A 48,174-nucleotide genomic window follows, 5' to 3' on the forward strand; every position below is an offset into this window, starting at 1 on the left:
CGGGCCGTGTGGCCCGTGCGGACGGCCACCATCCCGCAGCCGATGTCCACACCCACCGCTGCGGGGACGATCGCGCCGAGGGTCGGCAGGACCGACCCGACGGCGCAGCCCAGACCCAGATGGGCATCGGGCATCGAGGCGACGTGCGGGAAGACGAACGGCATGGAGCTCGTCATCCGGTTCTGCGCCAGTGTCACGTCATCGATGACGCTGGCGAAGTTCACGTACTTCTCGGTGATCCACTGCATCGGTCGAGGCTATCGAGGACCCGGGTGGCGGCGCACGGGGTGCGGACTCCCACCCGGGACCTTGCGCAGGCCTCAGCGGATGCGCACCGCATGCAGCACGGCGTCACTGATCCTCACGTCACGACCGTCCGACGTCCGCTCGACCCTCGGACGCGACTCGCACACCCGGACGTCCCAGGCGTCGTCGAGCAGCCCGGCGATCTCCTGCGGCGTGAAGAAGAGATCGGCCTGATGCGGCCGTCCCACCCCGGAGTGGAGGTCCGACGGGTCGTGGGCGACGATCAGGAGGCTGCCGCCCACGCCGACGAGCGCCGAGAGGGAACGGAACACCCGCGAGCGCTCCGGTTCGGGCAGGTGCATGAACTGGATGGAGACGAGGTCGAGGTCGTGGGGGAGGTCCGGCGCGGCCAGGAGGTCCGCCCGGCGCCAGGTGAGCCGCTCGGCGATCGACGGGTCGAGCTCGTCCGCATGCAGGCGGGCGCGGGAGAGGGCCACCTCGGAGACGTCGATGCCGAGGACGTCCCACCCGCGGGACGCGAGCCAGGCGGCATCGGCACCCTCACCACACCCGACGTCGAGCGCCCTGCCCGGGGGGAGGGCCTCCGCGACGTCGACGAGCTGCCTGTTCGGGCTGCCGCTCCAGATGCGTGCGCGCTGCCGGTAGCGGTCGTCCCAGAACTCCTGCGTGTACTCAACCAGCACGGCGAACCCCTTCTCGCAGATCGGAGCCAGCGGGCGCGGAGGCACCCGTGACCGGCCCATCATCCAACCCGTGGCGGCGGGTGCCAAGGACACGTTCGGATACCTCGGCCTCCCGCGGGGCCGCGAAGGCTCCGCGATAGCCGTCCACGGCCCATGCGGTCTCCTCCTCCACGAGGTCGGCGTTGATCGCCGCACCCGCCATCATGCCCTCGGCTGCCGCCACGACGACCTGCGCGGCGAGGTTGGAGACGTTGCCCGCGACGTAGACGCCCGGTGCCGCCGTCGAGCCCATCGGGCCACCGACGAGGGAGTGTCCCATGCCGGACGGATGCTCCTGCGCGGGGAGGCCGAGCGGCGCGAGCAGGGCGCCACGAGCCTCCATGCGGGTCCCGACGGCGAGCGCCTGCAGCCCGAAGCTCGTGCCGCCCCGCACGGTGACGCCTGTCAGGGTGCCGTCGGACGTGTCGACCGAGAGCACCGCGCCGTCGACCACCCGGATGGACCGCGCGGCCAGACGGTCCCATTCCTCGTCGGTCGGCACCACCCTGTCGTTGAGGAACAGCGTGATGTCGTCCGACCACTGCCGGAACAGGAGCGTCTGATGCACGGAGAGGGGTCCTGTGCCGAGCACGCCGATCCGATGGCCGCGGATCTCGTAGCCGTGGCAGTAGGGGCAGTGCACGACGCCGGCGCCCCACTGGTCCCGCAGGCCGGGGATGTCGGGCAGTCCGTCGGTGAGGCCGGTGGCGACGAGTATCCGGCGGCCGGTCACGCTCCGGCCGTCGGCGAGCTCCACGTCGAAGCCTCCGCTGCTGCGGCGGACGGTGACGGCCGCGCCCTCCACGAAGGACGCCCCGAAGGACTCGGCCTCCGCGCGGCCGGCGTCGAGCAGTGCACGCGGGCCCATGCCCTCGCGGGTCAGGAAGCCGTGGACTGCCTGTGCGGGCGCGTTGCGCGGCCGGCCGTCGTCGATGACGACGACGGACCGGAGCGCACGGCCCAGCGTGACGGCGGCGCTCAGGCCCGCGGCTCCGCCGCCGATGACGACGACGTCGTAGCGGGTGTTTCCAGGTCGGCTGATGGTTGCCATGGTGGGATCCCTTCTCTTGTGCTGATGGATCCAGCATCCGCAGGATCCTCAAAGATGGCAATATTACTTGCCGGTATGGCAAACTGACGGCATGACATCAGACCTCGACGCCGTCCTCGATGCAGTCGGACCCCGCCTGCGGGCCCTGCGCACCCAGCGCAACCTGACGCTCGGCGAGGTGTCTGCCGCGTCCGGCATCTCCGTGAGCACGCTGTCACGGCTGGAGTCGGGCGGGCGACGGCCCAACCTGGAGATCCTGCTGCCCATCGCACAGCTGTACGGAGTGCCGCTCGACGACCTCGTCGGCGCGCCACCCACCGGCGACCCCCGGGTCCACCTGCGCCCCATCACGCACCATGGGATGACAGCCATTCCGCTGACGCGGCGACCCGGCGGCGTGCAGGCCTACAAGATGGTGCTCGCCGGGAACGCTCGCGGCACGGAGCCCGATCCCCAGGTGCACGAGGGCTACGAGTGGCTGTACATCCTCGATGGATCGCTGCGGCTCGTGCTGGGCGACAACGATTTCACGCTCGGACCCGGCGAGGCCGCCGAATTCGACACGCGGACGCCCCACTGGTTCGCGAGCGCGGACGGGAAGCCCGTCGAACTCATCAGCCTGTTCGGGCAGCAGGGCGAGCGTATGCACGTGCGGGCCAGACCGAAGCGGTCCTGACCGGCCCCTGCACGGGCCGGCTTCGGGCCGGATGCGGCGATTACTCAGCTTGCTTATCGTTTGGTCGTTTCCTAGGCTGGAAAGCGTATGGCACGCACGCTCTACCCAAGGGAGAACAGCATGTCCGGACACGACATCTCAGGCAAGAAGGTCGCATTCCTGCTGACGGACGGAGTCGAGCAGATCGAACTCACGAGCCCCTGGAAGGCCGTCGAGGAGGCAGGCGGCCTCCCCACGCTCGTCTCGCCCAGGACGGGGACGCTCCAGGGCTTCGACGGCATGGACAAGGGCGAGACGTTCGAGGTGGACCTGGCGGTCGCCGAGGCATCGGCTGACGACTACGACGCGCTGGTGCTGCCGGGCGGTGTGGTGAATGCCGACTTCCTGCGGGTCGACAAGGACGCCCAGGCGTTCACGCGGGCGTTCTTCGAACAGCACAAACCCGTGGCGTCCATCTGCCACGGACCGTGGCTGCTCATCGAGGCCGGAGTGGTCAGCGGACGTGACCTGACCTCCTACCACACGCTCGCCACGGATCTGAAGAACGCCGGCGCGAACTGGAGTGACGAGGAGGTGGTGGTGGACCAGGGCTTGGTGACGAGCCGCCATCCCGGTGATCTCGAGGCCTTCAACGACAAGCTCCTCGAGGAGATCGAGGAAGGACCGCACGAGGGTCAGACCGCCTAGCCCGGGGCTCGGCCGCGGCGGCCCGGTCGAACCCGCCGCCGCCGCGGCGGACGTCCGCCCCCGCGCCGGCCTGGTCATCGGCGGGTGCGCATGTCCCGTGTCTGGCCGGGCGCGCGTTCCGTACGGCAGGATCAGGGTATGACCGACCTGCCCTTCCCCATCCAGCCGATGCTCGCCAAAGCCGTGAGCGCCGTCCCCGAGCCCGACAGTGATCCGGGCGGCCTCGTGTACGAGCCGAAGTGGGACGGCTTCCGGGCGATCGTGAGGATCGAGGACGGCACGTGCGAGATCGGCAGCCGTGGTTCCAAGATGCTGACACGCTACTTCCCGGAGCTCGTGGAGGCCCTGCTCGAGAACCTGCCCGGACGGTGTGTCGTGGACGGGGAGATCGTGGTCCGTCGGGGGGAACCCGGCGCGGAACGGCTGGACTGGGACGCCCTGTCGCAGCGCATCCATCCCGCCGAGAGCCGCGTCCGCCTCCTCGCAGGGCAGACGCCGTCGTCGTTCGTGGCGTTCGACCTCCTCGCCCTCGGCGAGGACGACCTGACGGCCGTCCCCTTCGGTGAGCGGCGCGGCGCCCTGGAGTCGATCGCTACGTCCTTCTCGGCGCCCGTCCACCTGTCGCAGGTCACGCGCGACGTCGACCTGGCACGGCGCTGGCTCGTCGAGTTCGAGGGCGCGGGCCTGGACGGCGTCGTCGCGAAGCCGCTCGCCGCAGCGTACGAGCCCAACAAGCGGCGGATGCTCAAGGTCAAGCACCACCGCAGTGCCGACACCGTGGTGCTCGGGTACCGGGTGCACAAGTCCGGGCAGGGCGTCGGATCGTTGCTGCTCGGTCTGTACGGGGACGACGGCGAGCTGCGCAACGTCGGGGGTATCTCGGCGTTCTCCGACAAGCGCCGGCTGGAACTGGTGGAGGAGCTCGACACCGACGTGATGCGGAACGACGACGGCGAGGCCGTATTGGGTGAGACCGAGCGCAGCCGCTTCGCCTCGGCGAGGGATGTGTCCTACATCCGGCTGCACCCGCGGCGCGTGGTCGAGGTGCGGTACGACCAGATGGAGGGCGACCGTTTCCGTCACACCGTCCAGTTCGAGCGGTGGCGGCCGGACCGCGAGGCGCGCTCCTGTACGTTCGAGCAGCTGGACCTCCCGGCGGCGTACGACCTCAGCAGGGTGCTCGCCTGATCCGCCCGCCCCGATGGTGGGGTACGCGCATGGTCCCTGCTCCCGATCGTGGGGTGCCCGTCCGACGCGTCGCCCGATCCGCCCGCCCCGATAGTGGGGGTGCGCGACCCTAGGCTGAGGGGGTGACCTCCATCTACCTCTGCAGCGGTGTGACCTGGCACGGCACCGGGCCGGTCCTGTCGCTGCGCGAGGTGCCGTCTGCGCTCGCCGATGTCCCCGGTGCCTCCGGTGCCTCCGGTGCTTCAGGTGGGGAGCAGGGCCTGCGCGACATCGCCCTCGCGCCCGGCACGAGACTGGCGTTCGAGGTCACCGGGGCCGGTCGCTACTGCCTGGGATTCCACCGGGTGCACGGCCGGGACGACCGCACCTGGGTGCCGTGTGCCGACCAGGCTCCGGCAGATCGGGGCACCCAGTGCGCGCGGTGCCTCGCGCAGGACGACGTCCGCTTCATGCACGACATCCACCGGTCCGGAATAGCGCCGGCGGGACTCAAACGGTACCTCGACCAGCCGCACTGGCTGTACGTCGCGACCTTCGCCGACGGTTCGACCAAGGTCGGGACGGCATCGCATCCCAGGAGGAACGCGCGCCTCGTGGAGCAGGGCGCGGTGGTGGCGCAATTCGTGGCGCTCGCCGACGATGGGCGGGTGGTGCGGATCCTCGAGGACGAGGTGACCCGGAGCGTCGGCCTGCAGCAGGCCGTGCGGTCCGCGGTGAAGGCCGCGTCCCTGTGTGCGCCCCTGCCTGTTGCACAGCTCGAGCATCTCAACGACGGGTTCGCCCTGGCCGCCAGGGGGCTGCTCCAGGGCGGCGTCGACGTCGAAGGCTTTGAAGTGGTGCACGAGGAGTTCGAGCCGCCGTCCTCATGGCTCGCGATGCTCTCCCGCAGTGGTCTGCAGCCCTACCCCGAGCCGCTGGACCGTGGGCGGCACGGGTTCGGCGTAACCGAGGTCGTCGGGCCCTCGGCAGTGGTCGCGATCGACGGTACCGATCTTCTCTTCGTCGCCGACCTCGCGCAGCTCAAGGGCAGGCGGCTGCAGTTCGGCGATTTCAGCACGCCGGTCCCCGCCGTCCAGGAAGCCCTCTTCTGAGCGTCTGCTCCGCATGCGGCAGTAGAATCGGATCATGCTGAATACGCCCTGGGAGACCGGCTCGGACCTGTACCGCAAGCTGGTGGTCTCGGCACTCGTGATCACGGCGCTCGGCATCCTCATCGCGGTCCTCGGAGCCGCCACGGACCAGTACGCCCTCGTCGTCACGGGCATCCCGGTCATGGTGACCGGCATGGTGTGCCACCTGGCGGGCATGGTGGTCCGCTCGCGTGACGTGCGTCGCCGCATGAAGGACCAGCGCTGACCCTGTACCGGCCGACGGCCACCGTCGTCGTACCCCCACCCTCGTATCGCAGGTACTGCAGTACGCCGCTTCCATCGGAGGATCCATGACCATCAATCCCGACCTGCAGGGGCGCAGCTACCCCGCGGGAGAGACCTACTCCGTGGGGCGCGAAGCCATCCGCGACTTCGCGCGGGCCGTGAAGGCCACCCACCCGGCGCACTACGACGTCGAGGCCGCGGCGGCCCTCGGTCATGCCGACCTCGTGGCACCGCCGACGTTCGCCATCATCGTGGCCCAGCGTGCCGACGCCCAGCTCATCAACGATCCGAGCGCCGGCATCGACTTCACCCGCGTGGTGCATGCGGATCAGCGCTTCGTCCACCATCGGCCCATCGTCGCCGGCGACCAGTTGGTCGCGGCACTGCATGTGGACCAGGTGCGGGCCATGGGTGGCGGAGCGATGATCACCACACGGGCCGAGATCACGACCATCGACGGAGAGCCGACGGCGACGACGACGTCGTCGCTCCTCGTGCGCGGAGAGGACCAGTAGCCATGGCAGTATCACTCGCCGCCCTCGAGGTGGGGCAGCAGATCGGCTCCACCTCGATCGACATCACCCGGCAGGACCTCGTGCGGTACGCCGGAGCATCGGGAGACTTCAATCCCATCCACTGGAACCAGGCCTTCGCCGAGGGGGTCGGGCTTCCCGGTGTCATCGCACACGGGATGTTCACCATGGGTGCCGCCGTGCAGCTCGTGACCGACTGGATCGGTGACCCGGCCGCCGTCGTCGACTACCAGACGCGCTTCACGAAGCCCGTCATCGTGGAGGACACCACCGCGCGGCCCGGCGAGGCGGGTGCGGTCATCGAGGTGACCGGCGTCGTCGGTGCACTCGATGCGGATGCGTCCACTGCCCGCATCGATCTCACCGTGACCTATGCGGGGCAGAAGGTCCTCGTGAAGGCACAGGCCGTGGTGAAGCTGCCATGACGGCACCGGTGACCGGGATGCGGCTCGCGGATCTCACGACCGCTGGCGTCGGAGGCCCTGCCCGGACGCTCGTCGAGGCCTCCACCGAGCAGGAGATCGTCGAGGCGGTGCGTGCGGCCGACGCCGCGGGCGAGCCGTTGCTCGTTCTCAGTGGCGGCTCCAACCTCCTGATCGGCGACGACGGGTTCGACGGCACGGTGGTGCACATCACCTCGACGGGATTCACGGTCAACGACGACGACGCGACCTGCGGGGGAGTCATGGTCAACGTCCAGGCCGGCCACGACTGGGATGACCTGGTCCGCTACACCGTCATGCACGCGTTCTCCGGCCTCGAGGCGCTCTCGGGCATCCCCGGCTCCACCGGGGCAACGCCGGTGCAGAACGTCGGGGCCTACGGAGCCGACGTGTCACAGACCATCGCCACCGTGCGGACGTACGACCGCGAGACCGACAGGATCAAGAGCTTCACCAACTTCGAGCTGAAGTTCGCCTACCGCGATTCCCTCCTGAAGCGCAGCACGGTGAACGGCTCACCCCGCTATGTCGTGTTGTCGGTCGAGTTCCAGCTCGGACTGGGACGCCTGAGCAAGCCCGTGCGGTACGCGGAACTCGCCCGTGCCCTCCGCGTCGAGGTCGGTGCCCGTGCCTACGCCAACGACGTGCGGCGTGAGGTGCTGAAGCTCCGGCGGGGCAAGGGCATGGTGCTCGACGCCCCGGATGCGGACACACGGAGCACCGGCTCGTTCTTCACGAACCCTATCGTCGGCAAGGACGTGGCCGATCGCCTGCCGGAGGACGCCCCCAGGTATCCGGCGGGCAGCGACGGCCAGGTGAAGCTCAGTGCGGCCTGGCTGATCGAGCATGCAGGGTTCTCCAGGGGCTTCGGGCTGACCGACGACGACGGTCACGCGGCGGCGGGAGGGCGTGCGTCCCTGTCGACGAAGCACACACTCGCGGTCACGAACCGGGGAGGCGCGTCGACGGCGGATCTCCTGGCCGTGGCGCGGCTGGTGCGCGACGGCGTCGAGAAGGCGTTCGGGATCCGTCTGGAGCCGGAGCCGTTGCTGATCAACTGCTCCCTCTAGCTTCCCCCGGCGCATCGCGGCATCGCTGCCCGTCGCTGTCCGTTCTGATCCTCGGAAATCAGCCGGTTCCCTTGCCGTGCCGCAGGGCGGACGCGAGAAGAACTCGGCCCTCCTGCGACTCCCTCCTGGTTGCGGTCGGGCCCGCGGTTGCGCGGGTGCGTCCCCAGGTCACAGGACGGGGGAGCGGCGGGCCTGTTCCGCTGCAGCACGTGTCAGCACGACATCGTCCCAGCTGTCCTCGCGGTGCACGAGCTGCCGTGAACAGAGCCATTGCGCGAGGCGTGACGCCACGCTGATCTGGGCGAGCCGATCGTGGAAGTCGGGGAGGAGCAGGGGGAGGGCGAGGAAATCGGGCAGGGCATGCAGGAGTTCCCGGGCACCCATGACCTGTACGTAGGGGGTCTCCGTCCCGAACTGTCGCTCCAGGGCGAGCAATTCCTGCTCGGCGTCCGTCAGGCGGCCCGCCGCGACGAGCTCGAGGTAGTCGCGGAGGTGGCCCTGCACGCGCTCGTACCGGAGCAGGGTCTCCGGGTGCCGCGTGTGACCGCTCGCAGCGAAGAAGCGCCGGAGGATGGTGTCTGCGTTCACGGGGTCCATGCGCTCATCCTGCCCGCGCCCTCCGACCTTTTGTGTCGACGGGTCCGGGGTCGGAATACACCGGAGGCAGGCACTGCAGTGTTGCCGCCGTATGTGGATCACCGGGCGGTGACTCCTCCTCCACATTCACTGCCCGAACTCGGGAATAGTACACGCGTTCGATAAAATCAGGTATGGCTATCGCACCGACGGACAACCGCACGGAGACCGTTGTCTCGCTGCGTTCGGTGCGCACCGTGCTGACGCAGGTTGCCGACCGCATGGCGACTTCTGGCCGCACCCTTTCGACGGGCGAGGCGACGCGGATGCTCGTCGATGTCGAGGACATCTCGCGGATCGTCGACCACCTGCAGGTGCTCGTCGCAGGGATGGCGGAGGAACTGGATCTCGCGTCGGGGCGGACCTATGGTGCGGGTTCCATGACGGTACGAGCGGAACAGCTCGTCGGACGATCGGGAAGCGTCAGTGCATCCGCGGCCGGAGTGTCCGAGGGTTGGACCGGGGAGGGCGACCAGTCTGCTGGTGGGCCCGGGCGGGTCCAGTTCCGGAACTGCGCGGACTACCTGCGGGCCAGGCTCGGGATCAGCCGGAGCGAGGCGAAGCGCCGTCTCGTCCTGGCCCACAGCGTCCTGCCCGGCGTCACTCCCTCGGGTGCTCCCACCGATCCGCCTCTCGGAACCGTGGGCGCGGCCCTCCGCTCCGGCAGTCTGAGTGGTCGGGCAGCGACGGCCATCTGTTCCGCGGTGGAACGGGTCCGATGTGTCGCTACCTCCGAGCAGCTGATGTCCATGGAGCACCACCTCACCCTGCAGGCAGTCGAAGCGGACGAGGACGTCCTGCGCGTCCTCGCCCGCCGCTGGGAGACGGTACTGGATCAGGACGGACAGGAACCCACGGAGAAGGTCCTGCGGTCCCGCCAGGGGGTGTTCCTCAGGGGTCGGCGCCATGGCCTGCATCTCCTCGAGATCGGTGCCACCGACGAACAGTTCGAGTACCTCTCCACGGTCATGAATACGGCTACGAATCCCCGTACCCCGGGGGCCGGCCGCAGGGCCGATGATCCTCGGCGGCTCGGTGACCCCGATCCCTCCGTCGGCCCCGCATGTCCGGAGGGCGGCACCGGTGATGGGTCGCGGCTGCTGGATCCGCCGGAAGGTCCTACCCGGGCGCAGCGCCTGCTCGACGGCCTGGTGGGGGCCTGCCGTATCGCACTGTCCACCGCACAGCTGCCGGCCACCGGTGGTCACAGGCCGCAGGTGATGGTGACGATCGACTATCGGGACCTGCTGTCCGATGCCCGCAGTGCCGCCCATGCGGAGCCGTCCCCCGATGTCCGCGGCGTATCCCGCCGGGACCGGTCGGATGGTGCCCCTACAGCCGGCCCGATGGATCGCCGTGGGACCGGGCGTGCCGTCTTCACCGAGCACTTGAGTGCCCGGAGCATCCGACGGATCGCCTGCGACGCGGACATCATCCCTCTCGTGCTCGGGGGTGACGGGCAGGTACTCGATGTCGGCCGAGCCGGCCAGCTGTTCCCACCCCACCTGCGCCGGGCCCTGATCGCCCGGGACAGGGGATGCGCCTTTCCGGACTGCACCATTCCTGCGAGCTGGTGCGAAGCCCATCACATGACACCCTGGTCACAGGGAGGGGGCACCAGCATCGACAACGGTGTCCTGCTCTGTGCACATCATCACCACGTGATCCACCTAGGCCACTGGCACGTGGAATCGCGCAGAGGGATCCCCTGGTTCACCCCACCGGCACATCTCAATCGACATGGAACCGCAGCCCGACGCAACCGATACTGGCATGCGGTGCCCGGTCTGCCTGCCGGTCAGGGTGTCATCTGTGGCCCCGGTAGCCCCGGTAGCCCCGGTAGCCCTGGTGACCTCGGTAACCCGGGTGGCCCCGGTGGCAACTGTGTCACCGGTGATCCGCCCCTCGTCGACGTCGTTCGATCCGGCCCATCTGCCGGGTACGGGTAGCAAGGCCGATCCGGTCCTGCCGGGCACTCGCACTCCGCCCAACCATCCGGTCGGCGCCTCCCCGCGCGGTTCAGACGCGGCGCTCGCTCCGTCGTCGTTCGTCCTCGTGGGCATCGTGGAGCAGATCCAGCACTGACCCCTCCGTGTGGACACCCGGGTTCACGATCGCGATCCAACCGAGCCGACCGTACACGGGGTGCGGAAGGATCGTGTCGACCTCGCTGAAGTCCTGGTCGACGGCGATGTCACCCGTGAGCTGCCGAGCCCTAGTCGATCCGACGTGGATGTTCAGTCGCCACCGACCCTCTGCGTCGAGGTTCGACCGCGTGTCGTCGGGGTAGTCCTTCGTGACGATCGTCGCGTAGGGCTGGGTGTTCTGGGGCACGGTCCCGTCCGGGGAGTAATAGAAGAAGTGGTCACCCCAGGCGATCTGCGGTGCATCATCGCCTTCGCGGGGTGCCAGCTCCAGCACCCCGTCGTACGACCTGATCTCCTCGAGGATCTCCTCCATGTCCATGGTCCCAGTATCGCCGTCGTCCTCTCCTGCGAAAGGGCGCCGCGGCAGTGATTCGACGCGAGCGCCCAGAAGCAGCGGGCCGCACGACGACCATGGTCTAGAGGTTGCCGGTGGCGATCATCAACATCCGGCGGAGCGGTTCGGCAGCACCCCACAGCAACTGATCGCCCACGGTGAATGCGCTGATGTACTCGCGGCCCATCTCCAGCTTGCGGATGCGCCCCACCGGGATCTCCAGCGAACCGGTGGCAGCTACGGGGGTGAGCCCCGCAAGGGTGTCCACCTTCGTGTTCGGGATGACGCGCACCCATTCGTTGTCCGCAGCGAGAATCGACTCGATCTCGCCGACCGGCAGATCCTGGGTCAGTTTCAGGGTCAGCGCCTGGGAGTGCGAGCGCATGGCACCCACACGGACACACAGGCCGTCGAAGGGGATGCGGGTGTCGGTGCCGAGGATCTTGTTGGTCTCCGCGCCGGCCTTCCACTCCTCCTTCGACTGGCCGTTGCCGAGGTCGCTGTCGATCCAGGGGATGACGGAGCCCGCCAGGGGGACGCCGAACTGGGAGGCGTCGAGGCTGGCATGCCGCTGCTTCGCGAGGATCGCCCGGTCGATGTCCAGGATGGCGGAGGCGGGATCATCGAGGTTCATCGCGACGGTGCCGTGGAGAGCGCCGAACTGGTTCAGGAGTTCACGCATGTGGCGCGCTCCACCACCTGACGCGGCCTGATAGGTCATCGAGGTACCCCACTCGACCAGTCCGTTGCGGAAGAGCCCACCCAGCCCCATGAGCATGCAGGAGACCGTGCAGTTGCCGCCGATGAAGTCACGGACACCGTCGGCGAGGCCCTTGTCGATGGCCGAACGGTTGACGGGATCGAGGACGATCACGCTGTCCTGCTCCATGCGCAGGGTCGACGCGGCGTCGAGCCACAGGCCCGACCAGCCGGCGTCACGCAGCTTCGGGTACACCTCGGCGGTGTAGTCACCGCCCTGAGCGGTCACGATGATCGGCAGCTTGGCGAGGATCTCGACGTCGTACGCGTCCTGCAGGGTGCCCGAGCCCTCGGCGAACGACGGCGCTGCACCCCCCACCGCGGAGGTCGAGAAGAATACGGGGTTGATGCGGGCGAAATCGCCCTCGTCCTGGAGCCGCTGCATGAGGACCGAGCCGACCATGCCACGCCAGCCCACGAATCCGACGGACGGCAGGGCTGAACTCTCGGGTGCTGAAGTCATGCAGTCCAGTTTAGGCGGTGGGCGCTGGCAGCCGCCGCTTTGTGACCGGAGCCTCGGTCACTGCTCGGAAGACTGCTCGGAAGACTGCTCGGAAGACCGATCCGAAGACTGCCCCGGCGGCAGCGGATGGTGCGGTCCTGCGATGGGCGGTCCTCACGCCTCCTCGCCTGGGCTGCCCCGGGGTGCGGGGGCCGGCCCGTGGAACGCCCGACGGACGATGATGCCCGCCGGGATGATCAGCAGCCAGAGGTACATGGCGATGCGCGGCACCAGGAAAGCCACCGGGATGCTCGCGGCGAACACGAGCGGTACGGGGAGCAGTGCCCGCAGGACGTAGAGGTAGAGGGCCCGGTCCACAGCGGGCAGCATGAGCCCCGGTCGCCACGCATACGCCCAGACCAGGTTCAGCATGGAATAGACGCCTGCGACCACCGACGCGTAGACGACGACAGGTTAGGGCGAGGACGTCCCGCCGTACTCGCTGAGCACGTTGGTCGGCAGGGGAAGGAGAGCCACGAAGAAGAGCAGCAGCAGGTTCAGGACCTGCAGCCGGAAGTCGTAGCGGACGATGACACGGACCTTCCGGTGATGGTTCATCCACGCGCTACCGATGACGGTGAAGCTGAGTGCGAAGGAGAAGAAGTGCGGCAGCTGCTCCACGAGGGCCGCACCGACCTGGTCCGGCTGCAGACCGTCCGGAACCTCCAGATCGAGGACGAGGAGCGTCATCGCGATGGCGAACACCGCATCGCTGAAGAACACGGTCCGGTCGGTCGAGGCTCCTCGGGTGAGCACCGACTTGTAGCGGGTCCTCAGAGCTTTCCGATCCGCTGGTTCGGCGTCCTCGGCGTGCGGTACCGTCCGAGCCTAGCTGCTCGTCCGGGCCTACGATAGGCGGATGAACGAGGCGCCGAGCCCACGGTCAGGCGACATGGCAGGCAGACCCGGAAGGCTTGCGAGCACCGTGGTGCTCCTTGGTCAGCGCACCCTGTTCCTCGCCGTGGTGGTCTTCTCCGGCTGGGCGATCTACGCGCTGTTCCTGGCGGAGGTGGACGACGGCGACCGCCAGCCCTGGGTGTTCGTGATCATCTGGGCCCTGGCCGCCTACGTCCTGGTCCCGCGGATCAACAGGCTCCTGACGCGGATCTACGTCCCCGATTACTTCATCGGACGTACCCGTACTGCCGACGGACTCCTCGGCGATCCGATCAACGTGGCCGTCATCGGCAGCGCCGAGGATCTCCGGGCCGCCATGCTGTCCGCCGGGTGGACGGAGGCCGATCCGCTGAATCTCCGGAGCGGCTGGCGGATCGCCACGGCGTCGGTCCTGCGCCGCAGCTACCCATCGGCCCCGGTCAGTTCGCTGTTCGTCTTCGGCAGGAAGCAGGATCTCGCCTTCGAACAGGAGGTCTCCGGAAACCCCGCACAACGGCACCATGTGCGCTTCTGGTCCTGTCCGCCGGGCTGGGTCCTTCCGGGCGGGTTCGACGTCGACCTGGTGGGTGCAGCGACGTTCGACCGCAGCGTCGGACTCTCCCTGTTCACCTTCCAGGTGACCCACCGGATCGCCGAACGGACAGACGACGAACGGGACTGGGTGGTCGCCGGCCTGGGGGAGTGGGCCGGCGTGCACATCGTGCGTCACTTCTCGACCGGCTATCACACCCGCAACGGCGGCGGAGATGCCATCGAGACGGATGGCGATCTACCCATCCTGACCCTGGCAACCGAGCCGGTGCCCTGACCGGGCAGGTGAGCGCTGCCCGGCTCCCGGACGCGACGACGATTCGCGACGCCGACAAGGGGGCTCAGCGCTGGTTGTGCCTGTGGGTCCCGGCGCCGGGCAGCTACCCGGCTCCCGGCCTCAGGCGCCTTCCGGCGACCCTGCGGCCGCCTGGGCCGCCCTGGTCCACAGACTGATGCGGTACCGGGTCCCGTTGGAGGATTCCAGCCAGCCCGAGTCCGGCGTCAGCGCTGCCAGGGCCCACTCCGTGCCCAGCGGGGGCGCGACGGTGTCGCCCTCGGTCGTCGATTCGACGACCGTCACGAGGACGGCGTTGGCCCGCTCCAGCGCATCCGCATAGACCTGTCCACCACCGATCACCCAGACCTCCTCGGCACCCGGGCTGGTCCGTGCGGCCTCGAACGCGGCCTCGAGCGAACCGACGACGACGGCACCCGGGAGGTCCGGACCGGATCTGGAGACGACGATGTTCGTGCGGTCCGGCAGGGGCCGCGACCTCGCGGGGAAGGACTCCCAGGTACGGCGGCCCATGATGACGGGATGTCCCGTCGTCGTGGCCTTGAAGTGCGCCATGTCCTCGGGCAGGTGCCAGGGGATGCCGCCGTCCCTGCCGATCACCCCGTTCTCGGTCTGTGCCCAGATGAGGCCGATCACGGGCCCGGATCCGACGGCGTCGGACACGCTGAGGGAGCGCGGCGAGGATGCCTCGCTCATACCGCCACCTGTGCCTTGATCGTGGGGTGGTGCCGGTAGTCGACCACGTCGAAGTCCTCCAGGGTGTAGTCGAAGATGCTCGCGGGTTTCCGCTTCAGCTCGATCCGCGGGTACGGGTACGGGTCTCGGGACAGCTGCTCCGCGACCTGCTCCACATGGTTGTCGTACACATGGACGTCCCCGCCGGTCCAGATGAACTCCCCGGGCTCGAGCCCGGTCTGCTGCGCCACCATGAGGGTCAGCAGTGCGTAGGACGCGATGTTGAACGGCACCCCGAGGAACGTGTCCGCCGACCGCTGATAGAGCTGGCAGGACAACCGGCCTGGACCGCCGTCGACACCGGGGGTCACATAGAACTGGAAGAACACGTGGCAGGGAGGCAGCGCCATGTTGTGCAGTTCTGAGACGTTCCACGCCGAGACGAGATGTCGGCGCGAATCGGGATCGGTCCTCAGGGCCTCGACCACCCGGGCGATCTGGTCGATGTGACCGCCGTCGGGCGTGGGCCAGGAGCGCCACTGGACGCCGTAGACGGGGCCGAGCTCACCGTCGTCGTCCGCCCACTCGTTCCAGATGGAGACGCCCCGCTCCTGGAGCCAGCGGACGTTGGAATCGCCCCGCAGGAACCAGAGCAGCTCCAGCGCCACCGACTTGAAGTGCACGCGCTTGGTGGTGACGAGCGGGAACGACTCGCGAAGGTCGAAACGGAGCTGCCGGCCGAAGACGCTGCGGGTGCCGGTGCCCGTCCGGTCGCTCTTCACCGCGCCGTTCGCCATCACGTCGCGCAGCAGGTCCTCGTACGGGGTGGGGATGGGAGTGCTCACCCAGCCAGTCTAGGACGAACGCACCCTCACGGACTGCGGCGGGACCCCCGGTAGACTTCGCCGGAGCCCGTGTACGGACGGCCGGCGCAGGTCACCTGCCGTTCACATTCCACCGGAAGAATCCCACCGTGACCACACCCTCGCCCGAGACCGAGACCGAGACCGAGACCGAGACCGGAACCGGAACCGCTCCGTCGTCCGCGCGGTTCGCTGCATCCGCGCTCGCGCCGACGCCCCGCACGCTCCTCGACATCCTGCGTGCCACGGCCGCGGAGCATCCCAGCGCATCGGCGCTCGACGACGGCACCACCGCACTCAGCTACGCGGAGCTGGTCACGGCCGCCGAGCATTTCGCCGCGACCCTGCGTGACGCCGGGGTGGGCCGGGGCGACACGGTCGGGGTGCGCCTGCCCTCGGGCACCAACGAGCTCTACATCGCGATCCTCGGTGTCCTCACGGCCGGTGCTGCCTACGTGCCGGTCGACGCCGACGATCCGGACGAGCGCGCCCGGGTCGTGTTCTCGGAGTCGCATGCCGCCGTCGTCGTCGGGCACAGGCTGTCACTGACCACCGGGACGGAGGGACGCCGGGGAGGTTCGGGTGATCCCACGCCCGACGACGACGCCTGGATCATCTTCACGTCCGGCTCGACGGGAACGCCGAAGGGTGTCGCAGTGAGCCACCGCTCGGCTGCTGCCTTCGTCGACGCCGAGGCACGCCTGTTCCTGCAGGCCGAACCCATCGGGCCCACCGACCGCGTGCTGGCGGGTCTCTCGGTGGCGTTCGACGCCTCCTGCGAGGAGATGTGGCTGGCCTGGCGCCATGGCGCGTGCCTCGTCCCGGCCCCCCGCGCGCTCGTCCGCACCGGCGTCGACCTCGGCCCGTGGCTGATCGCACGCGGGATCACGATCGTGTCCACAGTGCCCACCCTCGCCGCTCTGTGGCCTGCCGACTCCCTCGAGAACGTCCGCCTCCTCATCTTCGGCGGGGAGGCCTGCCCGCCGGAACTCGCGCAACGGCTCGCCGTCCACGACCGCGAGGTCTGGAACACCTACGGTCCCACCGAGGCGACCGTCGTCGCCTGTGCCGCACGCCTCGGCGGCGAAGGACCGGTGCGCATCGGCCTGCCCCTGGACGGCTGGGACCTCGCCGTCGTCGACGACACCGGCACACCGGTGCAGGAGGGCGGCATCGGCGAGCTCATCATCGGGGGAGTGGGCCTGGCCCGCTACCTGGACGCCGCGAAGGACGCCGAGAAGTATGCGCCGATGCCCACGCTCGGATGGGACCGCGCCTATCGTTCGGGCGACCTCGTGCAGCTCGACGCCGCCGGCCTCGTCTTCATGGGGAGGGCGGACGACCAGGTGAAGCTCGGCGGCCGCCGCATCGAACTCGGCGAGGTGGATGCCGCCCTGCAGGCGCTGCCCGGCATCTCCGGCGCGGCTGCCGCCGTGCAGACGACGCCGTCGGGCAACCAGCTCCTGGTGGGCTATCTCGTCCCCGCCGAGGCAGACCCCGATCTCCCGGCACTGCGCGCCCTGCTCGCCGGGAGCCTCCCCGCCGCACTCGTTCCGCTGCTGGTCGTCACCGACGCCCTGCCCACCAAGACCAGCGGAAAGGTGGACCGGAACGCCCTGCCCTGGCCCCTCGCCGACGTCCGCGATCCCGGCGCACCCGGCAGCCTGGAGGACCTCGACCCGCGCGTGCAGTGGATCGCCGACCAGTGGGCCGCGGTCCTCGGGACGGTACCGGCCGACGAGGACGCGGACTTCTTCCTGCACGGCGGCGGCTCCCTCGCTGCTGCCCGGCTCGTGTCGCTGATCCGGGCACGCTACCCGATCATCACCGTCGCCGACATCTACGCGCATCCGAGACTCGGCGCCCTCGCGACCTTCGCCGCGGGCACGGGCGACGGCGGTGAACAGCCGGCGACGCCGGGACGGACCGTGCGCCACACCGCGCGCAGGTCGCAGGTGTTCCAGACCCTGATGGGCATCCCCCTGCAGTTCCTGGCAGGGATGCGGTGGCTCACCTACGCGATGATCGCGAGCAACGTGCTCGGGGGACTCGGAGTGCTCACCGCCGCACCGACGCTGTCCTGGTGGTGGGTCCTGGCATCGTGGACCGTCTTCGTGAGTCCCGTCGGCCGCATGGGGCTGTCCGTCCTCGCTGCCCGCATCCTCCTGGGAGGCGTGGAACCGGGAGTCTATCCGCGCTCGGGCAGGGTGCACCTGAGGCTCTGGCTCGCCGAGCAGATCTCGGACAGTGTCGGGGCGGTCGGCCTTGCGAGCGCGCCCTGGGTGCCGGTCTACGCGCGAGCGCTCGGCGCGAGCATCGGGCCCGACGTCGACCTCCACTCCGTCCCGCCCGTCACCGGGCTGCTCACGCTGGAGGCCGGGGCCTCCGTCGAACCGGAGGTGGACCTCTCGGGCTGGTGGATCGACGGCGACCGCGTGCACATCGGCGGCATCGTCGTCGGCGCCGGAGCCGTGATCGGTGCGCGCAGCACGCTCATGCCGGGGGCGAGGATCGGCGCGGGAGCTGAAGTCGCCCCCGGATCAGCTGTGCAGGGCACCGTCAGGCCGGGCCAGCTCTTCTCGGGCTCGCCCGCCACCCGGGCCGGGAAGGCCAAACAGGACTGGCCCGCAGCCCCGCCCGCACGTTCCGCCTCGCATGCGCGCCTGTCCTTCCTGGCGTTCGCCGCCGCGTCCGGAGGGCTCGCACTCATCCCGTACCTCGCTGCCGTCGTCGCGGCCCTGCCGGTCGTCTCCGCACTGCGTGGCGCGTCGTCGCTCTCGGCCGCGTGGCCGACCCTCGGAGGACCCGTCGTCCTCGCGGCGATCCTCTGGTTCGTCGTCAACGCCGTCCTCGTCCTCGTGACGGTCCGGCTGCTGGGTACCGGCCTGACGGAGGGTCACTACCCGGCGCGCAGCCGCATCGGCTGGCAGATCTGGGCCACCGAGCGGACCCTCGACATGGCACGCGATCTCCTGTTCCCCCTGTATGCGAGCCTGTTCACCCCCGTGTGGCTCCGTCTCCTCGGGGCCCGCGTCGGCCGCAACGTCGAAGCCTCCACCGTGCTGCTCATCCCCAAGATGACCACCATCGGCGAGGGTGCCTTCCTGGCGGACGACACCATGGTGGCCTCCTACGAACTGGGCGGCGGGTACCTGCGGATCGCCCCGGCGAAGATCGGACGCCGGGCGTTCCTCGGCAACTCGGGCATGACGTCTGCGGGCCGACGGGTACCGAAGAATTCGCTCGTCGCCGTGCTGTCGGCCACGCCCGCGAAGGCCAAGGCCGGCAGCTCCTGGCTGGGCAGTCCACCGTCGCGCCTGCGCCGTCTCGCCGTCACGGGCGACCAGAGCCGCACCTTCCAGCCACCCCGCCGCCTCAAGGTGGCCCGCGCCTTCTGGGAGATCTGCCGTATCGTGCCGGTCGTCCTCACCGTGCTGATCGGCGCATCGTCCCTCGTGATCTTCGACGCACTCGCCCGGTGGGGCGGGTACCTCCCGGCGGCGCTGCTCAGCGGCGTCGTCTTCATGGTCCTTGGTGCCGTTGCGGCCGGCAGTTCCGTCGCCGCGAAGTGGCTGCTCGTGGGTCGGATCCCGGCGGGGGAGCACCCGCTGTGGAGCTCGTTCATCTGGCGCAACGAGGTCGTGGACACCTTCATCGAGAGCGTGAGCGCGCCCTGGTTCGCGCGCGCAGCCAGCGGCACCCCCGCCCTGGTGTGGTGGCTCCGTGCCCTCGGTTCGAAGATCGGCCCCGGCGTCTGGTGCGAGAGCTACTGGCTGCCCGAGGCGGACCTCGTCACCCTCGGATCCGGGTCCACGGTCAACCGCGGATGCGTCGTGCAGACGCACCTCTTCCATGACAGGATCATGAGCATGGACACCGTGGAGCTCGCCGCAGGCGCAACACTCGGCCCGCACAGCGTGATCCTGCCCGCAGCGGAGATCGCCACGGGCGCGACGGTGGGGCCGGCATCGCTCGTGATGCGCGGTGAGACGGTCCCCGCGGGGACCTACTGGATGGGGAACCCGGTCAGCTTCTGGTCCGGCCCGGGAGACGGTGCGTGAGCAGTAGTCCCGAGAGCCTCGCGCCGGACCCGTACACCCCGACCAACGGCAGCACCTCCTACCGCGTCGGGCATTACGACCTCAGCTTCGACTACAAGCTCTCCAGCAACCGCCTGGCCGGGCGCGCCGTCCTCACCCTGACCGCGAACCGGGAACTGCACCAGGTCGACCTCGACCTCAGCGGCCTGCGCACCACCAAGGTCACCTCCGACACCGTCCGCATCCGGTCCTTCAAGGACCGCGCCGGCAAGCTCGTGATCGGATTCCGCGACCCGGTGCCGTCCGACGCCGAGTTCCGGCTCGACATCCGCTACGAGGGCAACCCCAGACCCCTCTCGGGTATCTGGGGCGAGGTCGGGTGGGAGGAACTGACCGACGGCGTCCTCGTGGCGGGACAGCCCACGGGAGCGCCGTCCTGGTTCCCCTGCAACGACCACCCCTCGCAGAAGGCGTCCTACCGGTTCACCGCGACCACCGATGCCGGGTACCGCGCGATCTGCAACGGCGTGCTCGTGTCGCGCATCGACAAGTCCAGCCGGACCACGTGGGTGTACGAACAGGTGGAGCCCATGGCCACCTACCTCGCCACGGTCCAGATCGGCCGCTACGACCTCGTGGCCCTGAACGACCCGGCACGGCCGGCCGTCGCCCTTCCCTCCCGCGCTGCAGCGGTCCGTGGACCGGGAAGCCCGGTGCCACAGTACGCCGCCGTGCCGGCGTCCCTCGCCCCCGCCGCCCGAGCGGCGCTGGCGCGACATCATCAGATGATGACGGCGTTCGAACACCGTTTCGGACCCTACCCCTACCCCCAGTACCTCGTGGTGGTCACCGACGACGACCTGGAGATCCCCCTCGAGGCGCAGACGCTCTCCATCATCGGGCGCAACCACCTGGACGAGGGCTGGGACGCGCAGCGGCTGATCGCGCACGAACTCGCGCACCAGTGGTTCGGCAACGCCGTCACCGCAGCCCGCTGGCAGGACATCTGGCTGCACGAGGGCTTCGCCTGCTACGCCGAATGGGTCTGGTCCGAGGCCAGCGGTTCGACGATGGCAGCCACCCTCGCGCGGTCGACACACCAGCGCCTCGGCCGGGAACCCCAGGACCTGCTGCTCGGGGACCCCGGCGCCGCCGACATGTTCGACGACCGCGTCTACAAGCGTGGCGCCCTCACGCTGCATGCGCTGCGGACAGCGGCCGGCGACGACGCCTTCTTCGGGCTGCTGCAGGCCTGGTCCGCCGAATACCGCTTCGGGACGGCCACCACGCCCGACTTCATCGCGCTCGCGGTGCGCCTGCTCCCGGACATCGACGCTGAGGGCCTGCTGACGGCATGGCTCTTCTCCGAGGCCCTGCCCGCCCTGCAGACCGGCGGCGTGGCCCATCTCTTCGGGAGCCGGTAGCTCCCCGGCTCACCCGGCGACGGCGACGGCCGCCACGAGTCCCAGCGGTTCGAGCACAGTGCCCTCGACGGCCTGCAGATCGGTGATCCTGGCATCCCGCAGTACGTCGACCGCATCCGGATCACCGGCCGTGAATCCGGTACCCAGCGCCTTGACCAGGGCCTCCTTGCGGGTCCACAGGCGGGCGCGGGCTCTGCCCCGGTCGGCGAACGGGAGGAGCCCGACGGCGCGCTGCTCCTCGGAGGTCAGGGCTACCCCGTCGAACCCGTCGAAGTCCACCTCCGACGCCGCAGCGAGGTCGATGCCGAGCGCCGGGGCCCCGAGGGGAGCGACGCCGGGCCGAGGCGGGCCGGCGGGATCACCACCGCGAGCGCGTGGGCCTGCCGGGTCGATGCGGAGGGCCGGGGGCCGGGCAGGAGCGACACCGGGTGCGGCCGGCCCCGTGGGTGCAACCCCGCGCAGGTCGAGCGCGCCGAGCAGGGCGAAACCGCCGGCCCGGGACAGGCTGAGCGCGAGGGGCACGCGTTCGCCGTCGAGCAGGTAGGACGGTCGTCCGTGATCCGGCCGACCCGCCGGTCCGCAGCGCGGACACGTGGAATCGGAGACGAGCCGCTCCGACCCCTCCCCGAGTAGATCGGCCACGAGGAGGCGCAGGAGGTACCGGCCCGCGGCGAAGGATCCTGATGCGGCGGTATCACGGGCGCGCGCCGCGCGTGCGCGTTCGACGTCGTCGAGGCGGCTGAGCATCATGCCGACGGGCGGGAGGTCGGCGCCGGGGCCGATCGCCCGCAGGCGGAGCGCGACTGTCGGCACGCCGGTCGGACCGGCGCATGCCGTGCGTGCGACGGCAGGGGTGATGGGTGTGCCGGGGAAGGACGTCATGCCCTCATCGTCCCCCGGGCACGAGGGCCCACGCGAGGGGTCGCGCCGATCGGCGTCGGGCCTAGTGGCCGCCGCCGAACAGTTCGGCACACACGTCGTCCCGCAGCACGAACGGCCGGGGACGGTCGCTGTCCGCGGGCCGTCCGTAGACGTAGTACCCGCGGCCCTCGCCCGGTCCTCCGGCGGCTCGATCGATGGCGTGCAGGAGCCTCGGCGTCAGCGGTCCGGTGGGCCCGATCCTGTGGATCTGCTCGATCTCGTGCGGCGCGAGCGCCCGCACGAGGCCCTTCACATCGGCCATGGGTGCGTTCCTCTCGTCGGTGCCGGTCCCTGCGTGAGGGTCCGACACTAGGCGTCCGGGGTGAACGCATCGTGAACGGAGGTCGTATCGGCGCTGACTCCACGTGAACTGATCGACGTCGCGGGTAGCTGCGGGTCAGTCGTCGTACGCGCGGAACTGCTCCACCGAGACGATGCGCCCCTGGTTCGAGCTGCTCACCTGGCAGATCACCGCTTCGCCCGGCGCGAGGTACGGGTCCTCGACGGGCAGGAGGTCCTGCAGCTCATCCGCCATGTGGTGTCCGAGGACGGAGAACACGAGGGGCAGGACGGGACGGTGCGTGCAGACGGCCACCGGGCGGCGCTTGTCGAAGACCCGCTCGACGGCGGCCCTGGTGCGCCCCGGCCTGCGCGCGGCGTTCCGCTCCGTGAGGGCGTCGACGAGCTTGAGCTTCGCACTGCGCTGGTTCACGTAGGGGGAGATGGTCTGCACGCACCGCTCCCACGGGCTGCTCACCACACGCTCGGGATTCCACGCCTGCAGGAGTCGGCTCACCGCGATGGCCTGCCGCCGGCCGGTCGCGGCGAGCGGCCGGTCGCCCTCCGCCCGGCTCCAGGAGGACCGGGGTTTCGCCTTCGCGTGCCGCACCACGATCAGGGGCCATGTCTGCAGGTTCTTCGCGGCGTGCGCTGCGACGAGGGCGTCCAACGGTTCGACGTCGGACGGGTTGCTCAGCATGTCCCGCGCCCTCTCCGGCGACACCCACTGCGCCCGGTCCACCTCCTTGCCGTCAGGCACGGGGCGCAGCCGGTCGGTCCTCGCCGCCCAGTACAGGACCACCTTCTCGCCCGAGGCCACCGGGTAGTTGATGGTCGCGAGCGGGATGCCGAGCTTGACGCTGAGGCCCACCTCCTCGAACGTCTCGCGGATGGCGCACTCCGGCGTCGTCTCTCCGGGATCGAGCTTGCCCTTCGGCCACGACCAGTCCCGGTAGCGGGGCCGGTGGATGATCAGGACCTCGAGCTGGCCCTTCTCGAGACGCCAGCAGAGCGTCCCGGCCGCGACGATCTCACCGCCCTGGGTGGAAGCGGCAGTGGTGTCTTCCGTCGGTGCGGCCATCAGCGGCGTGACACCGCTCGCTGCCGGGCGCGCGATGCGAGCAGCCAGGACTGGATGTCCTCGAGGGGGGCGCCGTCGTCGTCCTTGTGGTGGCGCGTCCAGCAGCCCGTCTCGTCCAGGTGCCAGCTGGAGACCTCGGGGTTCATGTAGCGGTCCATGAGGCTCATCAGGTAGGAGATGTCCTCCGGGGCGCTGAGCTGCACCAGGGCCTCGACGCGACGGTCCAGATTGCGGTGCATCATGTCCGCCGATCCGATGAACACCGCCGGCTCGCCGCCGTTCGCGAAGGCGAAGACACGCGAGTGTTCCAGGAAGCGGCCCAGGACCGAACGAACGGTCACGTTCTCGCTCAGGCCGGGGACACCCGGCCGGACCGAGCAGATGCCGCGGACGATCACGTCCACCCTCACGCCCGCCTGCGACGCGCGGTAGAGCGAGTCGATGATCGCCTCGTCCACCATCGAGTTGACCTTGATGATGACGCGTGCGGCACGGCCGGCCTGCTTGTTGGCGATCTCCCGTTCGATCCGGTCGATCAGGCCCGAGCGCACGGAGCGCGGAGCGACGAGAAGGCGCTTGAACGTCGACTTCGGGGCGTACCCGGAGAGCTGGTTGAACAGGCGGGAGAGGTCCTGACCCACCTGCTCGTTGGCCGTGAGCAGGCCGAGGTCCTCGTAGTACCGGGCGGTACGCGGGTGGTAGTTGCCCGTGCCGATGTGGCAGTAGCGGCGCAGGCCGTCGATCTCCTGCCGGACCACGAGGGAGAGCTTGCAGTGCGTCTTCAGGCCCACAATGCCGTAGACCACGTGCACGCCGGCCTGCTCGAGCTTTCGTGCCCAGGAGATGTTGGCCTGCTCGTCGAAGCGGGCCTTGATCTCGACGAGTGCCAGCACCTGCTTGCCCGCCTCGGCGGCGTCGATGAGGGCATCGACGATGGGGGAGTCGCCCGAGGTCCGGTAGAGGGTCTGCTTGATCGCCTGGACCTTCGGATCGCCGGCCGCCTGCTCGAGGAACGCCTGGACCGACGTCGAGAAGGAGTCGTACGGGTGGTGCAGCAGGATGTCCCTGCGGCGCATCGCCGCGAAGACGTTCGCGGCCTTCGAGGTCTCGCTCTCGTTGAGGTGGCGGCTCGTGTGCGGGACGTGCTTCGGGTAGTGCAGGTCGCCGCGGTCGATCCCGGCGATCACGCTCAGTCCCCGCAGGTCGAGGGGAGCGGGGAGCGTGTAGACCTCGTCCTCCTCCACGCCGAGTTCGCGGGACAGGAGTGCCCGGATGCTCGGGTTGATGTCCGTGGTCACCTCCAGGCGAACGGGCGGACCGAACCGGCGGCGCAGGAGCTCCTTCTCGAGGGCCTGGAGGAGGTTCTCGGCGTCGTCCTCCTCGACCTCGAGGTCCTCGTTGCGCGTGACGCGGAACAGGTGGTGCTCGAGGACCTCCATACCCGGGAAGAGCTGGTCGAGGTGGACGGCGATGACCTCCTCGAGCGGGATGAAGCGCGCGATGCGCCCGGCGACGTTGCCGGCACGCGGACCGTCGACGGACATGAGCCGCGGCAGCTGATCGGGCACCTTGACGCGCGCGAAGAGCTCCTTGTCGCTGACGGGGTTGCGGACCACGACGGCGAGGTTGAGGGACAGCCCCGAGATGTAGGGGAAGGGGTGCGCCGGATCGACGGCGAGCGGCGTGAGGATCGGGAAGACCTTCTCGGCGAACATCTTGTGCAGATCCGCACGCGCGGTCTCGTCGAGCTCCTCCCAGGTGGTGAGGTGGATCTGCTCCTCGGCGAGCGCCGGCCGGATGTGCTCGGCGAACGCGGCGGCATGGCGCTGCTGCAGCTGGTAGCCGTCGTTCATGATCTTCTCGAGCTGCTCGATCGGGCTGAGTCCCGCTGCGGAGGGCACCGCGAGACCCGTGGCGATGCGCCGCTTCAGGCCCGCGACGCGCACCATGAAGAACTCGTCGAGGTTGGACGCGAAGATGGAGAGGAAGCTGACGCGCTCGAGGAGGAACAGGTCGGGGTCCTCCGCCAGTTCGAGGACGCGCGCGTTGAAGTCGAGCCAGCTGATCTCCCGGTCCAGGAAGCGGTCCGGGCGGATGTCGCCGGTGGGCAGGAGGCTCGGAGCGAAGTCCGGGATGTCGATACGGTCCTGCGTCGCTCGGGCCGGAGCCGTCTCGGAAGATCCGTACAGTGACGCGCTCCGGCGTCGTGTCTCATCCATTGCGTCTCCTGCAGCGTGGGCGGGCATGGGCTCGTGTCCCCGCCCGACAGGCCGGGACACGCCTCGGAAACAACCTTACAAGGTGGGTTACGCCGACTTGCCCGCGTACATGACGTCGACGTCCCAGCGCGTGAAGCCGAGCTTCCGGTACAGGGCGACGGCCGCCGCGTTGTCCGCGTCGACGTACAGCATGATGGCCTGCAGGCCCTTGCCGTGCAGGTGGTCGATGCCTGCGATGGTCAGCGCCTTGCCGAGGCCCAGGCCCTGGGCCTCCGGCGTCACTCCCACGACGTACACCTCGCCCATGGCGGGATGCGCACCCACGGCCGGGTGCACCTTCGTCCAGTGGAAGCCGAGCAGCGCGCCGTCCTCCTCCCGCACGGCGAGCAGGAAGCCGTCGGCGTCGAACCACTCCTCGTCCATGCGTGCCTCGAGGTCGGCACGCGTGGTGGCACCCTGCTCCGGATGGTGGGCGAACGCCGCGGCGTTGGCCGCGAGCCACGCCTCCTCGTCCTGGCCTCGGACGAACGCCCGCAGCGCGACGCCGTCGGGCAGCCGGACCTCGGGGACGGACTGCTCGGCCGCCGCACGCGTCAGGCGCATCCGCCACAGCTCGCGCACCGGCGCGAACCCGAACCGCGCGGCGAGGTCCGCGGCGGCCGAGTGGTTGCCGTGGGACCACCCGCGAAGATCGCTGATCCCCTCGGCCAGGACCGCCTCGATGAGGGCGGTACCCACCCCCTCGCCACGACAGTCGGGGCCGACGACGAGTTCGAGCACCGCTCCGTCCGGACTCCCGGAGATCACGGCCACACCCGCGAGCTCACCGTCCTGCTGCCCCGCGTCGCGTGCCGCGAGGACCAGCAGTCGATCGCCGGCGTCCTGTGCGCGGAGGGTCAGGAGGGTCTGCTCGGACAGGGGCGGGTTGCCGTCCGCCTCCGCCGCGGCCGACGCCAGGCGGCGGATGTCGCCGAGCGCGGCCGGGTCGGGAGCGCCCGCGATCCGCTCGACGGACCAGGTGGGGACAGGCTGCGCGGCGGTCATGCGCCCAGCCTAGCCCCGCCCGCCCCGGGGTTTGGCGACCGGCCCACCGTGCGCTAGTCTTGAACCCGCTCGAGGGGGATGCGCCAGTGGGGCGCCCGCGATACGTTCGACCCGTATGTCCTCCACCAAGGTTCCGCACGGAACGACGAGGAAGCCCCTTCCACCCACGGGTGGAAGGGGCTTGTTCGTGTCCGGCCGCTCAGGCGTCCTGGTTGACCGAGTTCCGGTCCTCCGGCAGGCGGGTGAGGGTGAAGCGGTAGCCGACGTTCCGCACCGTCCCGATCAGCTGCTCGTGGTCGGACCCCAGCTTCGCGCGGAGGCGCCGAACGTGCACGTCGACGGTGCGCGTGCCTCCGTAGTAGTCGTAGCCCCACACCTCGTGCAGGAGCTGGTCACGCGTGAAGACACGGCCCGGATGCTGGGCCAGGTACTTCAGCAGCTCGAACTCCTTGTACGTGAGGTTCAGCGGCTCCCCGCCCACCCGCGCGGTGTAGCTGGCCTCGTCGATCACCACGCCGGACGCGTGGATCTCGGTGCTCGTCTCCTCGCTGGCCGCCGCGGAGCGTGCGATCACGAGCCGCAGCCGTGCCTCCACCTCCGCCGGACCGGCCGAATCGAGGACGACGTCGTCCGCGAGCCAGTTCGCAGCGACCGCCGCCATGCCGCCCTCGGTGAGGACGAGGACGAGGGGGGCGCTGAGACCCGTGGCCTTGAGGAGCTGGGTGAGGGAGCGGGCGCCGACCAGGTCCTTCCGCGCGTCCACCAGCACGACGTCGCAGGGTTCGGTCTCGAGCAGGGCCGTCGGCTCCGCCGCGAGGATGTGCACCTTGTGGTTCAGCAGCTCGAGGGCCGGCAGGATCTCGACGGACGAGCCGGTGGTATTGGTCAGCATCAGGATGTGCGGCATGTGTCCTCCACGGGTCGGGAACGCGCATCATCGGGCGGTGGCGCCTTCGTTCCGGACCGGGAGTCGAGGGCGGTAAAGATTTGACCAAGTATAGCCGCCGCGCTGTGAGGCGGCCCACGTGTCCCCGTCCTGCGCCCTCCGCAGGTTTTCGTGCCTCCTGTGCGCGTAGGGCAGTATTGCTCGGGTGAAGAGGACGAGCGTGGCTGCAGCGGCCGGAGCGGCGGCGCTGACGACCGGGGCGATCGTCGCGTCCTCCTACGTCTCCCTCCTCGCCGTCGCGATCACCGCGGGGGCCGCCTGCGTCCTGGCCGCCGTCGGGTGGCCCTACGTCCTGCGCGTACCCGCGAAGAAGACCCAGTCGGCAGCGATCGGGCTGAGCGCCCTGCTCGCGGTCGTCCTCACGGCGACCACGCCCGGGCCGGCCTTCCTCACCTGGTTCCCCGCGTCCGTGGCCCTCGGGGTCGGCGCCGTCTTCATGATCCAGCTCCTCCGCGGCACCGGGCAGAGCCTCCGGCTGGAGTCGACGCTCGGCGCGAGCTCCGGGGTCGTCGTCATCGGCATGGGATCGGGATGGGTCGCTGCCGAGCGCCTGGCCGCGAACGCCGCGGACTCCGGGATGATGCTCGTGACGGGGGTCAGCGTCCTCATCGCGATCGCCGTGTGCCTCCTGCCCTTCCCCGACCGCCTCGTGGCGCCCGCCGCCGTCGTCCTCGCCGCGCTCGCCGGTCCGCTCGGTGCCCTGCTCCTGACCGACGTGCCGGCCCTGGCGGCGGCTTCGGTGGGACTCGCCGGCGGCGTCGTGATCGCCGGGACCCGCCGGCTGCTCGTCGGCCGGGACACGCCGCTGACGGTCGTCGCGGCGATCTCCGCCGGCGTCGCCCCGGTGCTCGCGATCGGCGCCGTCGTGTACTTCCTCGACAAGCTGTTCCTCTCCTGAACGCACCTCCCCGGGCGGGAGGCGCCTGTCGGGCACCGTCCGGGCCGGGCGTTAGGATGGAAGCATGTCCATCCTCGCTCTTGAAATCTTCTTCATCTCGCTGCTGGTCGTCGCCGGTCTCGGCATGGCAGGTTTCGCAGCCCTCGTCATCACGCGCCTGTACAAGGGCCAGAAGTAGCCGACCGACCGGGAGTCCCCATGTCGATTGACCTGCCCACCGACCTCACGCCCGAGCTCGTCCCCCTGTCGTGGCTCCTCGGCACCTGGGAAGGGACCGGGATGCTCGGAGAAGGCACCGCCGACTCCGAGCGCTTCTCCCAGCGGGTCTCGTTCTCGCAGAACGGCCTCCCCTACCTGCAGTACAGCGCCGAGTCCTGGCTCATCGACGAACAGGGCTCCCGGCTACGGCCGCTCTCCGTCGAGACCGGCTTCTGGGCCCTCGACCGCAAGCTCAACGACGCGGACGTCGGTCCCGGCCTGAGCCCCGCCGACATCGTCCCGGCCCTCAAGACGGCCGACGAGGTGGAGCAGTTCCGCAACGACGCCGGCGGCTTCGACATCACCGCGACAGTCGTCCACCCGGGCGGCATCGCCGAGCTCTATTACGGCAGCATCAAGGGCCCGCAGATCCAGCTCAGCACCGACCTCGTGATGCGCGGCCAGCACTCCAAGGAGTACACCGCTGCCACACGCCTGTTCGGCCTCGTCGAGGGCAACCTCTACTGGCGCTGGGATGTCGCCGCCGACGGCAACTCCCTCGAGGCCCATGCCTCCGCCATCCTCAAGAAAGTCCCCTGAGCGCCCCGCCGCGCTCCCCATCCACATTGCGGAATAGTCCCGTCCGGAAGGCGTTATACCGTCATGACCTCCCGCAGCCCCTTACTCAGCCGTTCCGGTGCCGTCGAGGGCGGCGGAGCCGATGCCGCAGTGGCATCCCACTACGGTGACCCGTTCCGCGAGCAGCGTCTCCTCGCCGACGGGGAGGCCGTCGTCGACCTCTCCCACCGGGGGGTCGTGACCGTCTCCGGGCCCGATCGACTCAGCTGGCTCAACACGCTCTCCTCCCAGCTGCTCCTCGGGCTGCAGCCCGGGCAGAGTTCGGAGACGCTGCTCCTCACCGTGCAGGGCCGCATCGAGTTCTCGGCGCACGTCGTGGACGACGGCGCCACCACCTGGCTCATCACGGAGGGCGGGGAGGCAGCGTCGCTGGCCGCGTTCCTCGAGCGCATGAAGTTCATGCTCCGGGTCGACGTCACGGACGTCACCGGCACCCGGGCCGTCCTCGGTGCCACCCGGGCGCTGCCGGAACTGGGCGACGCCGTCGTCTGGGAGGACCCGTGGCCCACCGTCCGCGCCGGCGGCTACGCCTACTCGACGGTCGACGACGGGCACCCCGGACGCGAGCGGCCGTGGTTCGAGTTCCTCGTGCCACGCGACGGGCTCGAGGCCGCGGTCGCCGCAACGGGTCTGGAGCTCGCCGGCTCGCTCGCGGCCGAGGCCCTGCGCATCGCCGCATGGCGGCCGAGGCCCGGCCTCGAGACGGACGAGAAGACCATCCCGCACGAACTCGACCTCATGCGTACCGCCGTGCATCTCGCGAAGGGCTGCTACAAGGGCCAGGAGACGATCGCGCGCGTGCACAACCTCGGGCACCCGCCCCGCAGGCTCACCTTCCTGCACCTCGACGGGAGCCAGCACACCCTCCCGGCGCCGGGCAGCCCCGTGATCGTCGAGGGCCGCACCGTGGGCAGGGTCACCTCCGTGGGCCACCATTACGAGATGGGCCCGATCGCGCTCGCCATCCTCAAGCGTTCCGTCGACGCCTCCCTGGACCTCCTCGTCCAGGACGGGGAGGAGCGGTACGCCGCCGGCCAGGAGGTCATCGTCGCGCCGGACGCGGGGCAGGTCGTCGGACGGACCACGGGCTTCCTGAAGGCGCCACGATGACCCCGGCAGACGACACCGGCCACCAGCCCGGCACCCCGGGCCGGGACGGGCACGACGACGGTGCCGCGGCCGCGATAGCCCTCGCACACGCCCTGTTCGACGCGGCACGGCAGGGCGACGCCTCGACCCTGACGCGGTACCTCGATGCCGGCGTGCCGTTCACCCTGACGAACACCGCCGGCGACAGCCTGCTGATGCTCGCCGCGTACAACGGTCACGCCGCCGTCGTGCGTGATCTCCTGGCGCGCGGAGCCGAAGCCGACCAGGCGAACGACCGCGGGCAGACTCCCCTCGCGGGCGCCGTCTTCAAGGGGCACCAGGACGTCGCGCGGCTCCTCGTCGACGCGGGTGCGGATCCGGAGGCGGGGACGCCGTCGGCACGTGCCGCGGCCGAGATGTTCGGGCGGGCCGAGCTCCTGGAACTGTTCGGCCGGTAGCCCGCGGGCGCTGAGCACCGCGTCCCCCGGACCGGCCGGCGGGCGGGATGCACCTCATCGGGGGTCGAGGGCCACCGACGTCTGCGTCCCCGCGAACACGAAGCCCGCCCTGCGGGCCGTCCGCTGGGACGCGGTGTTGTCGGTCCGTGCCCGCCACTGGGGAACGAGGCCCGCGGCCATGGCCTCCTCGACCGCGACGGCTGCCACCCGCCCCGCATAGCCCTTGCGTCGTTCCCCGGGGGGCGTGATGGCGGCGACGTGCGCCAGGATGCCCTCCCAGATGTCGTAGCCCGCGCCGGCCAGGGGGTCCGGCTGGGCGTCGCCCCCCTCGTTCCTGCCGTCGACCAGCACGAAGGGGTGTTCCACCCCTCCGAGATCCGCCTCGGCGACGTCGTCGGGCGGGCACCTGCGCTCGAGCTCACGGACGAGCGCGGCCTCGCTGGAGACGACGGCGGGTGGCTCGTCGAACCGCGGCAGTGCGTCGCAGAAGTACAGCTGGGCCTCCCCGAGCGCGCGTCCTCCGTGGTCGCGGGTGAGCGTGAGCAGCGTCGAGGCGCTCCGCAACTCCGGCCCGGAGAGGCTCCGCCCGGCCTCGACGGCCCAGGCCGGCCCCTTGAGGACCTCCCGCCCGAACAGGGTCACGAAGGTCAGGAGGGGAGCGTCGTCGTCCGTGCTGTACAGGCGCCCCGAGCCGCTCCCGAGTGCGCCGTCGTCGAGCCCGAGCAGCCGTGACCAGGCGAGCTGGATGATCGAGACGGTGCCCGGATCGAGGTCCATCGATCAGCCGAAGAGGATGGCGGCTTCGTCGTAGCGGTGCTGCGGGACCCGCTTGAGGTTCCCGAGCGCCGCTTCGAAGCCGACGTGCGCGATCTCCGTGCCGTTGAGGGACACCATGGTGCCCCACAGCTCGTCCGTCACCGAGTCCACCGCCGCCATGCCGAGGCGCGTGGCGAGTACGCGGTCGAACGACGTGGGGACGCCGCCGCGCTGGATGTGCCCGAGGATCGTCGCGCGCGTCTCGATGCCCGTGCGGGCCTCGAGCTCGGGGGCGAGCTGGTCGGCGATGCCGCCGAGGCGGGGCCGGCCGAAGGTGTCGAGCCCGCGCTCCGAGTGCGCCTGCTCCATGTGCGAGGGGACGAAGCCCTCGGCGACGACGACGAGGGGGGCGCGACCTCGGGCGTTGGCCGTCGCGACCCAGTCGGCGATCTGCTCGATGCTGGTCTGCTGTTCGGGGATGAGGATGGCGTGCGCGCCGGACGCCATGCCGGCGTGGAGGGCGATCCAGCCCACGTGGCGACCCATCACCTCGGCGATCATGCAGCGGCTGTGGGACTCGCCCGTGGTGCGCAGCCGGTCGATGGCCTCGGTGGCGATCTGCACCGCGGTGTCGAAACCGAAGGTGTAGTCGGTGGCATCGAGGTCGTTGTCGACGGTCTTGGGGACGCCGACGATGTTGAAGCCGAGGTCGGTGAGCCGCTTGGCCGCGGCCAGCGTCCCCTCGCCACCGATCGCGATGATCGCGTCGATGCCGAGGCGCTCCAGGTTCTCCCGGATGGCGTCGGCGCCGCCGTTGCCCTCGAAGGGGTTGGTGCGTGAGGTCCCGAGGATGGTGCCGCCCTGCTTGGAGATCCCCCTGACCGCGTGCCGGGGGAGGTCGACGACGTTGCCTTCGACGACGCCGCGCCACCCGTCACGGAAGCCGACGAACTCCTGCCCGTGCACCTTGATGCCCTTGAGCACGGCGCCGCGGATGACGGCGTTCAGCCCGGGGCAGTCGCCGCCGCTGGTGAGGATTCCGATCTTCATATGGCGTGGGGTTCCTTAGACGAGGAGGTGGATGGTCCATCGGGAGCACGCCGTCGGGCCCGTCTATGATTCTAGACACACGCCGCCCGCGCCGTCGGCGGCAGCTGCCCGCCGGTACGCACTGCGTCCCGGCGTCGGGTGCGCCGCCGAACACGTAGGCTGGGATCGTCCGGCGCACGAGGGGCTCGAGCCCGTCCTGTGCGCGCCCAGCCGGTCCGAGGAGGACACCCGCAGTGCCCGAGGCAGGTTTCGCGCCAGCGGCGCTGCGCATGGTCCATATCTCCCGTCCGGTCCTCTGGATCAACACGCTGGGTACCGGCGTCGTCGGCATGTGGCTCACCGGGTCGTTCTGGCAGGCGGACGCCCTCGCGCTGCTGGTCTGGCTCACGCTGCCGTTCAACCTGCTCATCTACGGCGTCAACGACATCTTCGACCAGGACACCGATGCCCTCAACCCACGCAAGGGTTCGCTCGAGGGCGCCCGCATCAGGGCCTCCGAGGTCCGCGCCATCTGGCTCGCCGTCGTCGTCACGAACGTGCCGTTCCTCGCCTGGTTCGCGCTGACCCTGCCGCCGGCGGCCCTCGCCTGGATAGCGCTCTACGCCCTCGTCTTCGTCTTCTATTCCGCTCCGCCCCTGCGGTTCAAGGCGCGACCGTTCGTCGATTCGATCAGCAACGCCGCCTACGCCTTCCCGCTCGTCCTCGTGCCCTACGCGCTGGGCGACGCACCGGTGTGGGCCGCCGCGCTCGGCCTCATGGCGTGGAGCGCGGCCAAGCACACGTACGACGCGGTCCAGGACATCGACGAGGACAGGGGAGCGGGCATCACGACGACGGCGGTGCGGCTCGGGGTCCGCGGCGTGGTGGCGTGGAGCGGCGCCTGGTGGGCCGTCTCGACCGTATGCTTCGCGCTCGTGAACATCCCTGTCGCCGTCGTGAACGCGCTGATCGCCGGCTGGCTCCTGTGGGCCCTCCACCGCGACCCGCGTCCCGAGACCGGCCACCGCCTGTACCGCTATTCGATCGCTTTCCCGTACGTGGCCGGAACCGTCGCGGGCGTCCAGCTCGTGGTCGCGCTGACCCTCGGGCTGTACCGATGAGTCGGGTCGTCGTCGTCGGAGGCGGGATCGGCGGCCTCACCGCTGCCGCGCTGCTCGGCCGCGCGGGCCACACCGTGACGCTCCTCGAAGCCGCCGACGCCGTGGGAGGCAAGAGCCGCCGCATCGAGGTGGCCGGGCAGCGCATGGACACGGGGCCGTCGCTGCTCACCTTCCCGTCCGTCTGGCGGGAACTCCTGGAGCTGCTCGACGCCGTCGGACCCACGGCCCACATCCCGTCCGGATCCTCCTCGGGACCTCCGGCCGCCGTAGCGGATCTCCGGCTCGAACGGCTCGCCGAGGTCGGTACCTACTACTACCGCGGCGACGAGTGCCCGCTGCCGGTGCCCGAGGGGCATGCTTGGCACGGGGCCTGGGTGCGCTTCGCGGCCGAGCACGGCGTCCTCGGCGGCGACGTGTCGAGCCTGCTGACCACGGGACCGCTTGAGAGGGCGTCCTACCCCGCACTGGCGCGGCTCGGCAGGCTGTACGGGCGCCGGCTCACCACCCGCAGCTACCTCGACAGCCTGCCCTGGCTCCCCGACGGCCTGCGCGAGGTCATCGCGATCCATACCCTCAACGCCGGCGTCAGCCCCACCCGCACGCCCGCTCTGTACGCGAGCATGCCGGCCATCATGGCGCAGGACGGCGTGTGGATCCCGGAGGGCGGCGTCTACGAACTGGTGCTGGCCCTGGAACGGCTCGCCGTCGACGCCGGCGTCGAGATCCGCACCGGCGAGCCGGTGCAGCGCATCGGACGACGGCGGGTCCGGACGGCCGCGGGTACCTACCCGGCCGACGCCGTCGTCAGCGCCGTCGACGCCCACCGCCTCGGGGGACTCCTCAGGGGCCGTCCGCCGCGGACACCGCGGAAGCTCACCTGCTCCGCCGTCGGCGTGTACGCGGTGCTCGCCCGGCCGTTGCCCGAGGGGACGAGCCGGCACGGTGTGATCATGCCGGACGACCCGGCGGCGCTGTACGCGAGTCTGGAGGCCGGTGAGGAACCGGCGCAGACCATGGCGTTCGCCAACTACTACCCGGCGCACGGGGTGTACCCGAACGCGTCGGCGACCCTGGCGCTGCTCCTCACCGCGCCGGCCAACGGGAGGACGTACTCGCTCGAGGACCCGTTCGTGCGGCGCGAACTCGACAGGACGACGCGCGTCCTGGGGCTCCCCGAGCCGATCGAGGAGTACTTCGGCACCTACGAGATCCTCGATCCCGGCTACTTCGGCGAGCGCGGTTCCGCCGGCGGGGCCCTGTACGGCGCGGTGCATCCCGCGTGGATGAGCGGGCCGTTCCACGTGCCGCCCTACTCGGATCCCGTGCGCCCCTGGCTGTGGCGCGTGGGAGCCTCGGTGCATCCGGGCGGAGGGCTGCCGGCGGTCCTCGGCGGGGCGATGATGTCCACGCAGAAGCTCCTGGCCCGGCTGGCGTCCGGGACCTGACGCAGGGTGACCCCTCAGGGGTGCGGCGCCGCCGCCACGGATTCCTTCGTCGCACCGGGAGTGTCCGCGGTCCGGGCGAGCTGCAGGCGGCGGCGGACGAGCAGGACGATCAGCGCGGCGGCCAGCACGGCGGGGAACACGAGCCCCGAGAAGACGCACACCCCGAGCCACAGGAACATCGAGACCAGGAGGCTGTCGACGAGCCCGGGCCGGAGGGGTACCTCGGTGAGGCGGCGGCCTCCGATCCAGGCCATCAGCGCGGATGCGATGAGCCCGGAGACGAGCCACCCGGCGTAGTTCGAGAGCGGCACGCCGTAGTAGGGGCCGCCGTCCGGCCAGATCCAGAAGCCGAGCGCAACCGCCCCCGGATCCAGCACGCCGTCGATCACGACCAGCAGCAGTCCGCCGAGGACGATCCGCCGCAGCATGCTCCCCGATCCGGACACCACGGCGACTGCGCCGATGACCAGGGGGACGTAGGAGAGGGGCAGCAGGTACGGGACGAGGCCGAGGATCGTGGGACCCAGCGGATCGCCGTAGTAGAACTCGCCGTAGGGGTAGCCCGTGGCCACCCCGAATCCCTCGATCAGGTAGCCGAAGACGGACACGGCCGCGAGTGCCGCGGCCCCGCGTGGCGCACCGAACTGCCGCACGAGCGCGATGAACGCCGGCAGCGCGATCAGCAGGTTGAAGCCGTACGACGCGTAGCTGGCACCCTCGACGTCGGGGAACCGCACCACGAAGTAGCCGGAGACGAAGAGGAACGCGCAGGACGCGATCAGCAGGCGGGGGAAGTTGCGGGCGGGGGTGGTCTTCGGCACGCTCTCCATCCTCGCAGGTCGGACAGCGGAAGGGGCATCCGCGGTGTGCGGATGCCCCTTCCGTGGGCGGCGCGGGTCCCCTAGCGGCCCAGGACCTTCTCGAGGACGATGCTGCCGTCGGTCGCGGGGAGCAGCAGCCACAGCACCAGGTAGAGCGGGAGGCCGATGAACGGGAGGAGGAAGCTGAGCAGCATCGCGATGCGTACGTAGCTCACGCGCCAGCCGTACTGCCGTGCGATGCCGGATGCGATACCGCCGAAGATGCCGCCGGGGGCTCGCTTGACGGGGGAGGAGCGGAGGATCCGGTAGAAGGACTGCATGGTGTGCCTTTCGGTTCAGGGCTGGGGTGCTCTGTGGTCAGTAGGTCGAAGGATCGTCGTCGTGGTCCTCGGGAGTCGGCCGCGTCCGTAGTGACAGGATGCCACCTGCCACCAGGGACAGCCCGACCCCGACCAGCAGGCCGAGCGCCACGATCACCGGGTCGATGGTCAACGAGATGAACTGGCTGACGAGGAGCAGGACGGCGACGGCGAGGAGCACGGCCCCCCAGATGATGGTGACGACGCGCGCTCGGCGCTTCGGTCGGGTCAGCGAGGTACTCATGGTGTGTCTCCTGCAGGGGTGGGTGAGCTCGGAGTGGGCGACGTGTCGGTACCCGGCGCCGTGACGACGGTGACGTCGCTCAGTGCGCCCCGCACGTCGAGGATGAGGGCGGCCCCGGTCGCGTCGGGGTTCAATTCACCGCTGCTCAGTTGCAGTACCCCGCCGTCGCTGTCGAACTGCGGCGACGGCGTGCCGAGGGTCGGCACGGAGCCCTGGGCGTCGGCGCTGCCGAGCGCCATCCGGGTACGCACCTCGACCGGCACGTCCTCGGGGACGATCACCGTCACGTCGCTCGCCAGCGAGTTGACCGGCACGACGACGTCGCGTGCGGGTCGTGGCAGGTCGGCGAGGTCGATCGTGGTCTGGGCTGCCAGGACGCTGTACCCGTCGGAGGCCGCCTGCAGCGATGCCGGGACGGTCCTCGACTCCTGGGCGACGATCCAGGCCCCTCCCGCCACGGTGAACGAGGCGATGAGCGCTCCGAGCGTCGCGAGGGCCGCCGTCAGCCCGACCAGTCCCGAGGTGCGTCCTCGCACTCCGAGGGCGACGACCCCGAGGGCGAGGACGATCGCAGCCGTCGCGAGAGCCACGACGACGGCATTGGAGACGTCGAGGACGTTCGTGTAGTCGAAGGCGAGGACGACGGCGGCGATCGTCACCGCACCACCCGCGAGGAGCGCCGTCGCAGATCCTGACGGACGGGGTGCGCGGTTGTCGAGGGTCCGTCCCCTGCGGGAAGAAGCTCCGGTCGCGGAGACCCCTGACCCCGGGTAGACCGAGGTGTCGGCCCAGCCCTGGTACGGCTGGTAGGGCTCGTACGGCTGGGGGTAGGCGCGGATGGCCTGCGTGGGTGCGTCAGGTCGGTAGGGCAGGGGGACGGTCCGGTAGGTGTCGTCGTCCTGGGCTCCCGTCCGGTGGTCGTGCGTTCCCGTCCGGTGGTCGTGACCGACGCCACCCACCGCGTCGTCTCTGGAGTCGTCTCTGGAGTCGTCCCCGGCGTCGTCCCCGACGGGCGAGGAGCCGGACGCCCCGGCGGGGCTCTCGGGACTCCCGGTACCTTCGGAGCCTGGGGTCCCGGAGAAGTGTCCGGAGCGCCCGGTACCGGAGTCCGGGGAGCCGCTGGCGTCGGCGGAACCGCTGGCACCCGCGATATCAGTGGGACCATCCGGGCCGGTGGACCCGGTAGGACCGAAGGAGCCTCCGAAACCCGCAGGACCATCCGGGCCGGTGGACCCGGTGGACCCGGTGGACCCGGTAGGACCGAAGGGACCGGTGGACCCGGTAGGACCGAAGGGACCGGTCGAGCCTCCGAAGCCCGCAGGTCCGGACCCGCCGAAGGGAGGCGGGCCGGCCGGCGCCGATGAGCCTGGACCGGACGAGCCTGGCCGGGAGGAATCTGGCCCCGATGAGCCCGGCTCGGACGAACCTGGCCCGGAGGAACCTGGCCCGAAGGAGCCCGGACCCGTCGGGGGGACCGGACCACCGCCCGGCCCGCCGCCGGAGCCGAAGGGGCCACCCGGCATTCCGGGACGAGTCCTGCCGTCGCTGGAGCGGTTGACGATCCAGTACACGAAGAGGACGACGGCTCCGATCCAGAACACGGTCCAGAAGAAACCGCCGCCACCGTGGAAGGGGACATTGGGGCCCCACAGGCCGACCGTCACCAGTGCGACCGCTCCGGTCAGACCGGTCGTCCAGGACCCACGGCCGGCCTGCTCGAGGTGGATGCGCCCGTCGGGCTCCGGGAGCAGGGCCCAGGCGAGTCCGTAGAGCAGCACCCCGATGCCTCCGAAGACCGCCAGGACCACGATGATCCCACGGACGAGGGCGAGGTCCAGCCCGGTACGGCGGGCTACGCCACCGGCGACTCCGCCGATCCAGCGGTCGGGTGCCCGGGTGACGTCCAGGCCGCGGATCCATCGGTAGAACGGCGACGAGGCGGGGTGCCCCGAGGGATTCGGAGCGGCCGGTTCTTGCTGCCAGGACGGCCCGCCTGGGTTCGGTGCTGAGGTCATGCCTCCATGCTTCCTCCGGATGGGGAGCGGGGGAATCGGGGCCAACCCTGATTGAACCCTGAGAGCGCCCTGATTCTGCTCCGGGAGAGTCCCCGGGACGGCTCCCGTGTGTTGTGATGTTGCTATGAGACCCCCGCTGCTGCGCAGATCCGACGGCGTGATCGCCGGCGTCTGTGCCGGGCTCGCGGTGCACCTGGGCATCGCTCGGTCCTGGGTCCGCGTGGGCATGGCCCTCCTGACCCTCGCCTCGGGTGCCGGCATCGTGCTCTACGCCTGGCTGTGGATCTTCGTCCCCACCGCGGCCGACAAGGCCGCCGAGGCGCAGCGGAGGAGCGGACCCGCAGCCTTCATGGAGGGCGTCGGTACCGCGACGGGCACTGCTCCCGGTACCGCGACCGGTACTGCATACCGCGCCGCGACCGGCACCGGTGGCATCGGGCACATCGGGAGCGTGGACGGTTCCGGTGGCTCCGGTGGCTCCGGTGGCTCCGGTGGCTCCGGTGGCTCCGGTGGCGTCGACGCATCAGCGTCCCGCGCCCCTCTCCCTGCCGGCGCAGGCACAGCCGATGCGGCGACGACGGGCCCCTTCGATGCCGACTCATGGCGTGACCGCACCATGAGCGCGGGCCGGCGGGAGATCCTGTTCGGTACGGCACTGCTGCTCGCGGCAGCCGTGCTCGTGGTGCAGCTGCTCGGTGTCCAGGTCAACTGGGGCTTCCTCCTCCCGATCGCCGTCGTCGCGACGGGGGCGGCCCTGGCCTGGGCACAGCTGGACGAGGTGCGGCGGGCCACGGTCATGAACCGTGCGGGTGCCGGCCGGGTTGGCGGGACGCTGCGGCTGCTCGCGGGCATCGTGCTGGTGGTGGCCGGCGTCCTCGTCGCCCTGTCCAGCAGCGGCTCGTGGACGCTGACCGTGGCCACGCTCGTCGCGGTGCTCGCCGTCCTCGCCGGCGTCGGGCTGGTCCTCGCGCCATGGGGCCTGAAGTTCTGGCGCGACCTCGAGAGGGAGCGGGCGGGCCGGGTCCGTGAGACGGAGCGCGCGGAGATCGCAGCCCACCTCCACGATTCCGTCCTGCAGACCCTCGCTCTCATCCAGAACCGGGCCGACTCCGAGACCGACGTGCTGCGCCTGGCGCGGGCGCAGGAGCGCGAACTGCGGTCCTGGCTGTTCGCCGATCCCACCCGTGATCCGGGCAGCCTCGCCGAGCGGCTGCGCGCGATGGCCGGCGAGATCGAGGACCTCTACGGCCACCCGGTCGCCGTCGTCGCGGTGGGTGACGCCGCCCTCGGGCCTGCGGAGGACGCCCTGGCACAGGCAGCACGTGAAGCGATGCTGAACGCCGCAAAGCACGCAGGAGTCGCGGTGTCCGTCTACCTGGAGGCGGGCTCCGACGCCGTCGAGGTCTTCGTCCGGGACCGGGGATCCGGGTTCGATCCGGAGGCCGTGCCGTCGGACCGCCTCGGGATCCGCGAATCGATCCACAGCAGGATGGCGCGGCACGGCGGGTCGTCGGATCTGCGCAGCGACGCGGAAGGCACGGAGGTGCGGCTGCGGCTACCCATCGCGGTCCGGCGGGAGGCGTAGGCCGGTCGTCTAGGCTGGCGGCAGCCCCCGACCCCGGTTCCGGGGCTTCGGGGAACGACACCGAGCGACGACCAAGTACGACGACGGTGACCGACGACGGCGAACGAACCCGAACGAATCCGGACGAACACCGAACGAACGAGAATGGCCGGCAGGGCGGCCGGGGGAGGAGTATCGATGGACGGCGACAACCCGCTGACGGACGCGGCGGTTTCCGGAACGGTCTCCGTGGTCATCGTCGACGACCATGGCATCTTCCGATCGGGACTTCGTGCAGCACTCGGCCCCGTCATCCGCGTGCTCGGCGAGGCCGCCACGGTCGAGGAGGCGGAGGCCGTCATCACGGCCACGGCTCCCGACGTCGTCCTCCTCGACGTACATCTGCCGGGCGGCCGCGGAGGCGGCGGCGCGGAGGTCCTCCACCGGTGCGCCAAGCGCGGGACCAGCTCCCGGTTCCTGGCCCTCAGCGTCTCGGACTCCGCCGAGGACGTCGTCGCCGTCATCCGCGCAGGCGCTCGCGGCTATGTCACCAAGACCATCTCCGGCCCCGAGATCACCGACGCGGTGCAACGGATCGCTTCGGGTGACGCGGTGTTCTCCCCGCGCCTCGCCGGATTCGTCCTCGACGCGTTCGGCACGGCGTCCGTCGCCGTCGACGACGAGCTCGACCGCCTCTCGGCCCGCGAACTCGAGGTCATGCGACTCATCGCCCGCGGGTACAGCTACAAGGAGACGGCGAAGGAACTCTTCATCTCCGTCAAGACCGTGGAGACGCACGTCTCCGCGGTCCTGCGGAAGCTGCAGCTGTCCTCGCGCCACGAACTCACGCGCTGGGCCACGGAGCGCAGACTGCTCTGAACCGCGGCCCGCAGGGGCTACCGCGCCGAGCCGAGGAACTCCTGAAGACGGGCGACGCCTGTCGCGAGGTCCTCGTCGCCGAGGGCGTAGGACAGCCGCAGGAAGCCGCTGGGGCCGAACGCCTCACCGGGCACGACGGCCACCTCCACCTTCTCGAGGATCAGCGCGGCGAGCTCGGCGGACGTCGCCGGTGCCACTCCGTCGAAGGTGCGGCCGAGCAGTGCCCGCACATCGGCGTACGCGTAGAAGGCGCCGTGAGGCGTGGGGCATTCCACGCCCTCGATCTCGTTCAGGGCCGACACCATCGCCCGACGGCGGCGGTCGAACGCCACCTTCATCTCCTCGACGGCCGTCAGAGGGCCCGAGACCGCCGCGAGGGCCGCCATCTGGGGAACGTTGGACACGTTCGACGTCGCATGCGACTGCAGGTTCGTCGCGGCCTTAACGAGGTCCTTCGGACCGATCATCCAGCCCACACGCCAACCGGTCATCGCGTACGTCTTCGCCACGCCGTTGAGGACGACCATCTTGTCGCCGACGGACGGTGCCGCGGTCGCGATCGAGGTGAAGGGCACGCCGTCGTAGGTCAGGTGCTCGTAGATCTCGTCAGTCACGACCCAGAGTCCGCGCGCAGCGGCCCACTCGCCGATCTCCCGGACGGCGTCCGGCCCGTACACCGCTCCTGTGGGGTTCGACGGAGAGACGAACAGCAGCACCTTCGTGCGCGGCGTCAGGGCGGCCTCGAGCTGGTCCACCGTCGCGAGGTAGCCCTGGTCCGGGCCGGCGAACACCTCGACGGGTACGCCTCCCGCGAGGCGGATGGCCTCGGGATACGTGGTCCAGAACGGTGTCGGCACGAGGACCTCGTCGCCGGGATCGAGGAGGCCCGCGAAGGACTCGTAGACGGCCTGCTTCCCGCCGTTCGTCACGAGCACCTGGGCCGGGTCCACGGCGTAACCGGAATCGCGCAGGGTCTTCTCGGCGATGGCCTGCTTGAGCTCGGGGAGACCCCCGGCCGGGGAGTAGCGGTGGAACCTCGGCTGGCGTGCCGCCGCGATCGCCGCCTCGACGATGTAGTCCGGCGTCGGGAAGTCCGGCTCGCCCGCACCGAATCCGATGACCGGTCGTCCGGCCGCCTTGAGGGCCTTGGCCTTCGCGTCGACGGCCAGGGTCGCCGACTCGGCGATGGAGTCGATCCGCCGCGAGATCCGGGGGAGTGCTGCGCGGAGTGAGTCGTCGGTCGTCGCGTTCATCGGGTCCCGTTCCGTGAGGGTCTTTTGTCAGCTTCCAGCTTAGGCGCTGGCACCCGTCCGGCCCCGATCGGTCGCGCGACGGCGGCCCGACGCACCGTCCGGCACCGGGAACCGACCCCTGGGACCGCCCTCCGGACACCGCTCGTGGCCCCCGGTTCGACGTTCTGCCGGTGAATGCGTAGACTTGTTCCTCGGTGTTGAAACACCATGATGGATCGTGCCCTCGACGGGCTCGCCCGGAGTGGAAGCGGTACGTATTCAAAGCCAAAGGGTAGTGGCGCAATTGGTAGCGCAGCGGTCTCCAAAACCGCAGGTTGCAGGTTCGAGTCCTGTCTGCCCTGCGCGTGGCCTTCGCGGCAAGTTCGCGAAGGCACGGCAGAAACAGATCACGAAGCCCCGGCGCAGGCACAGGCCCCGCGCGGCGGTAAACATGGTCAGCTGGGGGCGCCATTGGTGGTCCGGCTGGAACACCACACAGATTGATGAGGTTGACGGTGACCGATACGGCTGCGAGCAGCTCCAAGGGAAGCCCCGCCGAGAAGAAGGCCCCCCGACGCGGGATCTTCGGACGCATCATGCTGTTCGTCCGCCAGGTCTTCGCGGAACTCGGGAAGGTCGTCACGCCCACCCGCCGGGAACTGGTCAGGTTCACCATCACCGTGCTCGCCTTCGTGATCATCATGATGCTCCTCGTGACAGCCCTGGACCTCCTGTTCGGGGCCGGCGCGGTATGGGTGTTCGGCGACAGCTGACCCCGACCGCAGGAATGCACGCCCCGGGACGGCTGTTGTCGGTTCGGGTTGAGTACAGGCAAGCAAGACAACTTTCGAAAGCAGGCGGCTAGGTGTCCGAGCAAGAACTCGAACGGCAGATCACTCCCGAAGATGGTCTGGAGAACGAGGAGTACGCAGCGGAGGCGGATGCCTCCGACCTCGACGTGCCTGCTGAGGACTCCGCCGCCACCTCCTCCACCGACGTCGCGGACGGACTGCTCGCGGACGACACCGAGACGGACGACACCGAAGCGGACGAGACCGGGGCCACCGGGACGGATGACGCCGGAACCGATGTGGCCGACGCCGACATCGAGGCCACCGCCACGGACGCCGTCGACGAAGCAGCCGACGCCATCGACGAGGCAGCAGACCCTGAGGACGACGACGCCCCCGCCGAGGAGGCCCCCGATCCTGTCGCCGACTTCAAGGCCAAGCTCCGCCGCCAGGAGGGTGACTGGTACGTCATCCACTCCTACGCCGGCTACGAGAACCGTGTGAAGGCGAACCTCGAGACCCGCATCCAGACGCTGGACATGGAAGATTACATCTTCGAGATCCAGGTCCCGATGGAAGAGGTCGTCGAGATCAAGAACACCACGCGGAAGATCGTCAACCGCGTGCGCATCCCCGGCTACGTGCTGGTGCGCATGGACCTCACCGACGAGTCCTGGGGCGCGGTCCGCCACACCCCCGGCGTCACCGGTTTCGTGGGCAACGCCCACAACCCGGTCCCCCTGAGCCTGTCCGAGGTGTTCTCCATGCTGGAGCACACGATCGTGCACACCGACGCCGAGTCGGGCAAGCCGGTGCAGCCGCAGTTCACCCCGGCCACCGTCAACTTCGAGGTCGGCGAGTCCGTCACCGTCAACGAGGGGCCCTTCGAGACCCTCCCGGCGACCATCTCGGAGATCAAGCACGAGTCGCAGCAGCTCGTCGTGCTCGTGTCGATCTTCGAGCGCGAGACCCCGGTCACGCTCTCGTACAACCAGGTCACCAAGATCCAGTAAAGCTTCGGTGCTCCCGGCTTGCTTGGCCGGGGAGCACCGTCAGGCCGTCACGCCAGAACGGCCACCACCCCGCAGGACGCTCCTGTCCGGCGGGAACGCAATGCAAGAGAAGGACCCTTTCATGGCCCCCAAGAAAAAGGTCACCGGCCTCATCAAGCTGCAGATCAACGCAGGCGCCGCCAACCCGGCTCCTCCTATCGGTCCCGCACTTGGCCAGCACGGTGTCAACATCATGGAATTCTGCAAGGCGTACAACGCCGCCACGGAATCCCAGCGCGGAAACGTCATCCCCGTGGAGATCACGGTGTACGAGGACCGCTCGTTCACCTTCATCACGAAGACCCCTCCGGCAGCCGAGCTCATCAAGAAGGCCGCCGGCGTCGCCAAGGGCTCGGGCACGCCCCACACGGTGAAGGTCGCGAAGCTGACCAACGCCCAGGTCGAAGAGATCGCCACCATGAAGATGGAAGACCTCAACGCCAACGACGTGCAGGCAGCAGCGAAGATCATCGCCGGCACCGCGCGCTCCATGGGCATCACGGTCGAGGGCTGACAGTCCCCACCACCCGCCCGTGTCCGGCGCCGCCGGACGGGGCACACCACCAATTCACAGCACGACGGCGCCGCAACCGCGGGGCGGCCGTGAGTGGCAGGGCCCAGCGCGGTCCGATGACCACGACTGCATAAGGAGAACAAGCAGATGGCACAGCGCAGCAAAGCATACAAGGGAGCTGCCGCGAAGATCGAGGCGGACAAGCAGTACACCCCCCTCGAAGCGGTAGTCCTCGCGAAGGAGACCAACCCCTCGAAGTTCGACGCCACGATGGAGGTGTCGTTCCGTCTCGGAGTCGACCCCCGCAAGGCGGACCAGATGGTCCGTGGCACGGTGAACCTCCCCCACGGCACCGGCAAGACCGCTCGTGTCCTGGTCTTCGCGACCGGCGAGAAGGCAGAAGCGGCCATCGCGGCCGGCGCCGACTTCGTCGGTTCGGACGACATGATCGAGAAGGTCTCCGGCGGATGGACCGACTTCGACGCAGCGGTGGCCACCCCTGACCTCATGGGCAAGGTGGGACGGCTTGGAAAGATCCTCGGCCCCCGCAACCTGATGCCGAACCCGAAGACCGGCACCGTCACGGCCGACGTCGCGAAGGCTGTCACCGACATCAAGGGTGGCAAGATCGACTTCCGCGTCGACAAGCACTCGAACCTCCACTTCATCATCGGCAAGGTCTCCTTCGACGAGCAGAAGCTGGGCGAGAACTACGCCGCCGCACTCGAGGAGATCCTCCGCCTGAAGCCTTCGGCTTCGAAGGGCCGTTACATCCAGAAGGCCACGGTCTCCACGACCTTCGGTCCCGGCATCCCCGTCGACCCGAGCGTCACCAAGGTGTACACCGTCTAGGTCAGCCTGGAGGAAAAGCCCCGCGGCACGCGCCGCGGGGCTTTTCCGTGTTCGGCAGCACTAGTGATTGAGATATCCCAATCAGTGCGCCTATGCTGGGCCGATGGACACGACCATCGAGCAGCTTCCCATTCCCGCGACCCCGGACGCGGCCGGCGGCATCGACTTCGCACGGAGCGCCGCGGTCAGCAACGAGGTGGAGCGCGCCCTGTGGGGGCACGACGACTTCCGGCTGGAGGTGGCGGAACGCCTCACCATGATGCAGCCGATGCCGGATCGCGAGCGGGTACTCGGTGTGGCACGGGTCGGCGGGGAGATCGTGGCCAATGCCCGCCTCGGCTTCCCGCAGCGCGACAACCTCCGGACGGCGTACCTCCAGATCGAGGTACTGCCCGCCCACCGGCGGCGGGGGACGGCAACCGCCCTGCTCGCCTTCGCCCAGCGGCAGGCCGCAGCACGGGGCAGGACGGTCCTCATGTCCTGGTCCGATGCCCCCACGGACGGGGCGGGCGGGCCGGTGCTCGTGCCCCCGACCGGCGCCGGTGGCTTCCCGGCCGATGACGCCTCCTCGGTCCTCGCCCTGCGCTCCGGCTTCGAGCTCGTCCAGGTGGACCGCCAGAGCGTCCTCGATCTCGCAGGGCTCCGTCCGGCGGACGGAATAGCGGGCGGCCTCGAGGTGCAGGAGTCCGAGGCAGCCGGCATGGGGTCGGGGCACTACGGGCTCGTCGGGTGGACGGACCGGTGTCCTGACGGCCTCGTGGCGGATTACGCGCTCCTGAGGCAGCGGATGAGCACGGACCCGCCCCTGGGCGGGTTCGCCCAGGAGGAGGAGTCGTGGGATGCGGGGCGTATCCGGCGGGAGGAGGCGACGGCGCTGGAAGGCGGCGCCACCACGCTCGTCTGCGCCGTGCAGCACAGGTCGAGCGGGCAGCTCGTGGGGCACACCATCCTCGAACGCTTCGGGTCGAGGCCGGCGGTCGTGTACCAGGAGGACACCCTCGTGCTGGAGGAACACCGTGGGCACAGGCTCGGTATGTGGCTGAAGGCGGCCAACCTCCGCCGCGCACTCGGGGAATGGCCCGATGCCCGGCGCGTCTACACGTGGAACGCGGAAGAGAACTCGTTCATGCTCGCCGTCAACGTGGCACTCGGCTTCCGGCCGGTCGGGCGGACGGCCGGGTGGCAGAAGGTCCTTCCATAGCCCTGGACGCGGGCCTGCCGACGGCGATTTGGCCGGCCCGCGCACGTCGCGTACGCTTGAGGAACCAAAGACCGTCGGTCGATCCACCTCCACTTCCCTCCAGCGCAGTCGTGCGCCGCCCGGAAGAAGGACTCGGATCCGAAAGTTCCCGTGAGGGACGGCCTACGCAGGTGATACGAAGCTCCTCTCCACGGGCCACGCGCCCGTGTCGAGCAAAGCCCCGTGCATCTGCGCGGGGCGTTTTTCATTGGAGCTGGAAAGCCGGCGCATATCCCCGGAAGGAGGGTTATGGCAACGCCAACAAAGGTTTCTGCAGTGGACGAGATCACCACCGATTTCAAGGACTCCACCGCCGCTGTCCTGACCGAATACCGCGGGCTCACTGTTGCTCAGCTCAAGGACCTGCGTCGTGCCCTCGGCAACGACAACAAGTTCTCGGTCGTCAAGAACACCCTGACCGGTATCGCGGCGAAGGAGGCAGGCATCGATGCGTTCGACGGCCAGCTGTCCGGGCCCACCGCGATCGCCTTCATCAAGGGTGACGCCGTCGCTGCGGCCAAGAGCCTCACGGATTTCGCGAAAGCCAACCCCAAGCTCGTCATCAAGACCGGAATCTTCGAGGGCAAGGCCCTCAACGCTTCCGAGGTCATCGCCCTGGCGGCCCTCGAGTCGCGTGAGCTCCAGCTCGCCCGTGTCGCAGGTGTCCTCAAGGCACCGATGTCCGCCTTGGCACGCACCGTCGACGCACTGCGCGTCAAGCTCGAGGAGGAAAGCGGCGCTGCACCTGCAGCCGACGCCGATGCTCCTGCTGCCGAGGAAGCCGCTGCCCCCGCAGAAGCTCCGACCGAGGCTCCCGCCGAGGAAGCCGCAGCACCCGAAGCGAACTAGTTTCCCTTCGATCCATACACTCCGGTGCCCTGCACCACTACAGGAAGGACGCCTCCCATGGCGAAGCTCACCAACGAAGAGCTCATTGAAGCTTTCAAGGAACTGTCCATCATTGAACTCTCGGACTTCGTGAAGCTGTTCGAAGAGACCTTCGATGTCACCGCTGCTGCAGTTGCAGTCGCAGGCCCCGCCGGTGGCGGCGCCGAAGCGGTCGAAGAGGAGCAGACCGCGTTCGACGTCGTCCTCGAGGCTGCAGGCGACAAGAAGATCGCAGTGATCAAGGAAGTTCGTTCGCTCACCTCGCTGGGCCTCAAGGAAGCCAAGGACGTTGTCGACAGCGCCCCCAAGGCCGTCCTCGAAGGCGTCACCAAGGAAGCAGCGGAGAAGGCCAAGGAGGCCCTCGAGGCCGCCGGCGCCACCGTCACCCTCAAGTAACACCGCTGCACCCGCGGCCGGCATGCGTCGGCATCGCCGCAGTACGGAAAGAGCCCCGCTTCTCGCGAAGCGGGGCTCTTTCCTGCTC

Annotated in this window: 49 protein-coding genes, 1 tRNA gene and 1 pseudogene (1 of these 51 only partly in view); 28 read left to right on the forward strand and 23 right to left on the reverse strand. The window is 69.9% G+C overall.

Annotation, left to right across the window (positions count from 1 at the left end; all coding sequences use genetic code 11):
• The 3 genes and pseudogenes from CXQ97_RS10540 to CXQ97_RS10550 all read right to left on the reverse strand — a co-directional run.
• Positions 1 to 248 (reverse strand): annotated as a pseudogene (locus CXQ97_RS10540) (RtcB family protein) (it extends 921 nt beyond the left edge of the window).
• A 72-nt stretch (positions 249 to 320) separates the two neighbouring features.
• Complete coding sequence (locus CXQ97_RS10545; protein ID WP_258062476.1) at positions 321 to 950, reverse strand: bifunctional 2-polyprenyl-6-hydroxyphenol methylase/3-demethylubiquinol 3-O-methyltransferase UbiG; 630 nt, start codon at positions 948 to 950, stop codon at positions 321 to 323.
• Entirely contained in the window at positions 940 to 2,040 is a 1,101-nt protein-coding gene (locus CXQ97_RS10550; RefSeq protein WP_104180812.1) for an NAD(P)/FAD-dependent oxidoreductase, read from the reverse strand. The genes CXQ97_RS10545 and CXQ97_RS10550 overlap by 11 nt, the downstream gene beginning before the upstream one ends.
• Before the next feature lie 91 nt (positions 2,041 to 2,131).
• Between CXQ97_RS10550 and CXQ97_RS10555 the strand changes: the two genes are divergently transcribed.
• The 8 genes from CXQ97_RS10555 to CXQ97_RS10590 all read left to right on the forward strand — a co-directional run bounded on the left by CXQ97_RS10555 (position 2,132) and on the right by CXQ97_RS10590 (position 8,013).
• On the forward strand, positions 2,132 to 2,716 hold the full coding sequence (locus tag CXQ97_RS10555) for a helix-turn-helix domain-containing protein (protein ID WP_104180813.1): 585 nt from the start codon (positions 2,132 to 2,134) through the stop codon (positions 2,714 to 2,716).
• Between the two features lie 120 nt (positions 2,717 to 2,836).
• Positions 2,837 to 3,403, forward strand: coding sequence for a type 1 glutamine amidotransferase domain-containing protein (locus CXQ97_RS10560; protein ID WP_104180877.1), 567 nt, complete (start codon positions 2,837 to 2,839; stop codon positions 3,401 to 3,403).
• 138 nt (positions 3,404 to 3,541) lie between these two features.
• Positions 3,542 to 4,591: an ATP-dependent DNA ligase gene (locus CXQ97_RS10565; protein WP_104180814.1), complete on the forward strand. Its 1,050-nt coding sequence runs from the start codon at positions 3,542 to 3,544 to the stop codon at positions 4,589 to 4,591.
• 122 nt (positions 4,592 to 4,713) lie between these two features.
• Entirely contained in the window at positions 4,714 to 5,682 is a 969-nt protein-coding gene (locus CXQ97_RS10570) for a DUF2797 domain-containing protein (RefSeq protein WP_258062477.1), read from the forward strand.
• A gap of 34 nt (positions 5,683 to 5,716) precedes the next feature.
• The gene (locus tag CXQ97_RS10575; RefSeq protein WP_104180815.1) at positions 5,717 to 5,947 is read left to right on the forward strand and encodes a hypothetical protein; all 231 of its coding nucleotides are present in this window, start codon (positions 5,717 to 5,719) and stop codon (positions 5,945 to 5,947) included.
• An 85-nt stretch (positions 5,948 to 6,032) separates the two neighbouring features.
• The gene (locus CXQ97_RS10580; protein WP_104180816.1) at positions 6,033 to 6,482 is read left to right on the forward strand and encodes a MaoC family dehydratase N-terminal domain-containing protein; all 450 of its coding nucleotides are present in this window, start codon (positions 6,033 to 6,035) and stop codon (positions 6,480 to 6,482) included.
• Positions 6,483 to 6,484: 2 nt separating this feature from the next.
• Complete coding sequence (locus CXQ97_RS10585) at positions 6,485 to 6,925, forward strand: MaoC family dehydratase (RefSeq protein ID WP_104180817.1); 441 nt, start codon at positions 6,485 to 6,487, stop codon at positions 6,923 to 6,925.
• Positions 6,922 to 8,013, forward strand: coding sequence for a UDP-N-acetylmuramate dehydrogenase (locus CXQ97_RS10590; RefSeq protein WP_258062478.1), 1,092 nt, complete (start codon positions 6,922 to 6,924; stop codon positions 8,011 to 8,013). The genes CXQ97_RS10585 and CXQ97_RS10590 overlap by 4 nt, the downstream gene beginning before the upstream one ends.
• 168 nt (positions 8,014 to 8,181) lie before the next feature.
• Here the strand turns inward: CXQ97_RS10590 and CXQ97_RS10595 are convergent, their stop codons facing one another.
• Positions 8,182 to 8,610 (reverse strand): hypothetical protein, encoded by a 429-nt coding sequence (locus tag CXQ97_RS10595; RefSeq protein WP_104180818.1) that lies wholly within the window; start codon positions 8,608 to 8,610, stop codon positions 8,182 to 8,184.
• 173 nt (positions 8,611 to 8,783) lie between these two features.
• Here CXQ97_RS10595 and CXQ97_RS10600 point away from each other — a divergent pair, with 173 nt between their 5' ends.
• A complete protein-coding gene (locus CXQ97_RS10600) occupies positions 8,784 to 10,598 on the forward strand; it encodes an HNH endonuclease signature motif containing protein (RefSeq protein WP_104180819.1) in 1,815 nt (604 codons plus the stop codon).
• Positions 10,599 to 10,668: 70 nt separating this feature from the next.
• On the opposite strand, the gene CXQ97_RS10605 is transcribed toward CXQ97_RS10600, so the two are convergent.
• The 4 genes from CXQ97_RS10605 to CXQ97_RS10620 form a co-directional block, all read right to left on the reverse strand.
• The gene (locus CXQ97_RS10605) at positions 10,669 to 11,115 is read right to left on the reverse strand and encodes a DUF6194 family protein (protein WP_104180820.1); all 447 of its coding nucleotides are present in this window, start codon (positions 11,113 to 11,115) and stop codon (positions 10,669 to 10,671) included.
• A gap of 97 nt (positions 11,116 to 11,212) precedes the next feature.
• Positions 11,213 to 12,352: an aspartate-semialdehyde dehydrogenase gene (gene asd, locus CXQ97_RS10610; protein WP_104180821.1), complete on the reverse strand. Its 1,140-nt coding sequence runs from the start codon at positions 12,350 to 12,352 to the stop codon at positions 11,213 to 11,215.
• Between the two features lie 153 nt (positions 12,353 to 12,505).
• A complete protein-coding gene (locus CXQ97_RS10615; protein ID WP_146069624.1) occupies positions 12,506 to 12,763 on the reverse strand; it encodes a hypothetical protein in 258 nt (85 codons plus the stop codon).
• 42 nt (positions 12,764 to 12,805) lie between these two features.
• Positions 12,806 to 13,147 (reverse strand): TMEM175 family protein, encoded by a 342-nt coding sequence (locus CXQ97_RS10620; protein WP_104180823.1) that lies wholly within the window; start codon positions 13,145 to 13,147, stop codon positions 12,806 to 12,808.
• Between the two features lie 169 nt (positions 13,148 to 13,316).
• On the opposite strand from CXQ97_RS10620, the gene CXQ97_RS10625 reads away from it, so the two are divergent.
• Complete coding sequence (locus CXQ97_RS10625) at positions 13,317 to 14,096, forward strand: LssY C-terminal domain-containing protein (RefSeq protein ID WP_258062479.1); 780 nt, start codon at positions 13,317 to 13,319, stop codon at positions 14,094 to 14,096.
• A 120-nt stretch (positions 14,097 to 14,216) separates the two neighbouring features.
• Here CXQ97_RS10625 and CXQ97_RS10630 read toward each other — a convergent pair whose 3' ends face one another.
• Together CXQ97_RS10630 and CXQ97_RS10635 are read right to left on the reverse strand one after the other, a co-directional pair.
• Positions 14,217 to 14,810, reverse strand: a complete 594-nt coding sequence (locus tag CXQ97_RS10630; RefSeq protein WP_104180825.1) for a dihydrofolate reductase — start codon at positions 14,808 to 14,810, stop codon at positions 14,217 to 14,219.
• A complete protein-coding gene (locus tag CXQ97_RS10635) occupies positions 14,807 to 15,586 on the reverse strand; it encodes a thymidylate synthase (protein ID WP_104180880.1) in 780 nt (259 codons plus the stop codon). The genes CXQ97_RS10630 and CXQ97_RS10635 overlap by 4 nt, the downstream gene beginning before the upstream one ends.
• 176 nt (positions 15,587 to 15,762) lie before the next feature.
• On the opposite strand from CXQ97_RS10635, the gene CXQ97_RS10640 reads away from it, so the two are divergent.
• On the forward strand, positions 15,763 to 19,713 hold the full coding sequence (locus CXQ97_RS10640) for a Pls/PosA family non-ribosomal peptide synthetase (protein WP_104180826.1): 3,951 nt from the start codon (positions 15,763 to 15,765) through the stop codon (positions 19,711 to 19,713).
• Entirely contained in the window at positions 19,710 to 21,116 is a 1,407-nt protein-coding gene (locus CXQ97_RS10645) for a M1 family metallopeptidase (protein ID WP_104180827.1), read from the forward strand. Before CXQ97_RS10640 ends, CXQ97_RS10645 begins: the two co-directional genes overlap by 4 nt.
• A 9-nt stretch (positions 21,117 to 21,125) precedes the next feature.
• On the opposite strand, the gene CXQ97_RS10650 is transcribed toward CXQ97_RS10645, so the two are convergent.
• The 6 genes from CXQ97_RS10650 to CXQ97_RS10675 form a co-directional block, all read right to left on the reverse strand.
• Positions 21,126 to 21,998, reverse strand: a complete 873-nt coding sequence (locus CXQ97_RS10650) for a 4'-phosphopantetheinyl transferase superfamily protein (RefSeq protein WP_104180828.1) — start codon at positions 21,996 to 21,998, stop codon at positions 21,126 to 21,128.
• 61 nt (positions 21,999 to 22,059) lie between these two features.
• Positions 22,060 to 22,299, reverse strand: coding sequence for a hypothetical protein (locus CXQ97_RS10655; RefSeq protein ID WP_104180829.1), 240 nt, complete (start codon positions 22,297 to 22,299; stop codon positions 22,060 to 22,062).
• A gap of 135 nt (positions 22,300 to 22,434) precedes the next feature.
• Entirely contained in the window at positions 22,435 to 23,397 is a 963-nt protein-coding gene (locus tag CXQ97_RS10660; protein ID WP_104180830.1) for an NUDIX hydrolase, read from the reverse strand.
• Positions 23,397 to 25,616, reverse strand: coding sequence for an RNA degradosome polyphosphate kinase (locus tag CXQ97_RS10665; RefSeq protein ID WP_104180831.1), 2,220 nt, complete (start codon positions 25,614 to 25,616; stop codon positions 23,397 to 23,399). Before CXQ97_RS10665 ends, CXQ97_RS10660 begins: the two co-directional genes overlap by 1 nt.
• A gap of 87 nt (positions 25,617 to 25,703) precedes the next feature.
• Positions 25,704 to 26,660: a mycothiol synthase gene (mshD, locus tag CXQ97_RS10670; protein WP_104180832.1), complete on the reverse strand. Its 957-nt coding sequence runs from the start codon at positions 26,658 to 26,660 to the stop codon at positions 25,704 to 25,706.
• Positions 26,661 to 26,859: 199 nt separating this feature from the next.
• Positions 26,860 to 27,567, reverse strand: a complete 708-nt coding sequence (locus CXQ97_RS10675) for a response regulator transcription factor (RefSeq protein ID WP_104180833.1) — start codon at positions 27,565 to 27,567, stop codon at positions 26,860 to 26,862.
• 199 nt (positions 27,568 to 27,766) lie between these two features.
• Here CXQ97_RS10675 and CXQ97_RS10680 point away from each other — a divergent pair, with 199 nt between their 5' ends.
• The 4 genes from CXQ97_RS10680 to CXQ97_RS10695 all read left to right on the forward strand — a co-directional run bounded on the left by CXQ97_RS10680 (position 27,767) and on the right by CXQ97_RS10695 (position 30,888).
• Positions 27,767 to 28,504 carry a hypothetical protein gene (locus tag CXQ97_RS10680; protein ID WP_258062480.1) on the forward strand — a complete coding sequence of 246 codons (738 nt, stop codon included), beginning with the start codon at positions 27,767 to 27,769 and terminating at the stop codon, positions 28,502 to 28,504.
• A gap of 198 nt (positions 28,505 to 28,702) precedes the next feature.
• Positions 28,703 to 29,302, forward strand: a complete 600-nt coding sequence (locus CXQ97_RS10685; RefSeq protein ID WP_104180834.1) for an FABP family protein — start codon at positions 28,703 to 28,705, stop codon at positions 29,300 to 29,302.
• A 63-nt stretch (positions 29,303 to 29,365) separates the two neighbouring features.
• Positions 29,366 to 30,451 (forward strand): folate-binding protein YgfZ, encoded by a 1,086-nt coding sequence (locus tag CXQ97_RS10690; RefSeq protein WP_104180835.1) that lies wholly within the window; start codon positions 29,366 to 29,368, stop codon positions 30,449 to 30,451.
• Positions 30,448 to 30,888, forward strand: coding sequence for an ankyrin repeat domain-containing protein (locus CXQ97_RS10695; RefSeq protein ID WP_104180836.1), 441 nt, complete (start codon positions 30,448 to 30,450; stop codon positions 30,886 to 30,888). Before CXQ97_RS10690 ends, CXQ97_RS10695 begins: the two co-directional genes overlap by 4 nt.
• A gap of 54 nt (positions 30,889 to 30,942) precedes the next feature.
• Here the strand turns inward: CXQ97_RS10695 and CXQ97_RS10700 are convergent, their stop codons facing one another.
• Both CXQ97_RS10700 and CXQ97_RS10705 read right to left on the reverse strand, forming a co-directional pair.
• Positions 30,943 to 31,665 (reverse strand): GNAT family N-acetyltransferase, encoded by a 723-nt coding sequence (locus CXQ97_RS10700; protein ID WP_104180837.1) that lies wholly within the window; start codon positions 31,663 to 31,665, stop codon positions 30,943 to 30,945.
• A 3-nt stretch (positions 31,666 to 31,668) separates the two neighbouring features.
• A complete protein-coding gene (locus CXQ97_RS10705; protein ID WP_104180838.1) occupies positions 31,669 to 32,694 on the reverse strand; it encodes a 6-phosphofructokinase in 1,026 nt (341 codons plus the stop codon).
• A gap of 233 nt (positions 32,695 to 32,927) precedes the next feature.
• Here CXQ97_RS10705 and CXQ97_RS10710 point away from each other — a divergent pair, with 233 nt between their 5' ends.
• The gene (locus CXQ97_RS10710; RefSeq protein ID WP_258062481.1) at positions 32,928 to 33,794 is read left to right on the forward strand and encodes a UbiA family prenyltransferase; all 867 of its coding nucleotides are present in this window, start codon (positions 32,928 to 32,930) and stop codon (positions 33,792 to 33,794) included.
• The gene (locus CXQ97_RS10715; RefSeq protein ID WP_104180839.1) at positions 33,791 to 35,239 is read left to right on the forward strand and encodes an NAD(P)/FAD-dependent oxidoreductase; all 1,449 of its coding nucleotides are present in this window, start codon (positions 33,791 to 33,793) and stop codon (positions 35,237 to 35,239) included. The genes CXQ97_RS10710 and CXQ97_RS10715 overlap by 4 nt, the downstream gene beginning before the upstream one ends.
• Positions 35,240 to 35,253: 14 nt before the next feature.
• On the opposite strand, the gene CXQ97_RS10720 is transcribed toward CXQ97_RS10715, so the two are convergent.
• The 4 genes from CXQ97_RS10720 to CXQ97_RS20555 all read right to left on the reverse strand — a co-directional run bounded on the left by CXQ97_RS10720 (position 35,254) and on the right by CXQ97_RS20555 (position 38,678).
• Positions 35,254 to 36,060, reverse strand: a complete 807-nt coding sequence (locus CXQ97_RS10720; RefSeq protein WP_181035039.1) for a carotenoid biosynthesis protein — start codon at positions 36,058 to 36,060, stop codon at positions 35,254 to 35,256.
• An 80-nt stretch (positions 36,061 to 36,140) separates the two neighbouring features.
• On the reverse strand, positions 36,141 to 36,380 hold the full coding sequence (locus CXQ97_RS10725) for a PspC domain-containing protein (RefSeq protein WP_104180841.1): 240 nt from the start codon (positions 36,378 to 36,380) through the stop codon (positions 36,141 to 36,143).
• 37 nt (positions 36,381 to 36,417) lie between these two features.
• The gene (locus CXQ97_RS10730; protein ID WP_104180842.1) at positions 36,418 to 36,663 is read right to left on the reverse strand and encodes a hypothetical protein; all 246 of its coding nucleotides are present in this window, start codon (positions 36,661 to 36,663) and stop codon (positions 36,418 to 36,420) included.
• Entirely contained in the window at positions 36,660 to 38,678 is a 2,019-nt protein-coding gene (locus CXQ97_RS20555) for a PspC domain-containing protein (protein WP_181035040.1), read from the reverse strand. The genes CXQ97_RS10730 and CXQ97_RS20555 overlap by 4 nt, the downstream gene beginning before the upstream one ends.
• 124 nt (positions 38,679 to 38,802) lie before the next feature.
• Here CXQ97_RS20555 and CXQ97_RS10745 point away from each other — a divergent pair, with 124 nt between their 5' ends.
• Positions 38,803 to 40,263, forward strand: a complete 1,461-nt coding sequence (locus CXQ97_RS10745; protein WP_104180844.1) for an ATP-binding protein — start codon at positions 38,803 to 38,805, stop codon at positions 40,261 to 40,263.
• Between the two features lie 177 nt (positions 40,264 to 40,440).
• The gene (locus CXQ97_RS10750; protein WP_104180845.1) at positions 40,441 to 41,121 is read left to right on the forward strand and encodes a response regulator transcription factor; all 681 of its coding nucleotides are present in this window, start codon (positions 40,441 to 40,443) and stop codon (positions 41,119 to 41,121) included.
• A 17-nt stretch (positions 41,122 to 41,138) separates the two neighbouring features.
• Here CXQ97_RS10750 and CXQ97_RS10755 read toward each other — a convergent pair whose 3' ends face one another.
• Complete coding sequence (locus CXQ97_RS10755) at positions 41,139 to 42,374, reverse strand: pyridoxal phosphate-dependent aminotransferase (RefSeq protein WP_104180846.1); 1,236 nt, start codon at positions 42,372 to 42,374, stop codon at positions 41,139 to 41,141.
• A gap of 268 nt (positions 42,375 to 42,642) precedes the next feature.
• Between CXQ97_RS10755 and CXQ97_RS10760 the strand changes: the two genes are divergently transcribed.
• The 8 genes from CXQ97_RS10760 (at position 42,643) to rplL (ending at position 48,086) form a co-directional block, all read left to right on the forward strand.
• Positions 42,643 to 42,715 (forward strand) — tRNA-Trp (locus CXQ97_RS10760).
• A 153-nt stretch (positions 42,716 to 42,868) separates the two neighbouring features.
• On the forward strand, positions 42,869 to 43,126 hold the full coding sequence (gene secE / locus CXQ97_RS10765; protein ID WP_258062482.1) for a preprotein translocase subunit SecE: 258 nt from the start codon (positions 42,869 to 42,871) through the stop codon (positions 43,124 to 43,126).
• Between the two features lie 92 nt (positions 43,127 to 43,218).
• Positions 43,219 to 44,157, forward strand: a complete 939-nt coding sequence (gene nusG / locus CXQ97_RS10770) for a transcription termination/antitermination protein NusG (RefSeq protein WP_104180848.1) — start codon at positions 43,219 to 43,221, stop codon at positions 44,155 to 44,157.
• Between the two features lie 121 nt (positions 44,158 to 44,278).
• Positions 44,279 to 44,710, forward strand: a complete 432-nt coding sequence (gene rplK / locus CXQ97_RS10775; RefSeq protein ID WP_087030133.1) for a 50S ribosomal protein L11 — start codon at positions 44,279 to 44,281, stop codon at positions 44,708 to 44,710.
• A 147-nt stretch (positions 44,711 to 44,857) separates the two neighbouring features.
• Positions 44,858 to 45,562 carry a 50S ribosomal protein L1 gene (rplA, locus tag CXQ97_RS10780; protein ID WP_104180849.1) on the forward strand — a complete coding sequence of 235 codons (705 nt, stop codon included), beginning with the start codon at positions 44,858 to 44,860 and terminating at the stop codon, positions 45,560 to 45,562.
• Between the two features lie 103 nt (positions 45,563 to 45,665).
• Positions 45,666 to 46,763, forward strand: a complete 1,098-nt coding sequence (locus CXQ97_RS10785) for a GNAT family N-acetyltransferase (RefSeq protein WP_104180850.1) — start codon at positions 45,666 to 45,668, stop codon at positions 46,761 to 46,763.
• A gap of 288 nt (positions 46,764 to 47,051) precedes the next feature.
• Positions 47,052 to 47,651, forward strand: a complete 600-nt coding sequence (rplJ, locus tag CXQ97_RS10790) for a 50S ribosomal protein L10 (protein WP_104180851.1) — start codon at positions 47,052 to 47,054, stop codon at positions 47,649 to 47,651.
• A 57-nt stretch (positions 47,652 to 47,708) separates the two neighbouring features.
• On the forward strand, positions 47,709 to 48,086 hold the full coding sequence (rplL, locus tag CXQ97_RS10795) for a 50S ribosomal protein L7/L12 (RefSeq protein ID WP_104180852.1): 378 nt from the start codon (positions 47,709 to 47,711) through the stop codon (positions 48,084 to 48,086).
• Positions 48,087 to 48,174: the final 88 nt, after the last annotated feature.

It is taken from the genome of Arthrobacter sp. B0490 (assembly GCF_002929355.1).
In the GTDB taxonomy this organism is placed as follows: domain Bacteria; phylum Actinomycetota; class Actinomycetes; order Actinomycetales; family Micrococcaceae; genus Arthrobacter_D.

What these genes read in the sequence shown, in the direction of transcription:
- CXQ97_RS10555 (WP_104180813.1), top strand. Translation starts at nt 2,132, where the DNA reads ATGACATCAGACCTCGACGCCGTCCTCGATGCAGTCGGACCCCGCCTG.
- rplK (WP_087030133.1), top strand. Translation starts at nt 44,279, where the DNA reads ATGGCCCCCAAGAAAAAGGTCACCGGCCTCATCAAGCTGCAGATCAAC.
- CXQ97_RS10755 (WP_104180846.1), bottom strand. Translation starts at nt 42,374, where the DNA reads ATGAACGCGACGACCGACGACTCACTCCGCGCAGCACTCCCCCGGATC.
- CXQ97_RS10715 (WP_104180839.1), top strand. Translation starts at nt 33,791, where the DNA reads ATGAGTCGGGTCGTCGTCGTCGGAGGCGGGATCGGCGGCCTCACCGCT.
- CXQ97_RS10785 (WP_104180850.1), top strand. Translation starts at nt 45,666, where the DNA reads ATGGACACGACCATCGAGCAGCTTCCCATTCCCGCGACCCCGGACGCG.
- CXQ97_RS10585 (WP_104180817.1), top strand. Translation starts at nt 6,485, where the DNA reads ATGGCAGTATCACTCGCCGCCCTCGAGGTGGGGCAGCAGATCGGCTCC.
- CXQ97_RS10705 (WP_104180838.1), bottom strand. Translation starts at nt 32,694, where the DNA reads ATGAAGATCGGAATCCTCACCAGCGGCGGCGACTGCCCCGGGCTGAAC.
- CXQ97_RS10605 (WP_104180820.1), bottom strand. Translation starts at nt 11,115, where the DNA reads ATGGACATGGAGGAGATCCTCGAGGAGATCAGGTCGTACGACGGGGTG.
- rplA (WP_104180849.1), top strand. Translation starts at nt 44,858, where the DNA reads ATGGCACAGCGCAGCAAAGCATACAAGGGAGCTGCCGCGAAGATCGAG.
- CXQ97_RS10550 (WP_104180812.1), bottom strand. Translation starts at nt 2,040, where the DNA reads ATGGCAACCATCAGCCGACCTGGAAACACCCGCTACGACGTCGTCGTC.
- CXQ97_RS10630 (WP_104180825.1), bottom strand. Translation starts at nt 14,810, where the DNA reads ATGAGCGAGGCATCCTCGCCGCGCTCCCTCAGCGTGTCCGACGCCGTC.
- asd (WP_104180821.1), bottom strand. Translation starts at nt 12,352, where the DNA reads ATGACTTCAGCACCCGAGAGTTCAGCCCTGCCGTCCGTCGGATTCGTG.
- CXQ97_RS10595 (WP_104180818.1), bottom strand. Translation starts at nt 8,610, where the DNA reads ATGGACCCCGTGAACGCAGACACCATCCTCCGGCGCTTCTTCGCTGCG.
- CXQ97_RS10675 (WP_104180833.1), bottom strand. Translation starts at nt 27,567, where the DNA reads ATGCCGCACATCCTGATGCTGACCAATACCACCGGCTCGTCCGTCGAG.
- CXQ97_RS10580 (WP_104180816.1), top strand. Translation starts at nt 6,033, where the DNA reads ATGACCATCAATCCCGACCTGCAGGGGCGCAGCTACCCCGCGGGAGAG.
- CXQ97_RS10650 (WP_104180828.1), bottom strand. Translation starts at nt 21,998, where the DNA reads ATGACGTCCTTCCCCGGCACACCCATCACCCCTGCCGTCGCACGCACG.
- CXQ97_RS10615 (WP_146069624.1), bottom strand. Translation starts at nt 12,763, where the DNA reads ATGCTGAACCTGGTCTGGGCGTATGCGTGGCGACCGGGGCTCATGCTG.
- CXQ97_RS10665 (WP_104180831.1), bottom strand. Translation starts at nt 25,616, where the DNA reads ATGGATGAGACACGACGCCGGAGCGCGTCACTGTACGGATCTTCCGAG.
- CXQ97_RS10695 (WP_104180836.1), top strand. Translation starts at nt 30,448, where the DNA reads ATGACCCCGGCAGACGACACCGGCCACCAGCCCGGCACCCCGGGCCGG.
- CXQ97_RS10560 (WP_104180877.1), top strand. Translation starts at nt 2,837, where the DNA reads ATGTCCGGACACGACATCTCAGGCAAGAAGGTCGCATTCCTGCTGACG.
- CXQ97_RS10600 (WP_104180819.1), top strand. Translation starts at nt 8,784, where the DNA reads ATGGCTATCGCACCGACGGACAACCGCACGGAGACCGTTGTCTCGCTG.
- CXQ97_RS10700 (WP_104180837.1), bottom strand. Translation starts at nt 31,665, where the DNA reads ATGGACCTCGATCCGGGCACCGTCTCGATCATCCAGCTCGCCTGGTCA.
- CXQ97_RS10655 (WP_104180829.1), bottom strand. Translation starts at nt 22,299, where the DNA reads ATGGCCGATGTGAAGGGCCTCGTGCGGGCGCTCGCGCCGCACGAGATC.
- mshD (WP_104180832.1), bottom strand. Translation starts at nt 26,660, where the DNA reads ATGACCGCCGCGCAGCCTGTCCCCACCTGGTCCGTCGAGCGGATCGCG.
- CXQ97_RS10575 (WP_104180815.1), top strand. Translation starts at nt 5,717, where the DNA reads ATGCTGAATACGCCCTGGGAGACCGGCTCGGACCTGTACCGCAAGCTG.
- rplJ (WP_104180851.1), top strand. Translation starts at nt 47,052, where the DNA reads ATGGCAACGCCAACAAAGGTTTCTGCAGTGGACGAGATCACCACCGAT.
- CXQ97_RS10750 (WP_104180845.1), top strand. Translation starts at nt 40,441, where the DNA reads ATGGACGGCGACAACCCGCTGACGGACGCGGCGGTTTCCGGAACGGTC.
- CXQ97_RS10730 (WP_104180842.1), bottom strand. Translation starts at nt 36,663, where the DNA reads ATGAGTACCTCGCTGACCCGACCGAAGCGCCGAGCGCGCGTCGTCACC.
- CXQ97_RS20555 (WP_181035040.1), bottom strand. Translation starts at nt 38,678, where the DNA reads ATGACCTCAGCACCGAACCCAGGCGGGCCGTCCTGGCAGCAAGAACCG.
- CXQ97_RS10590 (WP_258062478.1), top strand. Translation starts at nt 6,922, where the DNA reads ATGACGGCACCGGTGACCGGGATGCGGCTCGCGGATCTCACGACCGCT.
- CXQ97_RS10660 (WP_104180830.1), bottom strand. Translation starts at nt 23,397, where the DNA reads ATGGCCGCACCGACGGAAGACACCACTGCCGCTTCCACCCAGGGCGGT.
- CXQ97_RS10685 (WP_104180834.1), top strand. Translation starts at nt 28,703, where the DNA reads ATGTCGATTGACCTGCCCACCGACCTCACGCCCGAGCTCGTCCCCCTG.
- CXQ97_RS10725 (WP_104180841.1), bottom strand. Translation starts at nt 36,380, where the DNA reads ATGCAGTCCTTCTACCGGATCCTCCGCTCCTCCCCCGTCAAGCGAGCC.
- CXQ97_RS10565 (WP_104180814.1), top strand. Translation starts at nt 3,542, where the DNA reads ATGACCGACCTGCCCTTCCCCATCCAGCCGATGCTCGCCAAAGCCGTG.
- rplL (WP_104180852.1), top strand. Translation starts at nt 47,709, where the DNA reads ATGGCGAAGCTCACCAACGAAGAGCTCATTGAAGCTTTCAAGGAACTG.
- CXQ97_RS10745 (WP_104180844.1), top strand. Translation starts at nt 38,803, where the DNA reads ATGAGACCCCCGCTGCTGCGCAGATCCGACGGCGTGATCGCCGGCGTC.
- CXQ97_RS10690 (WP_104180835.1), top strand. Translation starts at nt 29,366, where the DNA reads ATGACCTCCCGCAGCCCCTTACTCAGCCGTTCCGGTGCCGTCGAGGGC.
- CXQ97_RS10635 (WP_104180880.1), bottom strand. Translation starts at nt 15,586, where the DNA reads ATGGCGAACGGCGCGGTGAAGAGCGACCGGACGGGCACCGGCACCCGC.